This is a genomic window from Candidatus Methylomicrobium oryzae, assembly GCF_016745425.1.
GTDB lineage: Bacteria > Pseudomonadota > Gammaproteobacteria > Methylococcales > Methylomonadaceae > Methylomicrobium > Methylomicrobium oryzae.
The window spans coordinates 57,672-103,412 of record NZ_JAERVK010000018.1 but is presented as its reverse complement, the minus strand read 5'-3'; the positions used below and the strand labels follow the sequence as shown (position 1 = coordinate 103,412).

Below are 45,741 nucleotides of genomic sequence, written 5' to 3'. Positions count from 1 at the left end.
CGAACCGCCGTTCCCGTTGCCCCCAGCATTGGAGTTCGAACCGCCGTTCCCGTTGCTCCCTGCATTGGAGTTCGAACCGCCGCTATTCGTATTCTTATCTGTTTTAGCAAAAACAGGAGCATTGAACGCAATGCCTACAATTGCAACTGCAAGTAAAATTTGTATTTTCTTAAACATTGTCAACCTCTTGTTAAAATTTCTAGGTTATTAGTTTTTACAGTACGTTAACTAAAATGCGCAGCAAGTTTTCTCTTTAATCAGCCTAATTATAGACAGCTGTATACAATTAACTTGGCCATAATAAGCCGAACAATCCGAGCATCATTTTTTGATTAAGATAGAGTGAATCGGTAAACGAAAACTGGAACGCGATCAACTCCGCAAAACGGCGGTCCGGAGGCATTAACGCATACCCTTATACACAAGTCCGTCATTCCGGCATGGATTGCCGGAATCCAGGCTGCATGGATAGCTTGAAGCTTGCCATCCCTGGCACTGGATACCCGCTTCCCGTTTCCCGGTGGGTATGACGGTATGGCATTAACGAGGACACTCACAAACTTCTATTTCAGACGAATTGGGGGGAGACGTTCCACGATTGTGGCGCGGATAGGGCGCTCTGGTAATGGTGCAGGCACGACGCCCACTGTCGATTCGCTTCATGCAGCGACTCATCAAAGAACATGAATGCGAGCGAATCCGCCAGAATCAATGACCAGCTCAGGAAGAAGGTGATGGCGCAGCTGAAATCCATTCAAAGTCAGCCTCAAAGGGTTCGTGCATACTTCCGTGCTACATCCGTTACCTATGCGGCATAACTGTTCGATTTTAACGACCGGAAGAATAATGACTGTATTCCCAGAGTCCATTCAGAGGCGGCTACGGCACTTGCCATTTCGAAAGTGTTTTCGAAAGCGTTTAGCTTCGAAAACTTTCCGCCTCTCGCTCAAGTGGCCCCAGTCGGTCGCCGGTGAAGAAAGTCTTTCCAGAGAGTAAGATGTAATTTATAGCAGCCGTTACAGAGTTTATCTTAATCGGCTGAAAATGGCCGTTAGTAGCCGGCCTGTTTTAGTAAAAGGCAGTTGCCCGGTAGAGCATCGCCGAGTTGCCGGGTTGGCAAAACCCGTTAGCCTTACTTCATCTTTCCACGCCGTTATCTATAGCAAGACATCGGCCAATTGCCGGCCGAATTCCTGCAAGGCTTCGCTTAGCGCCTTGACTGCCTCGGCGTGACCGGGGCCTGCTTGAGGGCGGGTGATTCTAGCCTGGCCGTGTTTGACGAGGCGCAGCGTTTTATCGTCCATGATCGACCAGTTTGCCGCCAGCTCGGCGGTTTCGGAAGCAGTGGATTCGAAGCGGACAATGTCGATGATGATGTGGACATCCATCTCGCCGTATGCGCTCCACGGATAGGCTTTGACGATGTCGTTCGGCAGTAGGGCGGACAGGTTTTGCGCCAGCGTTTCGGTAATGGCTTCTTTCAAAGGCGCCGCCCATTGGTGGAATTCGCTGGACGCGATGCTGTTGTCGCCGGTGCGGGTCACGATCTGCTTGCGTCCGAGCAGCGCGGGGACCGTCACCGGACCGACGCCGATCAGCCGTTTAGGGGTTTCGGCTTTTGCGGTTTGCAGAGAGGCGCTCAACGGGCTCAACACATAAAAATGCGTTTCCGGCGTTGTTGCGCAAGCCGTCAGTAGACAGACGGCAAAGATGTTTAAACGGTATAGTAGGAGTAGGTATCGTAGGGTGGATAAGCGCAGCGCATCCACCTTGTGGGTTATGGCGGATGCGCTGTTACACATCATCTTATTCATCATCTTTACCGCGTAATAATGCTTCGGGATGCTGTTCCAGATAATCGGTCAGCTGCCTGATCGACGTGGCCGACTGATTCAGTTCCAGCAGCAGCATGTCGAATTCGTGGCGCGTCGTCGAGCCGGGCTCCAAGAGGCGCAGCAGATGGTCGGCCGATTGCAGTGTCTTGTCGGCGTTGCGCATCGTTTGTTCCGTGCCCGAGAGCAAGCCGTTCGCCGTTTTGGCGGTGGCCTGGAGCGATTTCAGTGTGTTGTTCGCTTCGGTGGTCAACTCTTCCAGCGGAAGTTTCGAGATCTTGTCCATGATCGTCTGCGCCGAATTCGTAAACTGGTCGAGCGAGCTGGGAATGGTCGGAAATTCCTGATAAGGCCCGCTGTGGGCATGCAGAGTGATCTTGCTGTTCGGATGGAAATCGAGATCAACCAGCAATTGGCCGGTCAACAGACTGCCGGTCCGCAGTTGCGCGCGCAGGCCTTTGTTGATCAGACGGGCGATCATGTCCTTATTGCTAAGATTCGGCTGCTTGTTGAATTCCTTGATCCGTTCGGGTTCCAGATCTACCGTAACCGGAATCCGGATGTCCGCGGTTTTGGCGTCCAGCTCCAGGCTGATGCCGGTGACGGTGCCGATCGGTATGCCGCGCAGCTGTACCGGCGCGCCTTCGGTCAGGCCGCGCACCGAACCGTTGAAGTACATCACGTATTTCAGCGTGTTGCGGTACTCGATCCGGGTGGATTGCTCGTAGTTTTCGTAAAGATGGAACATCGCATATTCCGGCTTGATGTCCTTGACCGTATCTTCCGGCGGTGTTCGGAAGGCGATGCCTCCGCTCAGCATCGAAACCAGGGGGCCGGTCCGGACCTTGAAACCGTCTGCGCCGGCCGACAGGTCGATACCGCTGTCTTTCCAGAAACGGGTGTTTTGGCGAACGAACTGGTCGTATGGGGCCTTGATGAAGACGACCAGCCGGATCGAGTCGGCGTTGACCGAGAGTTCGTGGCTCAATACCTCGCCGACCGGAATGCCGTGGAAATTGATCTGAGTATGGGGACCGAGCGAGCCCAGGTTGGCCGTTTCGAGGACGAACTGCCTGCCTTTGGCTTCGGTTTTCAGAACGGGTGCCGTGGAAAGGCCGACAAAATGACGTTCGTAGGCGCCGTCTCCGGGTTTGACTTCGATATATGCCCCGGAAATCAGCGTATTCAACCCCGAGATACCGGCCAGGCCGACCTGAGGGCGTACGACCCAGAAGCTGGTGTTCTTCTTCAGGTAGTGCTCGGCATCGCGTTGCATCTGCGCGGTGACTTTGATCGTTTTCGAATCGTCGTTGATGCTGATGTCGGTCACCTTGCCGATTTCGACGTCCAGATAGCGAATTTTGGTCTTGTCGATTTCAAGGCCTTCTGCGGTCGGGAAATCGATCGTGATCACCGGGCCTTTTTCGGAAGCCGAACGGTAGATCAGCCAGCCGCTGACCAGGAAGGCGCAGATCGGCAGCAGCCAGACGAGAGGAAATTCCGGTTTTTTATTCAGCGAGGCGTCGTGGGTTTCGTAGGCGAATTCGTCGTTCATCATGCGTTTGATGGTCCCAGATCAGGCGGGGATCGAAACTTTTGGCCGCAAAGAGCGTGATCACTACGACCGCGGCGAACGCGGTCGCGGCCGGGCCGGCCAGAACCTGGGCGACGCCGCCGAGATCGACCAGCGAGATTAAAATGGAAATCATGAAAATGTCCAGCATCGACCAGCGCCCGACAAAGGCAATCATCCGGTACATCAGCGTCCAGCGCCGCGCATTGACCTGCCAGCGGTAAAACACGCACAGCCACAACAGCGTCAGGCCGAGCAGTTTCAGCAGCGGCACCAGAATACTGGCGATGAAAACCAGGATGGCGATCGGCAGCATTTCGCCGTCGATCAGGGCCAGGATGCCGCCGAGAATCGTATGCGGTTCGCCGACGCCGAAGCGGGTTACGGTCATGATCGGAAACAGATTCGCCGGCACATACAGTGCATAGCCCGAAAGCAGGAACGCCATCGTGCGCGTCAGGCTGTCCGGAATGCGCGCCTGCAGCGGGCTGCCGCAGACCGGGCAAGGGTGAGGGACCGTTTCCTGCTTTGCGAGTGCGCCGCAGTCATGGCAGCGGATCAGCCCTTGCCGCAGCGCGCCGGGCAATCGCTTCATGCCGGTTTCCTGCGCAGGGCATCGATGCGCTGCCAGAACAGCGTCCGGTCGAGGCTGGCCGCCAGCGCGACAGTGACCAGCAGCAGGCCGACAAACGCATACAATCCCAGGCCGAAGTGCAGGTCGGCCATCGAAGACAGCTTGACGCAGGCGACGATGATGCCGAGCGTATAAACCTCCAGCATCGCCCATTCGTCCAGATGCTGCAGCCAGCGCATCCAGTGCCTGAGGTAGCGGTTTGGGCGGTTCAGATAGAGATGCAGGCTGATCGCAAGACTCAGCAGGATATTCACGAGCGGAAACAACATGCTGGAAAGGAACACCAGTGTGGCGACGGCCCACATGCCTTCTCCGTACAAAGCCGCGACGCCGGACAGTAGAATGCCGTCTTTGGCGTTGCCCAGAAATTTGATACCGACCAGGGGCAGACAATTGGCCGGAACGAACAGCAGCAGACCTGCGACCGACAAGGCAAGGCTGCGCTCGATGCTGTTCTTTTGCGCACGCTGCAACAGAAATCCGCAGCGCGGACAGTGCGCTTTGTCGCCGTCAACGAGCGCTGCCGGCCTCAGCAGCGCATCGCATTCGGGGCATGCCTCCAGCTGTAGTTTAGGCCGGGCGCGCATGGCCGGGAGGTACGGTTACCATTGCGATTCGCCGGTTTCCGGGTCGTACATTTCGTGGAAGATCTTGTGGCGGTTCGCAATCAGTTCGTCGATGGTCGGCGAATTGCCCATCGCGCGCGAAATCGCCAGTTTCATCGCTTCATAATTGGTCCGGTACAGGTCTTTCCGGTCCAGGTCGGGATTGGTCGCGCATTCGGGGGCTATCCAGATCATCGCGATGATGCACAGGTCGTTGACCTGATCGCGCGGCAGCACGCCGTCGATCACGCTATCCAGCACCGCGTCGGCCACCGCCGACTGCACCGGACCGCCGAGCAGGTTCACGTAGGCGGACGACTTGATCGTGACTTTCGGCACCATCAGGGTAGCGGGGCGCACCTGTTGATTGCAGGCACGGATCGCGAACATTCGGGTATGCCCCTCGGTTTGCCCCATCAGGTTCGCAAACGCATGGCCGGCCGGTCCTTCTACATGGCCGATCAGGATCTCGGGCATTGCGTCGGTGCCTTGGCCTTCGCTGGAAAAAACGGTCGCTTCGCCGGTTCTGAACCAAATTTTATCTGACATAAAAAATCCGCAGGTGTAGGTGAACTGATAAAGCCGGCATTCTATGACGGATAGGCAAGGGGGGCAACTGTTATCGGTCCCGAGTTCGGCAGGGGATTTGCGATATCGATGCGATACGCAGCCCGGCTGTGTGTGCAAAACGGCGGAGGATTCGAATGGGTATGATAAGATGGTCCGTTCATTTTCCGTTCAGTTCCCGGGTTCGATACTTGTATGTATCAGCCGTTTTTGCCCGATCATGCCGTACAAATATCTAGCCCCGCTTTTTTCGACCGCTTTGCTCTATCTGGTGTTTTATCTGATCAGTACGTTCAAGTTCGACGTGCAGATCAAGGCGGTAGCGATTCCTTACGACTTTTTTCTGCAACTGATTGCGGCTTACATGCTGTTCGCCTGGTCTCGGCGGATTTGGATATTTCTAGTGCTGCAGACCTTGCTGGCCGGTGTCCTGTATATCGGCAATGCGGTCAAGATTTCGTTTTTCGGCGGCCCGATCATGCCGGACGACGTCTATGCGCTGCGCTCGCTGCTGTTGATCCTGGAAGGCTGGCGCTTTTTCGCGGCGGCGATCCCGTTGGCCGCGATCGCCAGCCTGTTCCTGTTCAATTTTACCATGCGGCACTGGAGCGCTTACCTGGCCAGCGTCGTTGCGATTCTGCTCGGGATGACGATCGTTTACCAGCCGGCGATGATTGTGGAGCCGATCGACAAGCATTTGGGCAATTCGGTCTGGGATCAGCGCTCGAACTATCTTTGGCACGGCGCAACGATGTACAGCTTGCAGGAAGGCTCGCGTTATTTCCTGATGGCCGACGTGGCGCCCGATATCGACGACGCGCAAGAGGCGGCCCATAACCTGCTGTCTGCCCAGCCGCCGGCGGATCGTCCAGGCCCAACTTTTACGCCGCGCAATGTGCATCTGGTGCTGCTCGAATCGTTTTGGGATCCGAACGGGCTGAAAAAGGCGCGCTATAAACAGAATCCCCTGGCGCCGGAGTTTCGGAAACTCTGGAAAAGCGCCGATTATGCGCATGCGATGGCACCGGTCTTCGGCGGTTTTACCGCCAACTCGGAGTTCGAAGTATTGTGCGGTTTTCCGGTGGTGAAGGACAGCGTCAAATTCGAGCGCCAGCTGTTGAATCATGTCCCGTGCCTGCCGCGCATTCTGGCGGATAAGGGCTACAGAACCACCGCTTCGCATCCGAACGTGCCGGTGTTCTGGAACCGGGTCAATGCGTATGAACGGATGGGCTTCCAAACCTACTGGTCGCTCGACGACTTCGTACAGGACGATATGAACCGTGAGTTTTTGTCCGATGTTTCGCTCTACCGGCAGGTGCTGGACAAGATCAAGCCTACTCTCGAAGCCAGGCAGCCGATCTTCGATTACATCGTGACTTATTTCGGTCATTGGAATTATCCGCTCAGCGAAAGCCGGCCGCCCAAGATCTTGTCGCCGTCTCCGGTCGAGGAAGTCACGACCTATGCGAACACCGTGTATTATAAATCGCGGGAATTGATGGGCTTCATCGCCGAGATGCAGAAACGCGACCCGGACGGCATCATCATCCTGTTCGGCGATCATCTGCCGTTTCTGGGCGAAAATTTCGCAGGTTACGTCGATTCGGGCGTGCTGGCGCCGAACCGCAGCGAGTTTACCTCAGATATGTTCAAATTTTACGTCAGTACGCCCATGCTGGTCCTGAACGGCCGCCAAGGGCCGGTCAAAGTCGGCAGCCTGCCGCTGTACCAAGTGCCGGCGCTGATTCTGAAATTGTTGAATTACGACGAGCAGTCCATCATGGATTATACGCACCCGGTTCAGGGGATGCGCATCCGGCCTCTGCCGGGCCTGCATTTCGATCTGCTCGACGACGGCAGGATCGAGGTCTGCAAGGAACCGCCTTATAACGAAGTATGTCAAAAATCCGCAGAATGGCTGCGCAATGTGAATACCGTCAGCAATGATTTGTTCATCGGCCGACAGGAGACGCGCCCTCAATATTCGTCCCCTCTCGTTGCCCAGGACCTTGATTTCGTCGGTCCGCCCGAGAAACCTAAAGCTTCCGAGTGAATCGCCGGATCCGGCAGCTCCGGAATATTTGGCGGCTTGTCCTCCGAGACTCATGCCATTTTACATCCTGTTTCGGCCGTCATTGCGATAGGCACTTGTTTTAGGAGCAGCCGGTATTTTGGGAAACGTCAATCATTTCTTCCGGATTCTCACCAATTGCCCCGTTCGCGACGTTCGGATTGCTAAAACAGGTTCTATGCGTCCCCGCATTTGATTTATACTATGTGCCCTTTAAAGACGAGGTCTGCCGGCTCCGCTATCTGTTAAGGCGATTTTGCAAATAGGACGGAACCTTGGGGAGTCTCCCCGAAATGCATCAATTTCACTCGCAAAGAATTCAAATACTACTCGCTAGAACAGGAACATAGAATGGCCAACAATTTGATTTCAGAAATTACCGGACAGAACGACATCGATCCGGCCGAAACGAGGGAATGGATTGAAGCCTTACAGGCCGTTCTGGAAAAAGACGGCAACGAGCGGGCGCATTTCTTGATCGAGCAGCTGGTGGCGGTGGCGCGCCATTCCGGATTCGATGTGCCTTTTAGTGCCAATACCGCCTATCTGAATACGATTCCGGTTTCGCGGCAGGCCAAATACCCCGGTGATCAGGACATCGAGCAAAAAATCCGCGCCTACGTGCGCTGGAATGCGATGATGATGGTGCTCCGGGCGAACAAGCATACCAACGTCGGCGGCCATATTGCGAGTTTTTCCTCAGCGGCGACCCTATACGAAGTCGGCTATAACCATTTCTGGCATGCGCCGTCCGATCAGCACGACGGCGATCTGATTTTTACCCAAGGCCATTTGACGCCGGGCGATTATTCGCGCGCGTTTCTGCTCGGCCGCCTGACCGAAGCGCAACTGGACAGCTTCCGCCAGGAAGTCGGCGGCAAAGGCCTGTCGTCCTATCCGCATCCGTGGCTGATGCCGGAATTCTGGCAATTTCCGACCGTATCGATGGGCCTCGGCCCGATCATGGCGATTTACCAGGCGCGCTTCATGCGCTACCTGCAGGGGCGCGGTCTGGCCGATACGAGCGGGCGCAAGGTCTGGAGCTTTCTCGGTGACGGCGAAACCGACGAACCGGAATCGCTCGGCGCAATCGGCCTGGCAGGACGCGAGAAACTCGACAACCTGATCTTTGTCGTCAACTGCAACCTGCAGCGGCTGGACGGCCCGGTGCGCGGCAACGGCAAGATCATCCAGGAACTCGAAAGCGAATTCCGCGGCGCCGGCTGGAACGTGATCAAGGTCGTCTGGGGCCAGCGCTGGGATACCTTGCTGGCGCGCGATAGCGAAGGCCTGCTCGCCAAACGGATGATGGAATGCGTCGACGGCGATTACCAGACTTTCAAGGCGAAGGACGGCGCCTATGTACGCGAGCATTTCTTCAATACGCCGGAATTGAAGGCGATGGTGGCGGACTGGTCCGACCGCGACATTTGGGAATTGAACCGCGGCGGCCACGACTCGGTGAAGGTGTTTGCGGCATTCCAGGCGGCGGTCAACCATCAGGGCCAGCCGACCGTGATTCTGGCGAAGACGATCAAGGGCTACGGGATGGGCGAGTCCGGCCAGGCGCAAAACATTACCCACCAGCAAAAGAAAATGAGCGAAGAGTCGCTCAGCAAATTCCGCGACCGCTACAGTCTGCCGGTCAGCGACGAGCAATTGCACGATTTGCCTTATTTGACCTTTCCCGAAGGTTCGAAAGAGCTCGAATACATGCGGCAGCGCCGCACCGAGCTGGGCGGCCATCTGCCGGCCCGAAGAGCCAAGTCTTACGCGCTGGACGTGCCGGTACTGAGCGACTTCAAGGCGCTGTTGGAAGCGACCGGCGAAGGCCGCGAGATTTCGACCACGATGGCGTTCGTCAGGCTGTTGAACATTCTGACCAAAGACAAGAACATCGGTAAACGGATCGTGCCGATCGTGCCCGACGAATCCCGGACTTTCGGGATGGAGGGCATGTTCCGGCAGCTCGGCATCTGGTCGCAGGTCGGCCAGCTGTATACGCCGCAGGACGCCGATCAGTTGATGTTCTACAAGGAAGACAAACACGGCCAGGTGCTGCAGGAAGGCATCAACGAAGCGGGTGGCATCTGCGACTGGATCGCGGCGGGCACCTCGTACTCGACGCACAACGTGCCGATGATTCCGTTCTTCATCTATTACTCGATGTTCGGCTTTCAGCGCGTCGGCGACCTGATCTGGGCAGCCGCCGACCAGCGCACCCGCGGCTTTCTGATGGGCGGCACCGCCGGTCGGACCACGCTGAACGGCGAAGGCCTCCAGCACGAAGACGGCCACAGCCATCTGATCGCCGCGACGGTGCCGAACTGTATCAGCTACGATCCGACCTATGCTTACGAACTGGCGGTGATCATCCAGGACGGTCTGCGCCGGATGTATGTGAATCAGGAGGATATCTTCTATTACATCACCGTGATGAACGAGAACTACGAGCATCCGGCGATGCCGAAAGGGATCGAACTGGATATCCTGAAAGGGATGTACCTGTTCCGCCAGGGTGCAAAGAAGAAGGGCCCGCGCGTGCAGTTGCTCGGTTCCGGCTCGATCTTTCGGGAAGTCGAGGCGGCCGCCGAGTTGTTGCGCAGCGACTGGGGCGTCGAGTCCGATCTGTGGAGCTGCCCGAGCTTTACCGAGCTGGCGCGCGACGGCCACGACGCCGAGCGCTGGAGCCGCCTGCATCCGGCCGAACCGGCTCGGGTGCCGCACGTGGCCAATTGCCTGGCGAATCAGGCAGGACCGGTGATTGCGGCCTCCGATTATATCCGTGCGTTTGCCGACCAGATTCGGCCGTTCATCAAGGCGCCGTATACCGTATTAGGAACCGATGGGTTCGGCCGTTCGGATACCCGCGAAAAACTGCGCCGTTTCTTCGAGGTCGACCGTTATCATGTGACGGTCGCGGCATTGAAAAGCCTGGCCGATATGGGACAGTTCGATGCAGGAAAGGTTGAAGTCGCGATCGCCAAATACGGCATTGATCCCGAAATCAAAGCGCCCTGGTTAGTTTAAGCGGAAGGAACAAAATGACGAATTTGGTTGAAATTAGAGTGCCGGACGTCGGCAATGTGACCGATATCGACGTGGTCGAGGTGCTGATCAAGCCGGGCGACGTGGTCGAGCTGGAGCAAACGGTCGCCTCGCTCGAAACCGACAAGGCGGGCATGGATTTGCCGTCGAGCGCGGCAGGCACGGTCAAGGAAGTTTTCATCAAGCGCGGCGACAAGGTGTCCCAAGGTACGCTGATTGCAACTGTCGCTGCGGAAGAAGGGAAAGCGGAGGCCAAGCCGGAGGAAGCGAAGGCACAGCCGGCTCCTGCTCCCGCGCCGGCGGAAGCGCCGAAGGCGGAAAAAGCTCCGGAACCGGTATCGGCGCCGGCCCCGGCGCCTGCTCCCGCGAGAGAAGTTTCCGCTCCCGTATCCGCAGTCGCTCCCGGCGTGATCGCGCACGCCTCTCCGTCCGTACGCCTGTTCGCGCGCGAGCTGGGCGTCGATATCGCCAAAGTTACCTCTGGTTCCGGGCGCAAAGGCCGCATTCTGAAAGAGGACGTGAAGGCTTATGTCAAGAAAGCGCTGACCGAGCAGACAGCCGTGGCCGGCGGCGGCATTCCGCCGATTCCGGCGGTCGATTTTTCGGTGTTCGGCGAAACCGAGACGGTCAAACTGAGCAAGATCAAACGCCTGACCGGGCAGAATCTGAGCCGCGTCTGGCTGAATCTGCCGATGGTGACCTACCATGAGGAAGCCGATATCACCGAACTCGAAGCATTCCGCAATCGGATCAACGCCGAAAAGAAGAACGGCGAGGTCAAGATTACCGGCCTGATGTTCATCATCAAGGCGGTGGTGGCGGCGATGCGGCAGTTTCCGAGTTTCAACGCTTCGTTGTCGAGCGACGGCGAAAGCCTGATTCTGAAAAAATATTACAACATCGGCATCGCGGTCGATACGCCGAACGGGTTGGTCGTGCCGGTCTTGCGCGACGCCGATACCAAGAGCATCAACCAGTTGGCGGCAGAACTCGCCGAAAAAAGCGAGAAGGCACGCCAGGGCAAGCTGATGCCGGGCGACATGCAGGGTGGCTGCTTCAGTATTTCGAGCCTTGGCGGGATCGGCGGCACCGCCTTTACCCCGATCGTAAACGCGCCCGAGGTCGCCATCCTCGGCGTGACCCGCGCCAAGATGCAGCCGGTCTGGAACGGGAAAGAATTCGAACCGCGCCTGATGCTGCCGCTGGACCTGACGTATGACCACCGCGTGATCGACGGCGCCGAAGGCGCCCGCTTCATGGCCGCGATCAAGACCTATCTGGGCGATCTTCGCCGCCTGTTACTTTAATTCCCGGAGACATCGGATATGAGCGACGCAACATTGCATACGGAAGTTTTAGTGTTGGGCGGCGGTCCCGGCGGCTATACGGCGGCATTTCGCGCGGCCGATTTGGGTAAGCAGGTCACTTTGGTGGAACGCTATCCGGTGTTGGGCGGAGTCTGCCTGAACGTCGGCTGCATTCCGTCGAAAGCGCTGCTGCACATGGCGCAGTTGATTCATGAGGCGGAAGAAGTGCAGGATCATGGCTTGTCGTTCGGTAAGCCCGAGATCGATATCGACAAGATCCGGGCCTGGAAAGAGAGCGTCAGCAAATCGCTGAATACCGGCCTGTCAGGACTGGCCAAACAGCGTAAAGTCACCGTTGTGCAGGGCGCCGGCCGATTTACCGCACCGAATACGGTCGCGGTGGAAACACCCGAAGGCGCCAAAACCATCACGTTCGATCAGGCGATCATCGCGGCGGGTTCGTCTCCGACCCAAATTCCAAGCTTTCCGAATGACGATGAACGTTTGTGGAATTCGACCGATGCGCTGGAGCTGAAACAGATTCCGAAAAAGCTGCTGATCGTCGGCGGCGGGATTATCGGCCTCGAAATGGCGACTGTCTATCATGCATTCGGCTCCGAAATCCATGTGGTCGAATTGATGGACCAGATCATTCCGGGCTGCGACAAAGATCTGGTGACGCCGCTGCTGAGAAGGATCAAGAAGCAATACAAGAACATCTGGCTCGAAACCCGGGTGGCCGCGATCGAGCCGCAAAACGACGGCCTGAAGGTATCGTTCGAAGGTAAGGGCGCGCCCGAATCGGAACTGTTCGATGCGGTGCTGGTCGCGGTCGGCCGTCGCCCGAACGGCAAGCTGATCGGCGCGGAAGCGGCCGGCATTACGGTCAACGAGCAGGGTTTCATCCCGGTCGACAAGCAGCAGCGGACGAATGTGCCGCATATTTTCGCGATCGGCGACATCGTCGGCAACCCGATGCTGGCCCATAAAGCGACCCACGAAGGGAAGGTGGCGGCCGAAGTCGCGGCCGGTCACAAAGCCGGGTTCGATGCGCTGACGATTCCCTCGGTCGCCTACACCGATCCCGAGATCGCCTGGATGGGGCTGAGCGAAAGCCAAGCCAAACAGCAGGGCATCGATTATAACAAAGCGGTATTCCCGTGGGCCGCGAGCGGCCGTTCGCTGAGCCTCGGCCGCAAGGAAGGCGTGACCAAGATCGTCTGCGACAAGGCGACAGGGCGGATACTCGGCGCGGGGATGGTCGGCCCGAACGCGGGCGAATTGATCGCGGAAGCGGTCTTGGCGCTCGAAATGGGCGCCGATGCGGACGATATCAGTCTGACGATCCATCCGCATCCGACGCTCTCCGAAACTTTCGGATTTGCCGCCGAAATGATCAACGGAACGATTACCGATCTTTACGTCAAAAAAAGTTAATTTCCCCGGCACGAGCCGCATCCCGGCAATTGCCGGGATGCGGCCGTCGAAGTACCGCCCAAGCGCGACGCTTGAAGCATTCCCGATCCGAATGATTTAAAATTATCATTTGCCCCATGCAATTTGCACTATAATTCTGCCGATCAAAGCGGCCTGTCGGTGCCGGCATCATCTTATCGGCGTACCGTTCGGATTCTTCCTGTTTTTCAAGAAAACGCACCCCAACTAAATCCTTTCAAGTATCTTAATGAAAAGAACACTAACGATTTTGTTAACGTTGACCGTGCTTGTCCTGGTCAATTTCAGCATTTGGAGCTACATCAACAACCCGCTGCAATTGAGATCCTGGACCAAAACGACCATGGGGGTGACTTTCGATCCGCGCCGGAAAGAATATACCCAGAAAAACGGTCAATTCCCGACCGAAGCGGAAATCGATGCCGATCTGGCCGTGCTCGAAAACAAGGTTCATGCGGTCCGTACCTACAGTGTTTTGAAAGGTCTGCACAAGGTGCCGGAACTGGCCGCCAAGCACGGCTTGAATAGTACCGTCGGTGCCTGGATCGACGGCGATCTGGAAAAAAACCGCCAGGAAATCGAGACTCTGCTGCAAGTCAGCAACCAGAACAACAATAAAATCGTCCGGGTGATGGTTGGCAACGAGGTGCTGTTCCGGAACGATATTCCGGTGCAGCAGCTGATCGAGTATATCCGCGAAGTCAAGAAGCGTACCTGGCGTCCGGTCAGTACCTCGGAAACCTTCGACATCTGGCTCAAGCATCCCGAATTGGTCGCTGAAGTCGATTTCATCGGCGCGCATATCCTGCCTTACTGGAACGGGATCGCGGTCGAGGATGCGGTCGATTTCGTGTTCGAGAAATACGAGGAATTGAAGAAAGCTTATCCCGACAAGCCGATCGTGATTACCGAGGTCGGTTGGCCGTCGGATGGGCAGCCGTCCCGCCATGCGACCGCCTCGCGCACGAATCAGGCGTTTTTTCTGCGGGAGTTTCTGAATCGGGCCGCCGAGCAGAAGATTCCTTATTATATCGTCGAAGCGTTCGACCAACCTTGGAAAATGGAAATCGAAGGTTCGGCCGGCGCTTACTGGGGCATTTTCAATGCCGACCGGCAGCCGAAGTATCCGATGGACGGCGCGGTATTGGCGCTGCCGAGCTGGCGGGATTGGGCGACCGGCGCGGCCGCGGCGAGCGCGGTGCTGATGGGGCTTTTCCTGTTTACGCGCCGGACGATGGCATTGCCGGGCATCGTCTTTTTCGGCGTGATTACCAACCTGGCCGCCTCGTTCATTTTCTGGACCGTATCGATCGGCGCGCAGCAGTACCAGACCGAATTGACGATCGTGTTCTGGGTGCTGCTGATCCTGATGCAATTATTGGCGTTGACCATTCTGCTGATAGAAACGATGGAAATCGTCGAGGTGGTCTGGCACCGGCGCACCACGCGGACTTTCCAGCCGCTGGCGCCGTCGCCCGATTTCCGCTATCCGAAGGTATCGATTCATCTGCCGATTCATAATGAGCCGCCGATGATGGTGCGGAAGACGCTCGAGGCGCTGGCCAAGCTCGATTATCCGCACTACGAAGTGATGGTGATGGACAACAACACTAAAGATCCCGCGGTTTGGGAGCCGGTGCGCGACGACTGCGAACGGCTGGGCGAGAAATTCCGTTTTTACCATCTTGAAAATTGGCCCGGCTTCAAGGCCGGAGCGATCAATCATGCGCTTGTCGAAACCGCGCCGGATGCCGAAATCATCGCAGTGATCGACAGCGATTATATTCTGTCGCCGGACTGGCTCAAATGCATGGTCCCGTATTTCGACAACGAGAACATCGGTTTCGTGCAGTCGCCGCAGGATTACCGCGACGGTCACGTGAACCTGTTCAAGCGCTTCTGCTATTGGGAATACGCCGGCTTTTTCAATATCGGCATGGTGCAGCGGAATGAATACAATGCGATCATCCAGCACGGTACGATGACGATGATCCGCAAGTCGGCGCTGCTCGAAGTCGGCAAATGGTCCGAGTGGTGCATTTGCGAGGACAGCGAGCTCGGTTTGCGTTTATATGAAGCCGGCTACGATTCGGTCTATGTTAAGGATTCGTTCGGCCGCGGCCTGATGCCGGACACGATGTCCGGGTATATGACGCAGCGTTTCCGCTGGGTGTACGGCGCAATGCAGATCATCAAGGCGCACTGGAAGAGTTTTAAGCCGACTAAAAAATCTCCGCTGACCTCGGCCCAGCGCTATTATTTTGTGGCCGGCTGGCTGCCTTGGTTTTCGGATGCGCTGGCGCTGGTGTTCACGGTCGCGAGTCTGGTGTTGACCGGGGTGATTTTCCTGGATCCGATCCATACCGAATTGCCGGTCAATGCGTTCCTGCTGCCGACGATCGGCCTGTTTACGTTCAAAATTCTACGCAGTTTGTGGCTGTATCAAGCCAAAGTGCCGTGCAGGCTGTGGGAATCGGTCGGCGCCTCGCTGTCCGGCTTGGCGTTGACGCATACGGTGGCGCGCGGGGTCTGGCAAGGGATGTTCGTTCCGGGCAAACCGTTCATGCGTACGCCGAAGTATGAAAAACAGGGTCCGCTGTTTGCCGGTCTGCTGGTGATCCGGCAGGAATTGTTCTTGCTCATTTTGCTGATGGCGGGCGTTTTCGGCATGAATTCGCTGGAACATTTCGATAATCTGAGCGGCAAGCTCTGGATGGGGGTGCTGTCGGTGCAGGCGGTGCCGTATCTGGCAACGACGATCACCTTATTGATGAGCATATTGCCGCATTACCGGAAAGGCTCGGCGTTGACGATCGACGAGATTGACGACGAAATCGTCGCGTCGTCAGGGAAACCCGAATAAGGGTTCCAAATCCCGGCAAAGCGGATCAGGTCAATCCCGGGTCCGCTTTGCCGATTTCTGCGTTAGTTATCGTTTTTGATGATTCAACGTTGAGCGTTCGGCTCTCCAAGACAGCCAGAGCATCCAGATCTTACTTACCTACCGCTGCTTCACCCGTTATTCCCTTATGGCGCTGATTAAACAAGAAGACTTCGTCCAAAGCATCGCCGATGCCTTGCAGTACATTTCTTATTACCATCCGTTGGACTTCATTCGGGCGCTCGATGCCGCTTACCGGAGGGAGCAAAACCCGGCCGCGAAGGACGCGATGGCGCAAATCCTAATCAATTCCAGGATGTGCGCGGAAGGCAGGCGGCCGATTTGCCAGGATACCGGCATCGTGACGGTATTTTTGAAAATCGGGATGCAGGTCCAATGGGATGCGATGCTCAGCGTCGCCGATATGGTCAACGAAGGCGTCCGCCGTGCCTATCTGCACCCCGATAACGTCCTGCGCGCCTCGGTGCTGCGCGATCCGGCCGGCAAACGGATCAATACGAAGGACAACACGCCGGCCGTGATTCACATGGAAGTCGTGCCGGGCGACAAAGTCGAAGTGAACGTCGCGGCGAAAGGCGGCGGCTCCGAAGCGAAGGCCAAGTTCGCGATGCTGAATCCGTCCGACAGTATCGCCGACTGGGTGCTGAAAACGGTTCCAACGATGGGAGCGGGCTGGTGTCCGCCGGGGATTCTCGGCATCGGCATCGGCGGCACGGCCGAAAAAGCGATGCTGCTGGCCAAACAAGCTTGCATGGAGTCGATCGACATCCAGGAGCTGATCGCGCGCGGTCCTTGCAATGCGCTGGAAGAACTGCGGCTTGACCTGTATCAAAAAATCAACGCACTGGGAATCGGTGCGCAGGGATTGGGTGGGCTGACCACCGTGCTCGACGTCAAAATTCTCGATTATCCGACCCATGCGGCGAACCTGCCGGTCGCGATCATCCCGAATTGTGCCGCAACCCGGCACGCGCATTTCGTGCTGGACGGCGCAGGTCCGGCCAAACTGGTTCCGCCCCGCCTGGATGATTGGCCGGAAATCAGCCGGGAAGGTGAGGGTGCAAAGCGCGTCAATCTCGACACGGTTACGCGTGAGGAAGCCGCCGCCTGGCAGCCCGGCGAGACATTATTGATTAGCGGAACCTTGCTGACCGGCCGCGATGCGGCGCACAAGCGCCTGACCGATCTGATCCGGCGCGGCGAGCCGCTGCCGGCCGGCGTCGATTTCAAGGACAAATTCATTTATTACGTCGGTCCCGTCGATCCGGTGCGGGATGAAGTGGTCGGTCCCGCCGGTCCTACGACTGCCACGCGGATGGACAAATTCACTGAAACGATGCTGGCCCATACCGGCCTGCTCGGGATGATCGGCAAGGCCGAGCGCGGCCCCCAGGCGGCTGCGGCAATCAAGCGGCATCGGGCGGTCTACTTGATGGCGGTCGGCGGCGCGGCCTACCTGGTCTCGAAGGCGATCCGGAAATCCCGCGTAATCGCGTTCGAAGATTTGGGTATGGAGGCGATCCATGAGTTCGTCGTCGAAGACATGCCGGTTACCGTCGCGGTCGACAGCCGGGGCGTTTCGGTGCACGAGACCGCGCCGGTTGTATGGCGCGAAAAGATCGCCCAGATAGAGGCTTAAACAGCTGTCGAAGTAGGGTACGCATCGCGTGCCTGATTTGAAGTTTTGTTTATCTGCGAACCCTGAAAGGCACGCGATGCGTACCCTACGCCGCGCTCTCTTCTCCCATGCTTATTGTCAAGCTCCAAAGTCGAATGGCATTTTTCAGCAGCGGAGCATGTCTTACTAGAGTAATTGCTCGTCAAACTTACTCGGAGGCCGTTACCATGACGAAACTCCTGAAAATCTTATTCTTGGTATTACCTCTTGCCGGCTGCGCTGCGGCGATACCGGCGCTTCCCGCGTTATCGGCGTTGATTCCGCCGAGTGGAGGCACCCAGGTATTAACTACGACCACAGTCCACCTGTCCGGAAAAAATTACAAAATCATAAAAGCCAATGCGACCGGCAGCAGTGTCGGTTTTAGCTTTTTGGGCCTGATTACGGTGACAGCGCCTCATTACGACGAGGCGATTTCCAAGCTTTACCGGAGTGCGCCGGTTTCTGAAGGCAAGCCCCAGACTATTGTCAATGCGGTGTTTGAACATAGTTCTTCCTATTTCATTTTATTCGCACTGCCCAAGATCACTGTGCGCGCGGATGTGATCGAATTTACCGACAATGCAGGCGGAGCGCTGCCGCATTATTGAAATAGAGAATTTTTTCGCCATAGCTTAACGGCATCGAAAATGCGCAACACGGCCTAATGGTTTGATTGTTTTATTAAATGCCCGGATCGCAAGCCGGACAATTTTAGGTAAGCGGCTTTTTACGCCAAGTCCATTTCCGGTATAATCACGCCATTTTTAACGAAGAAAATTAAGGCGCTATGTCGGAAATCAAAAAAGTGGTATTGGCTTATTCCGGGGGCTTGGACACCTCCGTGATTCTCAAATGGCTGCAGGAAGTTTACAACTGCGAGGTTGTGACCTTCACGGCCGATTTGGGGCAGGGCGAGGAAGTCGAGCCCGCGCGTGCGAAGGCGCAGTCTTTGGGCATCAAGGAAATTTACATCGATGATCTGCGGGAAGAGTTCGCCCGCGATTTTGTATTCCCGATGTTCCGCGCCAATGCGATTTACGAAGGCGAATACCTGCTGGGCACTTCGATCGCGCGGCCGTTGATCGCGAAACGGCTGATCGAAATCGCCAACGAAACCGGCGCGGATGCGATTTCGCACGGCGCGACCGGAAAGGGCAACGATCAGGTGCGTTTCGAGCTAGGGGCCTATGCGTTGCGTCCCGGTATTCACATCATCGCGCCGTGGCGAGAATGGGAGCTGACTTCGCGCCAGACCCTGCTCGACTATGCGGAAAAGCACGGTATTCCGGTCGAAATGAAAAAAGGCAAGGCGTCGCCTTATTCCATGGACGCCAACCTGCTGCATATTTCCTACGAAGGCCGCATTCTCGAGGATCCGTGGTCGGAGCCCGAAGAAGACATGTGGCGCTGGACCGTCTCCCCCGAAGCCGCGCCCGACCAGCCGACCTATATCGAGCTGACCTATCAGCAGGGCGACATTGTGGCGATCGACGACGTGCCGCATTCGCCGGCGCAAGTCATGGAAAAGCTGAACAAGATCGCCGGCGAGAACGGCATCGGCCGCCTGGATATCGTCGAAAACCGCTATGTCGGGATGAAGTCGAGAGGCTGCTACGAAACGCCGGCCGGTACCGTGATGCTGAAAGCGCACCGGGCGATCGAATCGTTGACGCTGGACCGGGAAGTGGCGCATCTGAAGGACGAACTGATGCCGCGTTATGCCTCGCTGATCTACAACGGCTACTGGTGGAGCCCTGAGCGCCGGATGCTGCAAACGATGATCGACGCTTCGCAGGTCAACGTTAACGGCAAGGTTAGGGTCAAGCTGTATAAAGGCAACGTGATCGTGGTCGGTCGCCGCTCCGATTCGGATAGCCTATTCGACGAAAGCATCGCGACTTTCGAAGACGACGGCGGCGCCTACAATCAAAAGGATGCCGAAGGCTTCATCAAGCTGAATGCGCTCAGAATGCGGATTGCGGCGGCAAAACATTCGCGCTGATTCGCAAAAATAAAATGCGGCGATGACCGATTAGCTTGTATAATTCGTCCCGATCATAGCATGCGATCTTTTGATAACTATAAAAATAATTGGGCCGGACGTTCAGGGGGAAGCTGTATTGTTCGGTCCGAGAGGCGTTAATTGATGAACGAGAATCAAGAGTTTCATTCCCAGATTATCGAGGTTCGAGGCAGGCTGCAAAGCATTCCTTCGACTCAGGCGTTGATCAAGGCTAATCGGTTTTTGTTGCTGACGGTTTGTTTATTGACAGTACTGGTCGCTGTTCTCGGTTATTTTGTAGTTCCTCCCTATCAAGCCGGAGCCTATCTGAAAAAACAGCCGGGTGCGGGTAATCTCGGCGAGGGCAATTCGGTGCTGAGTTCCGAAGTGAATGCGCTCAAAGGGCAGGTGATCGGACTGGTCAGCGGTTCGATCGAGAGCAAGCTCAGGATGCTCGAGGACAGTATCAGGATGGGTGCCGCAGCTACCTCGCTCGGTACGATCGAAGACCTGAAAAACGACGTTAAAGTGCTGCGTTCCTATTCGGATCCAAAGCCGAAAGTCGAGCAGTCCGCCGCCGGTACGAGCGAGCAGGTGCTGAAGGAAGTGTCCCAATTGAAAAAACTGATTTATGTCAGTTTGGGAGCTTGCGGGCTGTTGCTCGCGGCAGTAGCCGGTATCTGGTTTAAAAACCTGAATATTTTGACTTATAAACAAACCATCAAAAGTTATCTGCATAAGCAGTAACCGTTTATTTCGATACAAAAAAGCCGCACTGACATACGTGAGTGCGGCTTTTTTATTGCCCGGTTTTTTGAATTCAGTTTCCGTCAATTCAAAGCGGCGTAAATCGCTCCGTGCAATCTGCAGGGTGTCAGGAACACCCTGCCAAGTATTTAATTGATTATTTTGTTTTCAGATATTCGTACAAATCATCAATAGCCAGTTCTTCGGTCAGACCGGCTTTTTTGACGGCTGCGTTCTTCATGATTTCATCCATCGCTTTCGGCATGCCGCCTCTGCCTTCACGCAGAACTTGTTCGAATTTCGCTCTGTCCAGAGTGCCTGCTTTGATCAGTTCGGACAGTTGAGGGTTTGAAGCGATGTCGTGGCAAGTGCCGCAACCGCGACCGAAAGCGCGATCATAGATTTTTTTGCCGATATCGGTAGCTTCGCTGGAAAAAGCTTGTCCGCTCAGCGCGACCAAAGCAATACCCGCGAACGCGGTTAATGATTTTTTCATGTTGACCTCTCTTGATGTTGAAAAGAACTGCAGAACAGTCCGATTAAAAAGTTAAACTCGCTAAGGATAAGGAATTTAACGGGAAATTTCAATTCTTGTTGTTATTCACCGAGCCGCCAGTCCGTTGCAAATCATTATCGATATCGACGATGAATGCAGACTGAATTATTACTGCAATATTATCGCAAGGATTAGCGGTTAGAGCCAGTGTTCGAGCGAAAGAAAGCCCGCCGGACGCTGTTCCGGCAGGGCTTTCTTAAGTCGTTTTAAACCACTCCAGCTTGCTGTGCAGGTTGACTACGGTGCCTATGATGATCAGCGTCGGGGCCTTGATCTGTTCGTGGGAAACCTGTGCAGGCAGCGTTTCGAGCGTACCGGTAATCACCTTTTGATGGTCCGTGGTGCCTTGCTGAATTAGCGCGATCGGCAAATCCTTCGGACTGCCGTGCGCGATCAGCGAGGAACAGATCTGTTCCAGGCCGACCAGACCCATGTAAATCACGACGGTCTGATTTGGGGCGGCCAGTTGCGTCCAGTTCAAATTGACCGTGCCGTCTTTCAGGTGGCCGGTCACGAAAGTGCAGGACTGCGCATGATCTCGGTGCGTGAGCGGAATTCCCGCGTAGGTCGCGCAGCCGGAAGCGGCAGTGATGCCCGGCACGACCTGAAACGGGATGCCTTGCTGCATCAGGGTTTCGATTTCTTCGCCGCCGCGGCCGAAGATGAAGGGGTCGCCGCCTTTCAGGCGCGCGACGCGCTTGCCGGTTTTCGCCAGATCGGCCAGCAGCTCATTGATCGACTCCTGCGGCAGCACATGGTCGTCTCGCTGTTTGCCGACATAGATTCGTTCCGCATCGCGCCGCGCGAGATCGAGAATTTCCGGCGTGACCAGCCGGTCGTAAACGATCACGTCGGCCTGCTGCATCAGCCGCAATGCGCGGAAGGTCAATAAATCGGGGGCGCCTGGGCCAGCACCGATCAGATAGACTTCGCCGACCGTTTGATTCGAATCGATGCGTGCCATGCTTTCCACAAGATGGCGCTCGGCTTCTTCATCCTTGCCCGTATAGACCAGTTCGGCTGTTCGCCCCTGAAACTGGTTTTCCCAGAAGATTCGTCGCTGCGCGGGCTGCCGGATGACTTGTTTGACTTTATTCCGATATTTTTCGGCAAGCTGTGCGAGGCGCCCGTAACTCGGCGGCACGACGCTTTCGATTTTGGCCCTGAGCAGACGAGCCAGCACCGGCGAGGCGCCGCCCGAGGAAACCGCCGCTACGACCGGCGACCTATCGATGATGGCGGGAAAGATGAAACTGCACAGGGCGGGATTGTCGACCACGTTCACCGGAATGTTTCGTTCCTGCGCCAGGCAGGAAACCCAGCGATTGGTTTCGCTGTCGTCAGTCGCCGAGACCACGAGCCGAAAATCGCCTAAATCCTCGGCCGCGAAACGTTTTTTCAACACGTTCAACGGAGATTTGACGGCGAGCGCCGCGAGACTGTCGTCGATCTCTTCGGCAATCACGGTAATGCGGGCGCCGGCCCGGGACAACAGTTCGATCTTTCTGACGGCCACCTCGCCGCCGCCGATGACCAGACAAGGCTGATCCTTAAGATTCATGAAAAGAGGGAAATAATCCATTTCGGTGCGAGCGTTCTCGGAGAGTTGGGAGAGTGGTATTATAGGGGGTCTTTTCCGAGTCATTGCAATTTTAAAAAACAAACGATGGTTGAATTTGATATCGAAGTCGATGCCAGCGGCCTGCATTGCCCGCTGCCGCTTTTGCGCCTGAAAAAAGCCCTGATGGAGATGGACAGCGGCGGCATAGTCAAAATCATCGCCACCGATCCGGCGGCGCATCTGGATATCGGCGTTTATTCGGACCAGTCCGGGCACAAGATCCTCGATTTCGTCCGCCACGCAGAACAGCAAATCTTTTATATCCGCAAAAAATAAACGGCTGCCGGTCGTTTAGAGAGCGATCCTGCCGTTTTTCGCCTTTCCCGATCATGACTGATACCATTCTTCCCCGCATTGCGGGATACAGGGCTTTGAAGAAATTGCGCACGGTATTGGCGATTGCGCGCGGCTGCGTGCTGCTGTCCGTGCTGCGCCAGGAAAGCGAAGTGACGATTTCGCACGACCAGACCAAGCGCGTGACCTATTTGACCGAGCTGTTTTCGCACATTCACCGTGAGATGTACCACGACTGGAAGGAGCAACTGACGGTCGAGCACCGTCCGGGGTCGATGGTTGATCCCGTCAAGCGTCAGCAATTCCGGAAAGCCGTGGCAGGGCTCGTGCTCGACGATGAAAAAAGCCGCGATACTGCCATTTTCGATAATAACGGTTTTGTGATCCGTACGGCCGACATTGCGGAACGTCTCGCCGGCTTCTACCTGAAGATGCGCCGGATACGCCCTTTCTCGTACGGCAACCGGATTACGCTCGATTTTTTCATGACCGTGCTCGGGAAGCTGCCCGCCTTCAAAAGCGTTTATGAGGCGGGTATCGATTTTCGGCGGCTGACCGCCTGCGATGCGAAAGCTTTGCACGACCCGCACAGTTCGCTCGAGGATCTGACGCTCGCGTTCGTGCATGCGCTCGATCCTTCGCGTACGCAAAGCTTGCAGAACCGGCCGAATGCTTTCGGCAAATGGCCGGAGCACAAGACCTTCGTCGGCGGTATTCCGTTTTTGTCGCACCGGACCGAAAACGGCGTGGATTGCCTGGTCCGGATCGATGGCGGCTTGGTGCCGCTCGCCAGCGTGAATGAAGAAGATTTTGTCGCCGGCAAGCATTTCGCGGATTTTCCGAGCCGGGTTTCGGAGCAGGTGATCGGCTATTTGCCTGGTACCGAGACACTCCGGGACTCGGGAAAAGATGAAATCGACGGGGTCCGGTCGAGCGCGGGCGAGGCGGCGCCTCTGTTCTGTCTGGACATCAATATGCTGAGCGGTTTGCGTTTGCCGAGCCATACCGAACTGTTGGAGCTGCTCAGGCAATGCGAAGGCGTCAAAACGCCGATTTTCAAGCTCGCCAATAATGAAGCACTGAAAAACCGTCTGCTGATCGCCGCCGACGGCGACCTCAGGCTTAGACGCGGCGTCGAGATCGCTTACGAAAGGCTCGCTCGGATCGCGGGCAAGCTGGAGCGTGCGAAGGCGGCCATTTTCGAAGGGAAAACGCCGGATTCGAACCCGAAGCTGTTTATGTGCATGGGCGGGGCCGGCGCCGGTAAGACCGCGGTCGAGGAAATCGCCAGGGCCGAGTGCGGGGACAATTTCGTGATCGCGTCGCTGGACGAATTCCGCAAGGTCAGCGATTCTTACCTGGTGCTGACCGCGGCCAGCCATCACAGCGATGATTATGTCTATGTCGAGCCGTTCGCGAACCGGCTGCGCGACATGGTCGCCGAACATGCGCGCACGTTCGGCTACAATCTGCTCTATGACGGTACCAGCATTCCCTATCATCCGCGCTACGCGAATCTGGTCAGGCAATTCAAGGAGTCCGGTTTCCATACCCAGATTGCGGCGGTCGATGCGTTTATCGTGAAGCCGTCCGGACGCGAGGAAGAGTTGTTCCGTTCCGGCGTGATCGACAGCGTGAAGGCGCGTTTCGACGAGGCCGGACGCGCTCTGCCGTGGGTGATTACCGTTTATAAGCACATCCGTTCGCCTGAGTCATTCCTGAACGCGCTGGAAGACCCGGCGCTGGATAAGCTGGCGCTGTTTGCGAACGACGGCGAACGCGGCCGGCATTACCTGGTCGCCGAAAGCTTTCCGCTCTCCGACCGGCAGGTGGAAGTTTTGCGGGAGAAGCAGCGGGACGGCGGCCTGGCCGACCATTTGCGCCTGATTATCGCCTGGCGCTCCGATTCGCTGCTGAACAGATTGTCGCTGGGCGACCAGGATCGGCTGGCCGGGCTCTCAGCCCGCAATCCGGCGTTCGAAGAGAGCAATGTCGCCTATCAGATTTATCCGGTGCAGAACGGCAACCGGGTGCTGTTGATCTACAACACTCGGCGCATGATCGATTTCGTCGAGAAACGCCAGCTCAATCCGCATGCCTCCGGCGGGGAAGGGCTTTTGCACAAGCCCGAGGCGCTGGCCTTCCATGTCGACCCGCATACGAAAGAGCCTTGGGTTACTCGGTTGCAAGGTTCCCAAAGCGGATAGAATTGTTGAACGTGATGGGGGCGGAGGAAGATGATCGTTCCGCCCGTGTACAGCCTTGCTTGGCAGCGTTTATTCGGCTGCTGTTTCCTCTTCTTCGGGCTGGGGATTTTTCAACTTGTCCAGGATTTCCTGGGCATGCCCTTCCGGGGTGACGCCGTAGGCGACGTCCTGCAAAATGCCTTCCTTGTCGATGATGAAGGTCGAGCGCAGAATGTGCATGCCTTTGACGCCGTTCTTCTCGCGTTCGCGCCAGACACCGTAGTTTACACACATTTCGCCTTTGGTATCGGCGAGCAGTTCTACTTTCAGTCCGTACTTCTTGACGAAATCGGCATGGCATTGGCAGGTATCCTTGCTGACGCCGACCACGACCGTATCGAGTTTGGCGAATTCATCGGCCAGCTGGGTAAATTCATTGGCCTCGATCGTGCAGCCGGGGGTGTCGTCTTTCGGATAGAAATATAAGACAATGTTTTTCTCGCCGGCAAAATCGTGCAGGCTGACCAGTTGGTTGTTCTGGTTCATTGCTCTGAACATCGGAGCGGGTTGGAGTTTTTCTAGCATCAAACACCTCAAATCTCGTTATTGTTATTATGGTACACTCAGTACAAAGCCGGGCTTCGGTGCGAACGGCCAATGAGCAAGACCGGGTATTTGTTTGTCTGAGTGGGTATGATCGGAACACCGTTCACTGACGATGTCCTCCGCATGATAATCAGCCTGCAAACGAAAGTCTAGCCATTGTCTTGATCCGGTTGATAAATAATTCTCCGTCCGGCCGGAAGCAAGGTATGCGATGGGATAAAGTTAATGGTAAAAATTTTGGAATAAGCGATGAATGCGAGTCTGGAGAAAATCAACGGCTACAGTATAGTGAATGTGCTCGACGAACGGATCGATGCGCATAATTCGGCCGGGTTGAAAGAAATGTTCCTGCGTTTAATCGAACAGGGAGAGGCCAAGATCGTCGTGCAGCTGGACAAGGTGCGCTTTATCGACAGTTCGGGGCTCGGCGCGCTCTTGTCCGGACACAAGAATCTGACATCTAAGAAGTCGGGGCGGTTTATCCTGGCCGGCTGCAAACAGCAGGTGCTGTCGATGTTTGAATTAACGCGTTTGAACCGAATTTTCGAAATTTATGCCGATCTAACCGAAGCTTTGGAAAATGAAAAATAAACGTTAGCTATGTGCGATCCCATTATGCAGGTCGAAGTGATTATTCCTACCCAGACCAAATATCTGAATCTGATCGGGAGTATCGGCGAACATATTGCGAAGGAGTTGGAAGACTATTCCGGCGATCGCGAAATGCTGGCATATCATCTGAATCTGGTGTTAACCGAGGCGACCGCCAATGCGATCAAGCACGCTAACTGTAACGACCCGAAGGATTCGGTCCGCATCACCATTCATATCGACGACCATGAATTGAAAATCAAGGTCTACGATCACGGTCAGGGCTTCGACCTGGAAAAAGTGGACATCCCGGATTTCGACCATCCCAAGGAAGGCGGCATGGGCGTTTATTTTATCCGCACGCTGATGGATTCGGTCACTTACAATAGAATGAGCGACTGTAATGTGCTGGAAATCGTTAAGCATCTCAAATGAATTCGGCGGATAAAAAGAACAGCTCCGGAACCTGGCAGCAAGCCTTGCGCCGGCTGGCCGAACGGGTGCTGGGCAAAAAGCAGGGCCATGCTTTGTGCGTCAAATACCGTTCCTTGGCAACCGAAAATTATCAGGCGTTGGTGCCGCCGCGCTTTGCTCTGAAAGACATGCTGCATTTGGAACGACTGGATGCAACTTATCCGTCGGTGAGCCTGCTGAATCCGTCCCGGCACGTCGAGCATTATCGACTGCATTTTTACAGCCGGCAGGAGCGGTTTCTCGACGAATATATTCCACTGCTCGAAAATCTGCATCTTAGGGTAATGGATCAGGTGCAATTTACCGGTGACGTAAAAGGCGCCCGTTATTTCATCAAGAGTTTCACGATCAAGCCTGCGCAAGCTCCCTGCAAGCAAATCGTTAGGCTGAGGCCGCGCCTGCTCGATGCAATCCAAGCGATTTTGACCGCGCGCGTCGAAAACGACGGTCTGAACAAGCTGATCATCCTGACCGGTATGGACTGGCAGGAAATCGACGTGTTGCGCGCCTACCGGAATTACTATCTGCAATTGGGCCACCGAACCTCCCGCGCCAGTATCCATCATGCACTGCTCTGCAATCCCGACGTGGCGCTGTGCCTGTACCATTATTTCGATGAGCGCTTCAGGCCTTACGGCGAGCGCGAGACTGCCGAGGTCAGGGAAGAGCAATTTCTGCTGCCGATGCATCTGAATTTGCTGAAGAGCATGGAAAAGGTTGCCGATTTGAACGACGACCGAATCTTGCGCAACCTGTTCAATCTGATCGATGCGACGATGCGCTGCAATTTTCATCTGCGGCGGCAGTCGCTCGACGATTACTTCATCGCTTTCAAGATCAACAGCCTGGGTGTCATCGAGATGCCGCCGCCGAAGCCTCAGTACGAGATTTATGTGCATGCGGCGACGATGCAGGGTATTCATCTGCGCGCCGGCAAGGTGTCGCGGGGCGGCATCCGCTGGTCCGACCGGCCCGATGATTTCCGCAGCGAAATTCTCGGCCTGATGCAGACCCAGATTGCCAAAAATGCGCTGATCGTGCCGACCGGCGCTAAAGGCGGTTTTGTGCTGACCGGCAACAGTTTGCGGAGCGAGATGAAGGAGGCCGGCAAACGGGCTTATCTGACGCTGATCGAGGGCCTGCTTGATCTGACCGATAATTACGACGACGCGCAGATCGTATCGACTCCGCCGAATCTGGTTGTCTACGACGATCCCGATCCCTACCTGGTCGTCGCGGCCGATAAAGGCACGGCGCAGTTTTCCGATATTGCGAACGCGGTTTCGGCAGATTACCGATTCTGGCTCGGCGATGCATTCGCCAGCGGCGGTTCGTGCGGATACAATCACAAGGCCCTGGGCATTACCGCGCGCGGCGCCTGGGAATGCGTGAAGCGGCATTTCCGCGAACTCGGCAAGGACATTCAGAACGAAGCGTTTACCGCCGTCGGCGTCGGCAGCATGGACGGCGACGTGTTCGGCAACGGGATGCTGCTGTCGCCCTGTATCCGTTTGCTGGCCGCATTCAGCGGCCAGCATATCTTTCTCGATCCGAATCCGCCGGAGGACGAGTCGGCTTTTCTGGAGCGCAAGCGCTTGTTCGAATTGCCGGGCTCCAGTTGGGACGATTACGACCGTTCGTTGTTGTCGAAGGGCGGGGGCGTGTATTTGCGTTCCGCGAAAGATATTCCGCTCTCTTCCGAGGTGAAAGGATGGCTCGGCGTGCATTACCGCGCGCTCGACGGCGAATCGCTGATACGCTATTTGCTGACCGCGGAAACCGATTTGCTGTGGCTGGGCGGCATCGGTACCTATGTGAAGTCCAGCGCCGAAAAGCATGAAGACGTTTCCGATAGGGCGAACGATAATGTCCGTATCGATGCGTCCGCGCTGCGCGCGAAGGTGGTCGGGGAAGGGGCGAATCTCGGCTTTACTCAAAAAGCGCGGATCGAATACAACCTGAAGGGGGGCAGGATCAATACCGATGCGGTCGATAATTCTGCCGGCGTCGATACGTCCGATCATGAGGTCAATTTAAAAATTTTGCTGACGCTGCTGGGCAAGAGAAATTTACTGGCCGACAGTCAAACCTTATTCGCCGAGGTGACCGAAGAAGTTTGCCGGCTGGTGCTGGCGGACAATTATGCGCAGAGCCAATGCCTGTCCCTGGAGCAATTGCGGGGCGCGGAAAGTGCTGCGGCGTTTTTTAAGGCAGCCGAGCGGCTGGAGGGCGCCGGATTTCTCGATGGCGTCAGGAACGTGTTTCCCGGCGAAAAAGAAGTGCAGGGCCGGCCGGACAAGAGCCTGGCGCGGCCGGAGCTTGCGGTGCTGATGGCCGGCGCCAAAATGTTTCTGACCGAACAGATTCAGGCGCATACGGCATTATTGGAAGAACCGTGCTGCGAACGTTATCTGCGCGATTATTTTCCCGAGCGGATCGCCGAAGATTATCCGGGCGAATTGCCTCTGCATCCTCTGGCCGACAAGATCAAGGCGACCTTCATCAGCAACAAAATCATCAATCAGGCCGGCAGCGGCTTTCTTGTTCCTGATAACGGCGAGAAAATCGACCTGCTGGAACAAATCAACTGTTATCTGGCTTTTGAGCGTATCCTGGAGGCGGATGCGCTGCGGCGGCGTATCGAATGCCTCGACAATCAAGTGCCGGCGGCGCTGCAATACCGGCTTTTACTGGATATCGAGCTTTTGCTCGAACATTTTTGCCGCTGGGCTTTGGCCCGTGCGCTCCGGATTCGGCCCGATGCGGCGACAATGGCTTTGTACCGGGATTACTTGAACGATTATTGGGAATATTTCCATGCGCGGATACTGGCGCAGGACGAAGCGGTGAATGGACGTCTGGCCCACTACGAAGCCCAGGGGATCGCCGACGAGCTCGCTTTAAAAATGGCCTTCTTCGGCGAACTGCACGATTTTTTATGGCTTGTCGACCTGGCGCTGCGGTTGCAGCAAGATCTGGCGTCCGTTTCGCGGCGGTATCAGGAAATCAGAGCGCTTTTAGGGCTGGATGTGGTTTTTGACCGTCTCTCCGGCTTGCCCAGTCAGGACAGCTGGCAAGACAGAGTCGGCAGGGATTTGCAGGAACAGTTGATGACGTTGACCGGCAGACTGCTAATTGCGATCATGTCCAGCCCGGCGCCTACATGTGCAGCATATTTCGAAGCGCTCGGGAATCGGGACGAGGCTGCCCGTTATTTCGATCTTGCCCGGGAAGTCGGCCGTTTGACGCCGACTCATTTGTATCCCTATCTGGTGCTCTGCGGGCAGTTGGAAAGGCTGGCCGATAGTCTTTCCGTCGAAGCGAGCGACCCTTAGAAAGGGATGCCGATACCGGTTCGGCAAGAGCCTGTCCTGCTTGTAAGCAATCGCTAATACTTTAGGATTGACTTTTAAAAGAACTAGTAACAAACTGTACTATATATAAAAACTAGATTTCTGGTCTGTGTCGACAATCAACCAACCGCGAGGATCGGGCACCATGGACAAGAAGATATATGGTAGGGTTTCGGAGAGTCTTCCTGCAACGATCGTCAATGAAGACGGCGTCGAGCTGCACGTCATTGCCGTGGATACGACGGGGGACGGCGTCAATGTGTTGTGTGATTTTTACCAGCGGGATGCGATTGTGCCGGGCGGCAACTTTCTGGTCGGCGGACGTCCGGTGCAGTTGTCGATTTCTTTAACTTTGCCCGATGGTGAAGGGCAGGATGCGCCTTTTCGGGCGAAATGCCATATCGCGTTTTTGCGGCGTCTGTCGAAAGAACGCTGCATGATCGGCATGCGCTATGTCGATGTCGAGAGCCAGAGCCTGAACCGGCTGGTCCGGTATCTGAAAAAATCGGCCGGCTTGAATGAAGCGCATTGGCCGATTTAGCAGTAAATCTTATCCTTCCCAAACACTCCCGGGCATTTATCCCCCCAGCGCGCTGACGATTTCTTCCCGCAGTTTTCTCTGGGTTTCGGTATCGGCGATCGGTCTGAGCGCGCTGTCCGTCACGTAAAACATGTCTTCGGCGCGGCTGCCGATCGTGGTGATCTTCGCGTTGTGCAGATTGATGTGCTGCTTCACGAAGGCGCGGCCGATCTTCGACAGCAGGCCGGCCCGGTCGGTGGTGATCAGCTCGATGATCGTGCAGTGGCTCAGCGGGTCGTCCTGGAAACGGATGCTGGTCGGGATCGGAAAGTGTTTGGCCTGCCTGGACTGGCGGTGAATATTTTTACGCTCGTGCACTGCCTTGTGCAGCAGGTTATTGCGCAGCGCGGAACAAATATGTACTTCCCGGAGCAGGTCGGTGATCGGTTCGCCGTTTTGTTCGAGCACCTGAAAGCTGTTCAGGACATAATTGTCCAGGGTCGTCATGATGCGGGCGTCGAGCACGGTCAGGCCCAGCTGATCCAGCGTGGCGGTGCTGATCGAGAAAATGTTGCCTTCATTGGTCGTATAGACGAATACTTCCGCGCTGCCGTGCTGGGTTTGCGGGCGCAACAGCACCAGCGGCAGTTCTTCTTCGCTGGAAGAGGCGATCGCAATCGTATGCCAGACGATTTCGTCGGCCGAATAGCGCAGGAAATAATCGTCGTTCACGTGCCGCCAGGAGGCGTCGATGTCCGCCCCGGACAGGCCGAGCTTCAGGAGTTCGTCGTACGCTTCCTTCTTGGTTTCGAGAATCCGGTCGGTCTGGCCGGCCGGGTTCGGCAGGCCGCGGCGCAGCATCAGGTGCGTTGCCGAATAAAGTTCCCGCAGCAGCGAATCTTTCCAGGAATTCCACAATTCGGGATTGGTCGCGCGAATGTCGGCGACGGTCAGCAGATAGAGGTGATTCAAGTACTCGACGCTGGCGACCTGTTGAGCGAATTTGTAGATCACGTCCGGGTCGCTGATGTCCTTGCGCTGGGCGGTCATCGACATGATCAGATGGTTGCGGACCAGCCAGGTGACCAGTTTGGTGTCGTGCGCGGAAAAATCATGCTGCAGGCAGAATTCCCGGGCGATGTTTTCCCCGATCGTCGAATGGTCGCCGTTCATGCCTTTGGCGATGTCGTGGAAAAGTGCGGCAAAGTACAACAGTTCGGGTTTGCCGATCAACAAAAACGTCTGGTTGCACAGCGGCAGCTCATCCTTGTGTTTTTCGAGCGAAAAACGGCGCAGATTGCGGATCACGAACAGCGTATGTTCATCGACCGTGTAGATATGGAACAAGTCGTACTGCATGCGGGCGACGATGTTCGCGAAGCCGGGCAGGTAGGCGGCCAGGATACCGTAGCGGTTCATTCGCCGCAATTGGTGCGTCAGCCCCCGGGGTTGTTGGAAGATTTCGACGAACAGCCGGTTTACGGTCTTGTCGCGGCGGAAATCGTCATCGATCAGGTGCAGGCTTTTGCGGACCAGGCGGATCGTGGTTGCCCGTACTCCTTTCAGTTCCGGATGCTGCTGCAAAATCAGAATCATTTCCAGCAGGGCCGCCGGCCGGCGGACGAAGACCTGGTCGTCGATCGTTTCCAGATAGCCGTTGATCGAGACGAACTCCGCATTGTCCCGAATCCGCTTGATGTCGGTATGGCCGTTAATGAAGCGTTCGTGGAACAGCTGCAGCAGCATTTCGTTCAGGCGCTCGAGACCCTGCACGGTTTTGAAATAGAACTGCATGAACAGTTCGACGTCCTGGTTATACTGCTGATCCTCGCTGCTGAAGCCGAATTGCGCGGCCAGTTCGCGCTGATAGTCGAAGATCAGCCGGTCCTCGCAGCGGTTGGTCAGCAAATGCAGGGCGTAACGGATGCGCCACAGCATTTCGACCGCGTCGACCAGTTCGTTATATTCCGAGATCGGCAAAAATCCGTACTTGATCAGCTCTTTCAGTGTCGACGAATTGTAATGGCGTTTGAATACCCAGGCGATCACCTGGCGGTCGCGCAGTCCGCCGGGGCCTTCCTTGATGTTCGGCTCCAGGTTGTAGGCGGTATCGTGGAATTTGGCGTAGCGCTGCCGCTGCTCTTCCATTTTGGCGGCGAAAAACTGGTCGGAAGGCCAGATCTTGTCGGGCGAAATCGCTTCCCTGAGCGTTTCGTACAACGCCTGATCGCCGCAGATCAGCCGCATTTCCATCAGGCTGGTGATGACGGTCTGATCGTCGATTGCCTCGCGCACACATTCTTCAACCGTTCTGACGCTGTGCCCGGGTTTCAGGCCGATATCCCAGAGAAACGTGAAAAACTGCACCAGCGCATCCTGGCGCGGTGCAACGCCTTCCGAATCGAGCAGGACCATGATGTCGATATCGGAGTACGGGAACAGCTCGCGCCGGCCGTAACCGCCGACCGCAATCAGGCTCAGGCGGGGAGCGTGATCGCCGAGGAAAAGGCGCCAGCAGCGGCCAAGGATCGCATCAATAAAATCCGATTTGGCATGCAGCAGCGGCAGCACCGATTGGTGCGGATCGAATTGACGGCGCAGTTCGGCATTTTTCTCTTTCAGCAACTGCTTGAAGAACGGCAGGCTGTCGGAGCCGGAGAAGGGGAGCTTATCGATCGGATCGTGCAACGGAATTACCTTTCTTCTTGCCGTAACGTCAGGATCTCGAACCCGTCGGCAGTGACCAGTACGGTATGTTCCCACTGCGCGGAAAGGCTGCGGTCTTTGGTGACCACGGTCCAGCCGTCCGACAATATTTTGACATGACGTTTGCCGAGGTTGACCATCGGTTCGATCGTGAAAATCATGCCCGGCTGCAATACTTCGCCGGTGCCGGCTTTGCCGTAATGCAGGACCTGCGGCTCCTCGTGGAAGGCTTTGCCGATGCCGTGCCCGCAAAACTCCCGGACGATCGAATAACGATTGCTTTCCGCATGCTTCTGGATTGCCTGGCCGATATCCCCCAGCGTCGCGCCGGGTTTCACCTGTTGAATGCCCAGATACATCGATTCCTGGGTTATCTTAACCAGCCGTTTCGCGTGCGGGCTGACTTCGCCGACGCAGAACATCTTGCTGGTGTCGCCGTGATAATCATCCTTGATCACGGTGATATCGATGTTGACGATGTCTCCGGGTTTGAGCTTTTTTTCGCCGGGAATGCCGTGGCAAACCTGCTGATTCACCGAAGTGCAGATCGATTTCGGAAAGCCTCGATAATTCAGAGGGGCCGGAATGGCTTTTTGTACGTTCACGATGTAATCGTGGCAGATGTTGTTCAGCTCATTGGTCGTAATGCCCGGTACGACATGGGGTTCGATCATTTCCAGGACTTCGGCGGCCAGGCGGCCGGCGATGCGCATTTTTTCGATTTCGGCTTCGGTTTTGATGGTGATGCTCATTGATCAGGCAAGGCTCAGGACAATTTTAGATGGGGTGATTAGGTTAAAGATTCAGTAAACGAAAAATGCGGAGATCCATATATAAATTTGTCCAATATACCATATATCCGGCAGAGACGGGTTCGCTGCCGTAAAATACCCGAACATTCCCGAGCGATGGGGCGCTGACGGTGAAAGCGCAGTGCGTTTGGCACGGTAATTGGATTTGTTGATGTTGCCGAAATATGGTATAAAGTTAGGTTCAGTTTTTCTGAAATAAATACTCACTTTTACCGTCACACTTGCCAGGGTGCCTGCGTCGTACGTATTGCAGCGGGTTGGCAAGCGGGGTAAAGGGAGGCGTAACCCACCGGAACTTCGTTCCGAACTTTATACTTAGGAGAAAATTTAATGGCGGCAGTTTCAATGCGTCAAATGTTGGAAGCGGGTGTTCACTTCGGACACCAAACCCGTTACTGGAACCCGAAAATGTCTTCATACCTGTTCGGTGCCCGTAACAAGATCCACATCATCAATCTGGAAAAAACGCTTCCGTTGTTCAACGACGCGATGAATTATCTGGGTCAAATGTCCGCAAACAAAGGCAATGTCCTGTTTGTCGGCACCAAGAAAGCGGCGCGCAAAGTGGTTGCGGAGGAAGCGATCCGTTGCGGCATGCCTTATGTCAACCATCGCTGGCTGGGCGGCATGCTGACCAATTTCAAAACCATCAAAAAATCGATCAATCGCTTGAAGGAACTGGAAGCGATGAAGACCGACGGCACCCTGTATCAGCGCTTCGGCAAGAAAGAAGCCCTGTTGATGGAGCGCGAGCTGGAAAAACTCGAGCGCAGCCTGGGCGGTATCAAAGACATGAGAGGCATTCCGGACGTGATTTTCGTGCTGGATGTCGGTTACGAAAAAAATGCGATCATGGAAGCCAAGAAACTCGGTATTCCGGTGGTCGGCGTCGTCGATTCGAACAACTCGCCGGAAGGCATCGATTACGTGATTCCCGGCAACGACGATTCGATCCGTGCAGTCAAGCTGTACTGCGAATGCGCTTCCGCGGCGATTCTGGAAGCGAAGGCCGCTACGCAAGGATTGTCCGCCAAAGCGGACGACTTCGTCGAGGAGACTCCCGTAGCCGAATAAGCCGAAAACAGGCTGTTCGATGAGACCGGAAAACGCCTCCTTTTGGGGGCGTTTTCATAGTGAATGACAAGTTGAGGAAAATTAAAGAATGAGTATTACCGCGGGTATGGTTAAGGAACTGCGTGAAAGAACCGGTTCCGGCATGATGGAATGTAAAAAGGCCTTGCAAGAAGCCAACGGCGACATGGAGTTGGCGATCGAAAACATGCGCAAGGCCGGCTTGGCGAAAGCCGACAAAAAATCCGGCCGGATCGCAGCCGAAGGCAGCATCGGCGTCAAGATCAGCGACGATGAGAAAACGGCAGCAATCGTCGAAATCAACTGCGAAACCGATTTCGTCGCCAAATCGCCGGACTTCGTTGCTTTTGTGAACGACGTGACGAGCGCGCTGTTGAGCGCCGATGTCGCAACCAATGAGCAATTGCTCGAAATGAAGCTGGCCGGCGGCGAAACGGTCGATGAAACCCGCCGTGCGCTGATTGCAAAGCTGGGTGAGAACATTACCGTCAGACGCTTCGAAAAATTCCACACCGCAGAAGGCGGCACCGCCTGCTATCTGCACGGCAGCAAGATCGGCGTGATCGTCGAATTGGCCAAGGCCGACAAGGAACTGGGTAAGGACATCGCGATGCATATCGCCGCCAGCAAGCCGATTTGTGTGTCCGAAGACCAGGTTTCTCAGGAAACGATCGAAAAGGAAAAGGAAATCTTCAAGGCGCAAGCTGCCGAAAGCGGCAAGCCGGCCGATATCATCGAAAAGATGGTGGCCGGACGGATCAGCAAATTCTTTGCCGAAGTAACCCTGCTGGGTCAGCCGTTCATCAAGGACGACAAGCTGTCGGTCGGCAAACTGGTGTCTTCGAAAGGCAATAACGTCGCGCGTTTCGCCCGTCTCGAAGTCGGCGAAGGCATCGAAAAGAAAGAAGAAAACTTCGCCGAAGAAGTCATGGCACAGGTGCGGGGCAGCTAAACCGGCTGACGTCAGACCTTGTGCACAAGCTCTTAATAAACCATCCGACAAACATTTATGACAAAACCGATTTGCCAGAGAATTTTATTAAAGCTGAGCGGCGAGGCGCTGATGAGCGAAGCGGGCGGCAGCATCGATTCCGATATCCTGAACCGCCTGGCCGCCGAAATCAGGGAATTGTCCGATTTCGGCGTCCAGGTCGGCCTAGTGATCGGCGGCGGCAATATTCTGCGCGGCGCCGATAAGGCTTCGCAGGGATTGGACCGGGTGACCAGCGATCAGATGGGCATGCTGGCGACCGTGATCAATGCGCTGGCGATGCAGGATGCGCTGGAGCACCAGGGCTTGCAGGCACGCGTGATGTCGGCGCTGAAAATCAATCAGGTCTGCGAGGATTACATTCGCCGCCGCGCGGTCCGTCATCTGGAAAAAGGGCGGGTCGTGATTTTTGCGGCGGGTACCGGTAATCCGTTTTTCACTACGGATTCGGCGGCCAGCCTTAGGGCGGTCGAAATCAACGCCGAGCTGATGATCAAGGCGACCAAAGTCAAAGGCGTCTATTCGGACGACCCGGCCAAAAACAAGGATGCGGTTTTTTATCCGCATCTGACTTATGACGAAGCACTCGATCAGCGGCTGAACGTGATGGATACCACTGCGCTGGTACTGTGCAGAGACAATAACATCCCGATGCGGGTAATGAACATCTTCGAACAAGGCGCGGTGATGCGGTTGATGAAGGGTGAAGAAATCGGTTCGCTGATTGAACGAGGAAACAAGAAATGATAAGTGATATTCAACAGGATGCCGCGTCCCGCATGGGCAAAAGCATCGAAGCCTTAAAGCACGAGTTTTCGAAAATCCGGACCGGCCGCGCGCACCCGAGCCTGCTCGATCAGATCAGCGTGTCTTATTACGGCACCGATTCCTCGCTGTCTCAGGTCGCGAACATCGCGGTCGAGGATGCCCGGACGTTGACGATCACACCCTGGGAAAAGAACATGGTGCCGGTGATCGAGAAAGCGATCCTCAAATCGGATCTCGGCCTGAATCCTGCCACCAACGGCATGACGATTCGTATTCCGTTGCCACCGTTGACTGAACAGCGCCGTCGCGAACTGGTCAAGGTCGTCAAACATGAAGCCGAAAACGGCCGCGTGGCAATCCGCAATATCCGCCGCGATGCGAACAACGCGATCAAGGAAGCGTTGAAGGAAAAGCTGATTTCCGAAGACGATGCGCGCGGCGCGGAAGAAAAAATTCAGAAAATCACCGACCAGTACGTCAAGGAAGTCGAAAAGCTGTTGGAGGCAAAAGAAGCCGATCTGCTGTCGCTCTGATTCGGAAGCCTCACATGCCTTCAGAAAACGCCTGCAATCATTCCATCGATAACGGAATTCCTCGGCATATCGCAATCATCATGGACGGTAACGGACGCTGGGCGCAGAAACGCTTCATGCCGAGGGCCGTGGGCCATCAGGCGGGCGTCAAGGCGGTTCGCAAAATCGTCGAGCACTGTGTCCGGGAAGGCGTCGAAGTATTGACGCTGTTCGCGTTCAGCAGCGAGAACTGGCGGCGGCCGCCGGAAGAAGTCTCGTTGCTGATGGAGCTGTTCATGGTGACCTTACAGGCCGAGATCGACAAGTTGCACCAGAACAATATTCGCCTGCGCTTTATCGGCGATACAAGCCGTTTTTCCGAAGCTTTGCAGAAGAAAATGTCCGAAGGCGAAACGCAAACCCGCAATAACACCGCTTTGACTGTGGTGATTGCGGTCAATTACGGCGGCCGCTGGGATTTATGCCAAGCGTTCCGCACCCTCAATCAGAAGGTCTTGGCCGGCGAGCTGAAGCCGCAGGATATCGACGAAAATCTGGTTAGTCGCCATTTATCCACCGCGGATTTGCCGGAACCGGATCTGTTCATCAGAACCGGGGGCGAGCAGCGCGTCAGTAATTTTTTATTGTGGCAGCTGGCTTACACCGAATTGTACTTTACTGACACGCTTTGGCCCGACTTCGACCAGACATCGCTCGAAGAGGCCATCCTGAGCTTCAAAGGCCGACAAAGGCGCTTCGGGCATACCGGAGAACAGGTGCTCGGCAAAGCGGTCACTCTCTAACTTTAACGATAACTATAACAATGTTGCTCAAGCGAATTATCACTGCATCGATTTTGGCCGCCTTCGTTGCTACGGCGGTATTTACGCTTCCTCCCGAATATTTCTCCCTGTTACTCGCCGTCCTAACCCTGGTCGCGGCATGGGAATGGTTGTATCTGATCGATGTGCAATCGATCGCCAAGCGGGTGTTGTTCCTGCTGGCGCTGATTCTGCCGATGATTGGAGCCCATCTCTGGACGCAGTTTCTGGAACTGCTGGCGCAATGGACCAAATGGCCGGAGATTCGTTTTTACTCGGGGGTGATCGAATGGCTGGTGGTGCCGGCGGTTCTGTTCTGGATTATCGTGATGCTCTCGATCCGGAATCTGCCACAGACAGTGCTGAACCTGAAGCTGAGGCTGCGCTACAAGATGCTGATCGGCTGGTTCATCCTGCTGGCCTGTTGGCTGTTCCTGACCCGATTGCGGGCTTTCTACGAGCCGCCGATGACGATGTATTTCCTGGTGCTGATCTGGGCGGCCGACATTAGCGCGTATTTTGTGGGCAAGAAATACGGTAAAACCAAATTGGCTCCGGATATCAGCCCTGGAAAGACAGTCGCCGGTTTTTACGGTGCGCTTATTGCCGGCCTCGTTTGTGCGGCCGTGCTGAGCCTGATCTACGGTTTCAATTATGTTTTTGCAGCCGACTTTGCGCTGCTGTCGATGCTGACCGTATTGATTTCGGTCTACGGCGACCTGTTTTTCAGCGTGGTCAAACGCCAGCGCGGCGTCAAGGACAGCGGCGCGATCCTGCCCGGGCACGGCGGCATCCTGGATCGGGTCGATAGCATCGTTGCGGCGATCCCTTTGTTCTATGCGGGCATTTACCTGATTTACGGGTTGATCTGATGAAAGGAATATGCATACTCGGCGCGACCGGTTCGATCGGCGTCAGTACACTGGATGTGGTTGCAAGGCATCCCGATCTGTATAAAGTCGTTGCGCTGACCGCGAACAATAATATCGATCTTTTGCTTGAACAATGCCTGCAGCACCGGCCAGAGCTGGTCGTCGTCGCCGACGAAGCGAAAGCCTCCGCATTCAGGGACAAGATCGCCGGCACCGCCGCGGCAAACATCCGGGTGCTGGCCGGGGCCGAAGCTTTGGCGGAGGCCGCCACGCTGGACAATGTCGATTCGGTGATGGCGGCAATCGTTGGCGCGGCCGGCCTGCTGCCGACGTTGGCAGCCGCGAAGGCCGGCAAAACCGTCCTGTTGGCCAACAAGGAAGCGCTGGTGATGTCCGGCAATCTCTTCATGCAGGCAATCGCCGATTCCGGAGCCGAGCTGCTGCCGATCGATAGCGAGCACAACGCGATCTTTCAGTGTATGCCGTCCGCTTATAAAACCGGCGTGACCGCGCAGGCGGCCCGCCGTATCCTGCTGACCGCGTCGGGCGGTCCGTTCCGGCAGACTCCGATTGAAGATTTGGTGCATGTCACGCCGGAGCAGGCGGTTGCGCATCCGAATTGGGACATGGGCAAGAAAATCTCGGTCGATTCGGCGACCATGATGAACAAGGGGCTCGAAATGATCGAGGCCTGCCTGCTGTTCAATATGAAGCCGGAGCAGATTCAGGTCGTGATCCATCCGCAAAGCGTGATTCATTCGATGGTCGATTACATCGACGGGACCGTGCTTGCCCAGATGGGCAATCCGGACATGCGGATTCCGATCGCGCATGCATTGGCCTGGTCCGACCGCTTCGAATCCGGTGCGGAACCTTTGAACATCTTCAACGTACGCCGGATGGATTTCGAAGAACCCAACCTGGAGCGTTTTCCCTGCCTGCGCCTGGCCTACAAGGCCATCGAAGCAGGCGGCACAATGCCGGCGGTGTTGAATGCGGCGAACGAAATCGCGGTCGATGCCTTTCTGAACCGCCGGGTACGCTTTACCGATATTCCGGTCATCATCGAACGCAGTATGGATGCGATCGAGGTCAAGGCGGCCGATTCGCTTGAAATTGTTTTGGATCAGGATAAATTAGCTAGAAAGGTGTCTAACCGGATAATCGATCAATTGGCCGGCTAATTTTTTTATGAGCACTCTCTTTTACTTCATCGTCACGATCGGCGTTCTGGTTTCGTTTCATGAGTTCGGGCACTTTTGGGTTGCCCGCAAGGTCGGCGTGAAGGTGCTGCGCTTTTCGGTGGGCTTCGGCAGGGTCTTGTGGTCTTACCGGAAAGGCCCGGAATCGACCGAATATGTGATCTCGGCGATTCCGCTTGGCGGCTATGTGAAAATGGTCGATGAGCGCGAAGGTGAAGTCAAAAGCGAAGATCTGCCTTATGCTTTCAATCGGCAAAAGCTTTCCGCGCGTTCCGCGATCGTGGCGGCGGGACCGGTTTTTAATCTGATCTTGGCCGTTGTCCTGTTCTGGGTCGTGCTGGTCGTCGGCGAAGAAGGGACGCGGCCGATTCTCGGCAAGATCGAGGCGGGTACGCTCGCGGCCGAAGCAGGCTTGTTGGAAGGCGACGAATTCGTTGCGGTCAACGACAAGCGGACCCCGACCTGGTCCGAAACCTTAAACGTTCTGATCGGTGCGGCGCTCGACAGCGACCGGGAAATCAAACTGCTCGTAAAGGACAAGCAGGGCAGGGAGGAGGAGCGATGGATCAAGTTGACCGGTGCCGATGTGGAGGACCCCGAAAAACTTTACAAGCGGCTCGGATTTAATCCCTGGATGCCGAGATTGCGTCCCGTGATCGATAAGGTGTTGCCGGAGGGCGCGGCGCTGGCGGCAGGCATGAAATCCGGCGATATCGTGATTAGTGCGGACGGCACGCCGATCGCCGATTGGCAGCAGTGGGTCGAATATGTCAAAAACCGCCCCGGACGGCCAATAAAGGCGGAGATCGAGCGTGACGACGCGCGTCTAACGCTGACGATCACGCCGAAGACCGTAGAGATGCCCCGAACGGAGGAAGGCGAAGCACCGAAGGCCGAAGGGAAAATCGGCGCATCGGTCGTGATTCCCGAAGAAGTCAAGAGCGCGTTGAAGGTTGAATACGCGTTGGGACCTCTCGAAGCGATTCCGGCTGCCTTCACCAGAACCTACGATTATTCGTTTTCGACGCTGAAAATGATGGGCAAGATGGTACTTGGCCAAGCCTCGGTCAAAAACTTGAGCGGACCGATCAGCATCGCGCAATATGCGGGCGAGTCCGCCGAAATCGGTTTCGTGCATTTCCTAAAGTTCATCGCCTTAGTCAGCGTGAGTCTCGGAATATTGAATCTGTTGCCGATCCCGGTGCTCGACGGCGGGCATCTGGTGTTTTTCGGGATCGAGGCAATTAAAGGTGAACCCCTGTCCGAAAAAAGTCAGCTCTTCTTTCAACAGATCGGCCTTGCGATACTGGTGACTCTAATGGCGTTGGGGATGGTGATGGATATTCAGCGTCTGTTCCAATAAGCCGGCCTTTCGGTTGATTCCAGTTTTTTGCGGCCGCCCGAACTTTTTTCAATAACTCAAAAACGAGCAGATCATGAAGAGAATTATTTCTGTTGTTGCTTTCGCTGCCTCGGCGATGTCCGCCGGCTCCCTGCAGGCGGATGAAGCCGATGTCAAGTCGGCGCTTGCGAAGGCGATGCCCTCGGTCAAGATCGACTCGATCAAGCCTTCGGAGATCAAGGGTGTGTTCGAGGTGATGGTCGGCGCCAATCTGTTTTACGTCAGCGAGGAGGGTAAATACCTGTTGCAGGGCCATCTGATCGATCTGGCTTCGCGTACCGATCTGACCGAGGAAAAGTTGAGCAGCGCCCGTCAGGCCGCGCTCGACAAGGTTGGTGAAAAGAACATGATCATTTTCAAGCCGAAGATCGGTAAATACCAGGTTTCGGTATTTACCGATATCGACTGCGGCTATTGCCGCAAACTGCATTCCGAGATCGACCAATATCTCGCCGAAGGCATTACGGTCCGCTATCTGTTTTATCCGCGTGCGGGCAAGGGCTCGGATTCCTATAAAAAAGCCGTTTCGGTATGGTGCGCGGATGATCGGAACAAGGCACTGACCGAAGCGAAGAAAGGCGCCACCCCGAAAGAAAAAACCTGTGATAACCCGGTCGATCAACACATGCAGCTGGCGCAGGATTTTGATGCGCGGGGTACCCCGTTGATCGTGACCGAAAAAGGCAATCTGCTGCCGGGTTATGTGCCGGCCAAGCAATTGGCCGAAGTCCTTCGAGACGAACAGGCGGCAAAATAAATCACGGTCGGACTTCCAGGGTCGGAGTGGACGGTCCGGAAGCCGGTTCGTCGCGCTCAAAACTCAGTATACAGGAAGTATAGGCAGAGCCCATGCCTAGGCGGGGCTCCCTGACCGGGTATGCTCAACCCGTTCTCTTCCGAATCATCATACTCTACAAGGTGGTCTGCCTATGAGAAGCTCCGGTTTAATTCCGTTTCGAGCTTTGCTGCTTTCGGCGCTGTTCCTGCTTGCGGCGGTTCGTCCGGCCGCGGCGGTTGACGTACTTTCGGTGACCCAGGTGGCGCCTGGAATTTACGTTCATTTAGGACCTCATGAAATTCCGGACACCCGGAATCACGGCGCGATCGCGAACATCGGTTTCATTGTCGGCAAGCGTTGCGTTGCGGTGATCGATACGGGCGGAAACCCCGATCAGGGCAGGGCGCTTTTAAATGCGATTCGCCATCACACGGACAAGCCGATCTGCTACGTGATCAATACTCACGTGCATCCCGACCATATCTACGGCAACAGCGTGTTCAAGGCGAACGGCGTCAAGTTCGTGGGGCACTACCTGCTCGGCCGTGCGATGGCGGCGCGCGGACCTTTCTATCTTGCCAAGGCAAAAGAACTGCTGGCGATCGATTTAACGTCCGGGGACCTCATTCCTCCCGATATCGCGGTCGAAAAGGAACTCGATATCGATCTCGGCGGACGCATCCTGAAGCTGACCGCCCATCAGCCTGCGCATACCGACAACGACCTGTCGATTTACGATCCTTTGACCGATACCCTCTGGCTGGCCGATCTGTTGTTTATCGAACATTTGCCGGTGATCGACGGCAGCCTGAAAGGATGGCTCGCGGAGATTGATCGGCTGGAGCGTCGGAATTATAAAGTCGTGATTCCAGGGCACGGCCCCATCGTGAGGGACTGGCCGCAAAGTCTGCAGCCCGAAAAACGCTATCTGCAGACACTGTTGACCGATCTTAGAGCCTGGATCAAAAACGGCGGGTTTCTCGAACAGGCGGTGGAGGCGGTCGGCTATGAAGCGAAAGCCGAATGGAAACTTTTCGAGGATTTTCACCGCAAAAATGTGTCGACAGCGTTTGCGGAGCTGGAGTGGGAAGATTGAAAACTCCATAATGACGTGCGGGGGACGCGCTTCGCTTCGTCTAGCGTCGATCCCGGTAGTCGCACTTTGAATCCCTGTGCTGAAGCTGAAAGCGCTAAATTACAGTTGGAATCCGCCTATCGCGGTAAACAGCAAGCAGATCTGCAATAAGCTCTGCCAGGGATCACCCGGTTGCTGGCCTTTGATCTCGCGGTCGGCTTTGGCGCTGAGTACCAGGATCCGGTGTAAAGCGGCTTCGCTCAAACGCTCCAGCGCATGGCTGACCAGTGCTTTGCGCTTATCCCAGATTTGCTGCGCCTGCATCGCCGCGTCCCGGTTTTTGCCGGCGGCGATCTCCCGCTTGAGCTTGCAAAGCAAGCGAGCTTCTCGGGTAATCGACCAGAGTACGACCGGAGGGGCAACATCCTCCTCTTTCAATCCTGCCAGAATTTTGGTAATTCTTCCCGGATGGCCGGCCAGCAGGCTATCGGCCAGTTTGAATACGTCATGCCGCGAACTGTCCGCGACCGCGTCGGCGATCTTTACGGTATCCAGAAAGCCTGCACCGTAGAGAATGTACAGCTTTTCGATTTCCTGCGCGGCGGCCAGCAGGTTGCCTTCGATTCGGCCAGTAAGCAGCTTCAAGCCTTCATTGTCGGTATTGATCCCACGCAGCTGAAGCCGCTGCTGCAGCCAGCGCTGCAAATCCTCGCCTTCGAGCGGCCAGACCTGAATGAACACGCCGACGCGTTCCAGGGCCTGAAACCAGCGGGTTTTCAGAGAAGCGGCGGTCAGTTTGCCGGAGGTGATCAATAACAGGGTATCTTCGGGCAAGCGTTCGCAATAGGCGGCCAGAACCTTTGCGCCTTCGGTGCCGGGAGAGCCGGAGGGCAGCCTGAGGTCGATCACTTTGCGGTCCGCGAACAGCGAAGTCGCGTACGCGGCTGCCGGCAGGTCGTTCCAGGAAAAGCCGCTGTCCTGCGAAAAAATTTCGCGCTCGAGATAGCCGGCCTCTTGTGCCGCCTTGCGGATCGCATCGGTGATTTCGGCGATTTGCTGAGGCTCATCGCCGCTGACCAGATAAACCGGTGCGAGCTTGTTGCCGCGTAAATGCTGCGCCGTCTGTTCCGGCTTCAGGCGCATGATTATTTGGCTTTAGCCTGAATTTGCGCCTTCGCGCGGTCGAGGATGGAACGTACCGCCTGCCGATACATTTCCCGCCGAATCACGCCTTCTTCGTTATTTTTCGCCAGAATGTCCTGTTGGTCGTTGAAAAACTCGCGCGTGATCAGGAGGGGTTCGTTCGAGGGCAGCGGGGCATTATCGGCGCCTGTCAGCTGAAATTTCAGGCGGTAACTCAATTCCAGCTGGTTAGAGCGGCCGCTGAAGTTCAGCGAAACGACGCGGCGATTGTATTTTTCATCGTCCACCTTGATGTGCAGATCCGCCTCTTTCGCGCTTTTGGCCAAGCGGGCGGACGATAGTTTCAATACTTCGTCGAATTGCTCCCGCAAGGCTTCCGTGGCGCCTTCAAGATAGACCTTCTTGAATTTGACCGCCGCTTGCTCGGTCCCGCGCAAGTGATAGCCGCAGGCGCTCAACCAACATGCCAGTAAGACAATGAAAAGCTTCTTCATCAAATAACGATATTCACCAATTTTTTGGGGACCACGATGATTTTTTTGGCTGCCCGGCCTTCCAGCAAGTGCGCGATGTGTTCGTTGTTCAGCGCCAGGGCTTCGATCTCCTGGCTCGAAGCAGCGGCGGGCGCCGAGATTTTGCCGCGCAGTTTGCCGTTGATCTGTACGACCATTTCGAGTGTATCCTGGGCCAGCGCCGACGGGTCCACGGCCGGCCAAGCGGCGCTGATCAGCGCATTGGTGCGTCCCAGGTCCTGCCAGAGCTGATGGCAGACATGCGGCACGATCGGGGACAGCATCAGCACGATTGCCTCTAACGCTTCCTGCAGCAGTGCGCGTCCGTTATCGGTTTCGTCGTTGAACTTGTACAGGCTGTTGACCAGTTCCATATTGGCCGCGATCGCGGTATTGAACGTGAAGCGACGGCCGTAATCGTCGCTGACTTTCGCGATCGTTTGATGCA

At 55.9% G+C, this 45,741-nt stretch carries 39 protein-coding genes (1 of these 39 cut by a window edge); 25 read left to right on the top strand and 14 right to left on the bottom strand.

What is annotated here, in order from left to right:
- Positions 1 to 568: 568 nt before the first annotated feature.
- From JJL52_RS18055 to fae, 6 genes are all read right to left on the bottom strand, one after another.
- Positions 569 to 754: a hypothetical protein gene (locus JJL52_RS18055; protein ID WP_202053887.1), complete on the bottom strand. Its 186-nt coding sequence runs from the start codon at positions 752 to 754 to the stop codon at positions 569 to 571.
- Positions 755 to 1,157: 403 nt separating this feature from the next.
- On the bottom strand, positions 1,158 to 1,814 hold the full coding sequence (locus JJL52_RS18050) for a PqiC family protein (protein ID WP_236994343.1): 657 nt from the start codon (positions 1,812 to 1,814) through the stop codon (positions 1,158 to 1,160).
- Positions 1,807 to 3,390 (bottom strand): PqiB family protein, encoded by a 1,584-nt coding sequence (locus JJL52_RS18045; protein WP_202053886.1) that lies wholly within the window; start codon positions 3,388 to 3,390, stop codon positions 1,807 to 1,809. The genes JJL52_RS18050 and JJL52_RS18045 overlap by 8 nt, the downstream gene beginning before the upstream one ends.
- The gene (locus JJL52_RS18040; RefSeq protein ID WP_202053885.1) at positions 3,341 to 4,000 is read right to left on the bottom strand and encodes a paraquat-inducible protein A; all 660 of its coding nucleotides are present in this window, start codon (positions 3,998 to 4,000) and stop codon (positions 3,341 to 3,343) included. Before JJL52_RS18040 ends, JJL52_RS18045 begins: the two co-directional genes overlap by 50 nt.
- The gene (locus JJL52_RS18035) at positions 3,997 to 4,626 is read right to left on the bottom strand and encodes a paraquat-inducible protein A (protein WP_202053884.1); all 630 of its coding nucleotides are present in this window, start codon (positions 4,624 to 4,626) and stop codon (positions 3,997 to 3,999) included. Before JJL52_RS18035 ends, JJL52_RS18040 begins: the two co-directional genes overlap by 4 nt.
- A gap of 15 nt (positions 4,627 to 4,641) precedes the next feature.
- The gene (gene fae, locus JJL52_RS18030) at positions 4,642 to 5,193 is read right to left on the bottom strand and encodes a formaldehyde-activating enzyme (protein WP_202053883.1); all 552 of its coding nucleotides are present in this window, start codon (positions 5,191 to 5,193) and stop codon (positions 4,642 to 4,644) included.
- 238 nt (positions 5,194 to 5,431) lie between these two features.
- On the opposite strand from fae, the gene JJL52_RS18025 reads away from it, so the two are divergent.
- From JJL52_RS18025 to JJL52_RS17985, 9 genes are all read left to right on the top strand, one after another.
- Positions 5,432 to 7,267 (top strand): LTA synthase family protein, encoded by a 1,836-nt coding sequence (locus JJL52_RS18025; RefSeq protein ID WP_202053882.1) that lies wholly within the window; start codon positions 5,432 to 5,434, stop codon positions 7,265 to 7,267.
- A 369-nt stretch (positions 7,268 to 7,636) separates the two neighbouring features.
- Positions 7,637 to 10,315 (top strand): pyruvate dehydrogenase (acetyl-transferring), homodimeric type, encoded by a 2,679-nt coding sequence (gene aceE, locus JJL52_RS18020; protein WP_202053881.1) that lies wholly within the window; start codon positions 7,637 to 7,639, stop codon positions 10,313 to 10,315.
- Positions 10,316 to 10,329: 14 nt separating this feature from the next.
- Positions 10,330 to 11,640 (top strand): dihydrolipoyllysine-residue acetyltransferase, encoded by a 1,311-nt coding sequence (gene aceF, locus JJL52_RS18015; RefSeq protein ID WP_202053880.1) that lies wholly within the window; start codon positions 10,330 to 10,332, stop codon positions 11,638 to 11,640.
- Between the two features lie 18 nt (positions 11,641 to 11,658).
- Positions 11,659 to 13,077: a dihydrolipoyl dehydrogenase gene (gene lpdA, locus JJL52_RS18010; protein ID WP_202053879.1), complete on the top strand. Its 1,419-nt coding sequence runs from the start codon at positions 11,659 to 11,661 to the stop codon at positions 13,075 to 13,077.
- A 247-nt stretch (positions 13,078 to 13,324) separates the two neighbouring features.
- Positions 13,325 to 15,958, top strand: coding sequence for a glycosyltransferase (locus JJL52_RS18005; RefSeq protein ID WP_202053878.1), 2,634 nt, complete (start codon positions 13,325 to 13,327; stop codon positions 15,956 to 15,958).
- A 166-nt stretch (positions 15,959 to 16,124) separates the two neighbouring features.
- Positions 16,125 to 17,636 (top strand): fumarate hydratase, encoded by a 1,512-nt coding sequence (locus JJL52_RS18000; RefSeq protein WP_202053877.1) that lies wholly within the window; start codon positions 16,125 to 16,127, stop codon positions 17,634 to 17,636.
- Positions 17,637 to 17,743: 107 nt separating this feature from the next.
- Positions 17,744 to 18,265 carry a DUF6567 family protein gene (locus tag JJL52_RS17995; RefSeq protein ID WP_236994342.1) on the top strand — a complete coding sequence of 174 codons (522 nt, stop codon included), beginning with the start codon at positions 17,744 to 17,746 and terminating at the stop codon, positions 18,263 to 18,265.
- Positions 18,266 to 18,444: 179 nt separating this feature from the next.
- Positions 18,445 to 19,659 (top strand): argininosuccinate synthase, encoded by a 1,215-nt coding sequence (locus JJL52_RS17990; RefSeq protein ID WP_202053876.1) that lies wholly within the window; start codon positions 18,445 to 18,447, stop codon positions 19,657 to 19,659.
- A gap of 144 nt (positions 19,660 to 19,803) precedes the next feature.
- Positions 19,804 to 20,406, top strand: coding sequence for a hypothetical protein (locus tag JJL52_RS17985; RefSeq protein WP_202053875.1), 603 nt, complete (start codon positions 19,804 to 19,806; stop codon positions 20,404 to 20,406).
- A gap of 157 nt (positions 20,407 to 20,563) precedes the next feature.
- Here the strand turns inward: JJL52_RS17985 and JJL52_RS17980 are convergent, their stop codons facing one another.
- Both JJL52_RS17980 and cysG read right to left on the bottom strand, forming a co-directional pair.
- Positions 20,564 to 20,902: a cytochrome c gene (locus tag JJL52_RS17980; RefSeq protein ID WP_202053874.1), complete on the bottom strand. Its 339-nt coding sequence runs from the start codon at positions 20,900 to 20,902 to the stop codon at positions 20,564 to 20,566.
- A gap of 256 nt (positions 20,903 to 21,158) precedes the next feature.
- A complete protein-coding gene (gene cysG, locus JJL52_RS17975) occupies positions 21,159 to 22,544 on the bottom strand; it encodes a siroheme synthase CysG (protein WP_202053873.1) in 1,386 nt (461 codons plus the stop codon).
- A gap of 84 nt (positions 22,545 to 22,628) precedes the next feature.
- Here cysG and JJL52_RS17970 point away from each other — a divergent pair, with 84 nt between their 5' ends.
- A complete protein-coding gene (locus JJL52_RS17970) occupies positions 22,629 to 22,859 on the top strand; it encodes a sulfurtransferase TusA family protein (RefSeq protein WP_202053872.1) in 231 nt (76 codons plus the stop codon).
- A 53-nt stretch (positions 22,860 to 22,912) separates the two neighbouring features.
- Positions 22,913 to 25,084, top strand: a complete 2,172-nt coding sequence (locus JJL52_RS17965) for a zeta toxin family protein (protein WP_202053871.1) — start codon at positions 22,913 to 22,915, stop codon at positions 25,082 to 25,084.
- A gap of 69 nt (positions 25,085 to 25,153) precedes the next feature.
- Here JJL52_RS17965 and JJL52_RS17960 read toward each other — a convergent pair whose 3' ends face one another.
- Positions 25,154 to 25,648 carry a peroxiredoxin gene (locus JJL52_RS17960; RefSeq protein WP_202053870.1) on the bottom strand — a complete coding sequence of 165 codons (495 nt, stop codon included), beginning with the start codon at positions 25,646 to 25,648 and terminating at the stop codon, positions 25,154 to 25,156.
- Positions 25,649 to 25,918: 270 nt separating this feature from the next.
- Between JJL52_RS17960 and JJL52_RS17955 the strand changes: the two genes are divergently transcribed.
- The 4 genes from JJL52_RS17955 (at position 25,919) to JJL52_RS17940 (ending at position 30,628) form a co-directional block, all read left to right on the top strand.
- Positions 25,919 to 26,260 carry an STAS domain-containing protein gene (locus JJL52_RS17955; RefSeq protein ID WP_202053869.1) on the top strand — a complete coding sequence of 114 codons (342 nt, stop codon included), beginning with the start codon at positions 25,919 to 25,921 and terminating at the stop codon, positions 26,258 to 26,260.
- 9 nt (positions 26,261 to 26,269) lie between these two features.
- Complete coding sequence (locus JJL52_RS17950) at positions 26,270 to 26,695, top strand: ATP-binding protein (RefSeq protein ID WP_005372577.1); 426 nt, start codon at positions 26,270 to 26,272, stop codon at positions 26,693 to 26,695.
- A complete protein-coding gene (locus JJL52_RS17945; protein WP_202053868.1) occupies positions 26,692 to 30,069 on the top strand; it encodes an NAD-glutamate dehydrogenase domain-containing protein in 3,378 nt (1,125 codons plus the stop codon). Before JJL52_RS17950 ends, JJL52_RS17945 begins: the two co-directional genes overlap by 4 nt.
- Before the next feature lie 163 nt (positions 30,070 to 30,232).
- Positions 30,233 to 30,628, top strand: coding sequence for a PilZ domain-containing protein (locus JJL52_RS17940; protein ID WP_202053867.1), 396 nt, complete (start codon positions 30,233 to 30,235; stop codon positions 30,626 to 30,628).
- 36 nt (positions 30,629 to 30,664) lie between these two features.
- Here the strand turns inward: JJL52_RS17940 and glnD are convergent, their stop codons facing one another.
- The gene (gene glnD / locus JJL52_RS17935; protein ID WP_202053866.1) at positions 30,665 to 33,295 is read right to left on the bottom strand and encodes a [protein-PII] uridylyltransferase; all 2,631 of its coding nucleotides are present in this window, start codon (positions 33,293 to 33,295) and stop codon (positions 30,665 to 30,667) included.
- Between the two features lie 5 nt (positions 33,296 to 33,300).
- Positions 33,301 to 34,065, bottom strand: a complete 765-nt coding sequence (map, locus tag JJL52_RS17930) for a type I methionyl aminopeptidase (protein ID WP_202053865.1) — start codon at positions 34,063 to 34,065, stop codon at positions 33,301 to 33,303.
- A 390-nt stretch (positions 34,066 to 34,455) separates the two neighbouring features.
- Here map and rpsB point away from each other — a divergent pair, with 390 nt between their 5' ends.
- The 10 genes from rpsB (at position 34,456) to JJL52_RS17880 (ending at position 43,659) form a co-directional block, all read left to right on the top strand.
- Positions 34,456 to 35,199 carry a 30S ribosomal protein S2 gene (rpsB, locus tag JJL52_RS17925; RefSeq protein WP_202053864.1) on the top strand — a complete coding sequence of 248 codons (744 nt, stop codon included), beginning with the start codon at positions 34,456 to 34,458 and terminating at the stop codon, positions 35,197 to 35,199.
- Positions 35,200 to 35,287: 88 nt separating this feature from the next.
- Positions 35,288 to 36,169, top strand: coding sequence for a translation elongation factor Ts (tsf, locus tag JJL52_RS17920; protein WP_202053863.1), 882 nt, complete (start codon positions 35,288 to 35,290; stop codon positions 36,167 to 36,169).
- A 57-nt stretch (positions 36,170 to 36,226) separates the two neighbouring features.
- Positions 36,227 to 36,955 carry a UMP kinase gene (gene pyrH, locus JJL52_RS17915; protein ID WP_202053862.1) on the top strand — a complete coding sequence of 243 codons (729 nt, stop codon included), beginning with the start codon at positions 36,227 to 36,229 and terminating at the stop codon, positions 36,953 to 36,955.
- Positions 36,952 to 37,509, top strand: a complete 558-nt coding sequence (frr, locus tag JJL52_RS17910; RefSeq protein ID WP_202053861.1) for a ribosome recycling factor — start codon at positions 36,952 to 36,954, stop codon at positions 37,507 to 37,509. The genes pyrH and frr overlap by 4 nt, the downstream gene beginning before the upstream one ends.
- 14 nt (positions 37,510 to 37,523) lie before the next feature.
- A complete protein-coding gene (gene uppS / locus JJL52_RS17905) occupies positions 37,524 to 38,291 on the top strand; it encodes an undecaprenyl pyrophosphate synthase (RefSeq protein ID WP_202053860.1) in 768 nt (255 codons plus the stop codon).
- 20 nt (positions 38,292 to 38,311) lie between these two features.
- Positions 38,312 to 39,181: a phosphatidate cytidylyltransferase gene (locus JJL52_RS17900; RefSeq protein WP_202053859.1), complete on the top strand. Its 870-nt coding sequence runs from the start codon at positions 38,312 to 38,314 to the stop codon at positions 39,179 to 39,181.
- Positions 39,181 to 40,365 carry a 1-deoxy-D-xylulose-5-phosphate reductoisomerase gene (gene ispC, locus JJL52_RS17895; RefSeq protein WP_202053858.1) on the top strand — a complete coding sequence of 395 codons (1,185 nt, stop codon included), beginning with the start codon at positions 39,181 to 39,183 and terminating at the stop codon, positions 40,363 to 40,365. The genes JJL52_RS17900 and ispC overlap by 1 nt, the downstream gene beginning before the upstream one ends.
- A 7-nt stretch (positions 40,366 to 40,372) precedes the next feature.
- On the top strand, positions 40,373 to 41,746 hold the full coding sequence (gene rseP, locus JJL52_RS17890) for an RIP metalloprotease RseP (protein WP_202053857.1): 1,374 nt from the start codon (positions 40,373 to 40,375) through the stop codon (positions 41,744 to 41,746).
- A 73-nt stretch (positions 41,747 to 41,819) separates the two neighbouring features.
- Complete coding sequence (locus JJL52_RS17885; protein WP_202053856.1) at positions 41,820 to 42,542, top strand: DsbC family protein; 723 nt, start codon at positions 41,820 to 41,822, stop codon at positions 42,540 to 42,542.
- Positions 42,543 to 42,714: 172 nt separating this feature from the next.
- Positions 42,715 to 43,659, top strand: a complete 945-nt coding sequence (locus tag JJL52_RS17880) for a quinoprotein relay system zinc metallohydrolase 2 (protein ID WP_202053855.1) — start codon at positions 42,715 to 42,717, stop codon at positions 43,657 to 43,659.
- A 99-nt stretch (positions 43,660 to 43,758) separates the two neighbouring features.
- Here the strand turns inward: JJL52_RS17880 and holA are convergent, their stop codons facing one another.
- The 3 genes in view from holA to leuS are tightly spaced (at most 2 nt apart) and all read right to left on the bottom strand, a layout consistent with a single transcriptional unit that may run on beyond the window.
- Positions 43,759 to 44,781, bottom strand: a complete 1,023-nt coding sequence (holA, locus tag JJL52_RS17875; protein WP_202053854.1) for a DNA polymerase III subunit delta — start codon at positions 44,779 to 44,781, stop codon at positions 43,759 to 43,761.
- 2 nt (positions 44,782 to 44,783) lie between these two features.
- Positions 44,784 to 45,275 (bottom strand): LPS-assembly lipoprotein LptE, encoded by a 492-nt coding sequence (locus JJL52_RS17870; RefSeq protein ID WP_236994341.1) that lies wholly within the window; start codon positions 45,273 to 45,275, stop codon positions 44,784 to 44,786.
- Positions 45,275 to 45,741 carry the final stretch of a leucine--tRNA ligase gene (leuS, locus tag JJL52_RS17865; RefSeq protein ID WP_202053852.1) on the bottom strand. It continues 2,017 nt past the right edge of the window, so only the last 467 of its 2,484 coding nucleotides appear in the window; its start codon lies off the right edge, out of view — the gene reads right to left on this strand; its stop codon occupies positions 45,275 to 45,277. The genes JJL52_RS17870 and leuS overlap by 1 nt, the downstream gene beginning before the upstream one ends.

Coding starts and splice junctions, on each gene's coding strand:
- JJL52_RS17985 (WP_202053875.1), top strand. CDS start 19,804: ATGAACGAGAATCAAGAGTTTCATTCCCAGATTATCGAGGTTCGAGGC.
- ispC (WP_202053858.1), top strand. CDS start 39,181: ATGAAAGGAATATGCATACTCGGCGCGACCGGTTCGATCGGCGTCAGT.
- JJL52_RS18045 (WP_202053886.1), bottom strand. CDS start 3,390: ATGATGAACGACGAATTCGCCTACGAAACCCACGACGCCTCGCTGAAT.
- JJL52_RS17980 (WP_202053874.1), bottom strand. CDS start 20,902: ATGAAAAAATCATTAACCGCGTTCGCGGGTATTGCTTTGGTCGCGCTG.
- aceF (WP_202053880.1), top strand. CDS start 10,330: ATGACGAATTTGGTTGAAATTAGAGTGCCGGACGTCGGCAATGTGACC.
- JJL52_RS18050 (WP_236994343.1), bottom strand. CDS start 1,814: ATGAATAAGATGATGTGTAACAGCGCATCCGCCATAACCCACAAGGTG.
- JJL52_RS18005 (WP_202053878.1), top strand. CDS start 13,325: ATGAAAAGAACACTAACGATTTTGTTAACGTTGACCGTGCTTGTCCTG.
- cysG (WP_202053873.1), bottom strand. CDS start 22,544: ATGGATTATTTCCCTCTTTTCATGAATCTTAAGGATCAGCCTTGTCTG.
- JJL52_RS18000 (WP_202053877.1), top strand. CDS start 16,125: ATGGCGCTGATTAAACAAGAAGACTTCGTCCAAAGCATCGCCGATGCC.
- rseP (WP_202053857.1), top strand. CDS start 40,373: ATGAGCACTCTCTTTTACTTCATCGTCACGATCGGCGTTCTGGTTTCG.
- JJL52_RS17940 (WP_202053867.1), top strand. CDS start 30,233: ATGGACAAGAAGATATATGGTAGGGTTTCGGAGAGTCTTCCTGCAACG.
- JJL52_RS17965 (WP_202053871.1), top strand. CDS start 22,913: ATGACTGATACCATTCTTCCCCGCATTGCGGGATACAGGGCTTTGAAG.
- frr (WP_202053861.1), top strand. CDS start 36,952: ATGATAAGTGATATTCAACAGGATGCCGCGTCCCGCATGGGCAAAAGC.
- JJL52_RS18025 (WP_202053882.1), top strand. CDS start 5,432: ATGCCGTACAAATATCTAGCCCCGCTTTTTTCGACCGCTTTGCTCTAT.
- JJL52_RS18040 (WP_202053885.1), bottom strand. CDS start 4,000: ATGAAGCGATTGCCCGGCGCGCTGCGGCAAGGGCTGATCCGCTGCCAT.
- JJL52_RS17885 (WP_202053856.1), top strand. CDS start 41,820: ATGAAGAGAATTATTTCTGTTGTTGCTTTCGCTGCCTCGGCGATGTCC.
- map (WP_202053865.1), bottom strand. CDS start 34,065: ATGAGCATCACCATCAAAACCGAAGCCGAAATCGAAAAAATGCGCATC.
- lpdA (WP_202053879.1), top strand. CDS start 11,659: ATGAGCGACGCAACATTGCATACGGAAGTTTTAGTGTTGGGCGGCGGT.
- pyrH (WP_202053862.1), top strand. CDS start 36,227: ATGACAAAACCGATTTGCCAGAGAATTTTATTAAAGCTGAGCGGCGAG.
- JJL52_RS17990 (WP_202053876.1), top strand. CDS start 18,445: ATGTCGGAAATCAAAAAAGTGGTATTGGCTTATTCCGGGGGCTTGGAC.
- JJL52_RS17995 (WP_236994342.1), top strand. CDS start 17,744: ATGCTTATTGTCAAGCTCCAAAGTCGAATGGCATTTTTCAGCAGCGGA.
- JJL52_RS17955 (WP_202053869.1), top strand. CDS start 25,919: ATGAATGCGAGTCTGGAGAAAATCAACGGCTACAGTATAGTGAATGTG.
- JJL52_RS17870 (WP_236994341.1), bottom strand. CDS start 45,275: ATGAAGAAGCTTTTCATTGTCTTACTGGCATGTTGGTTGAGCGCCTGC.
- rpsB (WP_202053864.1), top strand. CDS start 34,456: ATGGCGGCAGTTTCAATGCGTCAAATGTTGGAAGCGGGTGTTCACTTC.
- tsf (WP_202053863.1), top strand. CDS start 35,288: ATGAGTATTACCGCGGGTATGGTTAAGGAACTGCGTGAAAGAACCGGT.
- JJL52_RS17945 (WP_202053868.1), top strand. CDS start 26,692: ATGAATTCGGCGGATAAAAAGAACAGCTCCGGAACCTGGCAGCAAGCC.
- JJL52_RS17900 (WP_202053859.1), top strand. CDS start 38,312: ATGTTGCTCAAGCGAATTATCACTGCATCGATTTTGGCCGCCTTCGTT.
- aceE (WP_202053881.1), top strand. CDS start 7,637: ATGGCCAACAATTTGATTTCAGAAATTACCGGACAGAACGACATCGAT.
- uppS (WP_202053860.1), top strand. CDS start 37,524: ATGCCTTCAGAAAACGCCTGCAATCATTCCATCGATAACGGAATTCCT.
- JJL52_RS18035 (WP_202053884.1), bottom strand. CDS start 4,626: ATGCGCGCCCGGCCTAAACTACAGCTGGAGGCATGCCCCGAATGCGAT.
- holA (WP_202053854.1), bottom strand. CDS start 44,781: ATGCGCCTGAAGCCGGAACAGACGGCGCAGCATTTACGCGGCAACAAG.
- JJL52_RS17960 (WP_202053870.1), bottom strand. CDS start 25,648: ATGCTAGAAAAACTCCAACCCGCTCCGATGTTCAGAGCAATGAACCAG.
- JJL52_RS17970 (WP_202053872.1), top strand. CDS start 22,629: ATGGTTGAATTTGATATCGAAGTCGATGCCAGCGGCCTGCATTGCCCG.
- JJL52_RS18055 (WP_202053887.1), bottom strand. CDS start 754: ATGGATTTCAGCTGCGCCATCACCTTCTTCCTGAGCTGGTCATTGATT.
- JJL52_RS17880 (WP_202053855.1), top strand. CDS start 42,715: ATGAGAAGCTCCGGTTTAATTCCGTTTCGAGCTTTGCTGCTTTCGGCG.
- fae (WP_202053883.1), bottom strand. CDS start 5,193: ATGTCAGATAAAATTTGGTTCAGAACCGGCGAAGCGACCGTTTTTTCC.
- JJL52_RS17950 (WP_005372577.1), top strand. CDS start 26,270: ATGTGCGATCCCATTATGCAGGTCGAAGTGATTATTCCTACCCAGACC.